This is a genomic window from Staphylococcus sp. GDY8P47P (genome assembly GCF_016892225.1).
Taxonomy (GTDB): Bacteria; Bacillota; Bacilli; order Staphylococcales; family Staphylococcaceae; genus Staphylococcus; species Staphylococcus borealis.
Map to the genome: position 1 here is coordinate 1 of NZ_JAFENV010000016.1, position 55,522 is coordinate 55,522.

General features: G+C 32.9%; 51 protein-coding genes and 1 pseudogene. 38 read left to right on the forward strand and 14 right to left on the reverse strand.

Annotation, left to right across the window (positions count from 1 at the left end; genetic code table 11):
- Positions 1-193: 193 nt before the first annotated feature.
- Positions 194-976, forward strand: coding sequence for a hypothetical protein (locus tag JVV30_RS06175; protein ID WP_204193672.1), 783 nt, complete (start codon positions 194-196; stop codon positions 974-976).
- A 536-nt stretch (positions 977-1,512) separates the two neighbouring features.
- Here the strand turns inward: JVV30_RS06175 and JVV30_RS06180 are convergent.
- Together JVV30_RS06180 and JVV30_RS06185 are read right to left on the reverse strand one after the other, a co-directional pair.
- Positions 1,513-3,081, reverse strand: a complete 1,569-nt coding sequence (locus JVV30_RS06180; protein WP_204193673.1) for a Vga family ABC-F type ribosomal protection protein — start codon at positions 3,079-3,081, stop codon at positions 1,513-1,515.
- Positions 3,082-3,652: 571 nt separating this feature from the next.
- Positions 3,653-6,838: a CDP-glycerol glycerophosphotransferase family protein gene (locus tag JVV30_RS06185; RefSeq protein WP_204193674.1), complete on the reverse strand. Its 3,186-nt coding sequence runs from the start codon at positions 6,836-6,838 to the stop codon at positions 3,653-3,655.
- Positions 6,839-6,964: 126 nt separating this feature from the next.
- Here JVV30_RS06185 and JVV30_RS06190 point away from each other — a divergent pair, with 126 nt between their 5' ends.
- Together JVV30_RS06190 and JVV30_RS06195 are read left to right on the forward strand one after the other, a co-directional pair.
- A complete protein-coding gene (locus JVV30_RS06190; protein ID WP_204193675.1) occupies positions 6,965-8,380 on the forward strand; it encodes a glycosyltransferase family 2 protein in 1,416 nt (471 codons plus the stop codon).
- A 20-nt stretch (positions 8,381-8,400) separates the two neighbouring features.
- Complete coding sequence (locus JVV30_RS06195; RefSeq protein WP_204193676.1) at positions 8,401-8,589, forward strand: hypothetical protein; 189 nt, start codon at positions 8,401-8,403, stop codon at positions 8,587-8,589.
- Between the two features lie 236 nt (positions 8,590-8,825).
- Here the strand turns inward: JVV30_RS06195 and JVV30_RS06200 are convergent, their stop codons facing one another.
- A complete protein-coding gene (locus tag JVV30_RS06200; protein ID WP_204193678.1) occupies positions 8,826-9,317 on the reverse strand; it encodes a peptide-methionine (S)-S-oxide reductase in 492 nt (163 codons plus the stop codon).
- Between the two features lie 142 nt (positions 9,318-9,459).
- On the opposite strand from JVV30_RS06200, the gene JVV30_RS06205 reads away from it, so the two are divergent.
- The gene (locus JVV30_RS06205; protein WP_204193680.1) at positions 9,460-10,263 is read left to right on the forward strand and encodes a Cof-type HAD-IIB family hydrolase; all 804 of its coding nucleotides are present in this window, start codon (positions 9,460-9,462) and stop codon (positions 10,261-10,263) included.
- A 20-nt stretch (positions 10,264-10,283) separates the two neighbouring features.
- Here JVV30_RS06205 and JVV30_RS06210 read toward each other — a convergent pair whose 3' ends face one another.
- On the reverse strand, positions 10,284-10,853 hold the full coding sequence (locus tag JVV30_RS06210) for a LysE family translocator (protein ID WP_053030208.1): 570 nt from the start codon (positions 10,851-10,853) through the stop codon (positions 10,284-10,286).
- Between the two features lie 109 nt (positions 10,854-10,962).
- On the opposite strand from JVV30_RS06210, the gene JVV30_RS06215 reads away from it, so the two are divergent.
- Positions 10,963-11,838 (forward strand): LysR family transcriptional regulator, encoded by an 876-nt coding sequence (locus tag JVV30_RS06215; RefSeq protein WP_204193682.1) that lies wholly within the window; start codon positions 10,963-10,965, stop codon positions 11,836-11,838.
- 125 nt (positions 11,839-11,963) lie between these two features.
- Here JVV30_RS06215 and JVV30_RS06220 read toward each other — a convergent pair whose 3' ends face one another.
- The 3 genes from JVV30_RS06220 to JVV30_RS06230 form a co-directional block, all read right to left on the reverse strand.
- Positions 11,964-12,611 (reverse strand): TetR/AcrR family transcriptional regulator, encoded by a 648-nt coding sequence (locus JVV30_RS06220; RefSeq protein WP_204193685.1) that lies wholly within the window; start codon positions 12,609-12,611, stop codon positions 11,964-11,966.
- A 16-nt stretch (positions 12,612-12,627) separates the two neighbouring features.
- Positions 12,628-13,281: an HXXEE domain-containing protein gene (locus JVV30_RS06225; RefSeq protein WP_204193687.1), complete on the reverse strand. Its 654-nt coding sequence runs from the start codon at positions 13,279-13,281 to the stop codon at positions 12,628-12,630.
- A 408-nt stretch (positions 13,282-13,689) separates the two neighbouring features.
- Positions 13,690-14,946, reverse strand: coding sequence for a YhgE/Pip domain-containing protein (locus JVV30_RS06230; protein ID WP_204193689.1), 1,257 nt, complete (start codon positions 14,944-14,946; stop codon positions 13,690-13,692).
- 164 nt (positions 14,947-15,110) lie between these two features.
- On the opposite strand from JVV30_RS06230, the gene JVV30_RS06235 reads away from it, so the two are divergent.
- The 3 genes and pseudogenes from JVV30_RS06235 to JVV30_RS06245 form a co-directional block, all read left to right on the forward strand.
- Positions 15,111-15,716, forward strand: coding sequence for a TetR/AcrR family transcriptional regulator (locus tag JVV30_RS06235; RefSeq protein ID WP_053030203.1), 606 nt, complete (start codon positions 15,111-15,113; stop codon positions 15,714-15,716).
- 123 nt (positions 15,717-15,839) lie between these two features.
- Positions 15,840-17,090, forward strand: coding sequence for an FAD-dependent monooxygenase (locus tag JVV30_RS06240; RefSeq protein ID WP_204193692.1), 1,251 nt, complete (start codon positions 15,840-15,842; stop codon positions 17,088-17,090).
- Between the two features lie 286 nt (positions 17,091-17,376).
- Positions 17,377-17,712: pseudogene (locus tag JVV30_RS06245) on the forward strand (aldo/keto reductase); the annotation flags it as partial.
- Positions 17,713-17,779: 67 nt separating this feature from the next.
- Here JVV30_RS06245 and JVV30_RS06250 read toward each other — a convergent pair.
- Positions 17,780-18,298: a hypothetical protein gene (locus JVV30_RS06250; protein WP_204193694.1), complete on the reverse strand. Its 519-nt coding sequence runs from the start codon at positions 18,296-18,298 to the stop codon at positions 17,780-17,782.
- Positions 18,299-18,507: 209 nt separating this feature from the next.
- Here JVV30_RS06250 and JVV30_RS06255 point away from each other — a divergent pair, with 209 nt between their 5' ends.
- The 3 genes from JVV30_RS06255 (at position 18,508) to JVV30_RS06265 (ending at position 21,823) form a co-directional block, all read left to right on the forward strand.
- Entirely contained in the window at positions 18,508-19,821 is a 1,314-nt protein-coding gene (locus JVV30_RS06255; protein WP_053030200.1) for a PrsW family glutamic-type intramembrane protease, read from the forward strand.
- 6 nt (positions 19,822-19,827) lie between these two features.
- A complete protein-coding gene (locus JVV30_RS06260; RefSeq protein WP_204193696.1) occupies positions 19,828-20,880 on the forward strand; it encodes a zinc ribbon domain-containing protein in 1,053 nt (350 codons plus the stop codon).
- Between the two features lie 415 nt (positions 20,881-21,295).
- A complete protein-coding gene (locus JVV30_RS06265) occupies positions 21,296-21,823 on the forward strand; it encodes a DUF3267 domain-containing protein (RefSeq protein ID WP_053030197.1) in 528 nt (175 codons plus the stop codon).
- A gap of 67 nt (positions 21,824-21,890) precedes the next feature.
- Here the strand turns inward: JVV30_RS06265 and JVV30_RS06270 are convergent, their stop codons facing one another.
- On the reverse strand, positions 21,891-22,769 hold the full coding sequence (locus JVV30_RS06270; protein ID WP_204193699.1) for a CobW family GTP-binding protein: 879 nt from the start codon (positions 22,767-22,769) through the stop codon (positions 21,891-21,893).
- Between the two features lie 277 nt (positions 22,770-23,046).
- Here JVV30_RS06270 and JVV30_RS06275 point away from each other — a divergent pair, with 277 nt between their 5' ends.
- The 4 genes from JVV30_RS06275 to JVV30_RS06290 all read left to right on the forward strand — a co-directional run bounded on the left by JVV30_RS06275 (position 23,047) and on the right by JVV30_RS06290 (position 27,867).
- Entirely contained in the window at positions 23,047-24,036 is a 990-nt protein-coding gene (locus JVV30_RS06275; RefSeq protein ID WP_070855402.1) for a metal ABC transporter solute-binding protein, Zn/Mn family, read from the forward strand.
- A gap of 158 nt (positions 24,037-24,194) precedes the next feature.
- Positions 24,195-24,749, forward strand: a complete 555-nt coding sequence (locus JVV30_RS06280; protein ID WP_193838676.1) for a TetR/AcrR family transcriptional regulator — start codon at positions 24,195-24,197, stop codon at positions 24,747-24,749.
- Positions 24,750-25,027: 278 nt separating this feature from the next.
- A complete protein-coding gene (locus JVV30_RS06285; protein ID WP_204193701.1) occupies positions 25,028-26,224 on the forward strand; it encodes an MFS transporter in 1,197 nt (398 codons plus the stop codon).
- A 344-nt stretch (positions 26,225-26,568) separates the two neighbouring features.
- On the forward strand, positions 26,569-27,867 hold the full coding sequence (locus JVV30_RS06290; protein WP_204193704.1) for a trypsin-like peptidase domain-containing protein: 1,299 nt from the start codon (positions 26,569-26,571) through the stop codon (positions 27,865-27,867).
- A 308-nt stretch (positions 27,868-28,175) separates the two neighbouring features.
- Here JVV30_RS06290 and JVV30_RS06295 read toward each other — a convergent pair whose 3' ends face one another.
- Positions 28,176-29,399: an ArgE/DapE family deacylase gene (locus JVV30_RS06295; protein ID WP_204193706.1), complete on the reverse strand. Its 1,224-nt coding sequence runs from the start codon at positions 29,397-29,399 to the stop codon at positions 28,176-28,178.
- A 301-nt stretch (positions 29,400-29,700) separates the two neighbouring features.
- On the opposite strand from JVV30_RS06295, the gene JVV30_RS06300 reads away from it, so the two are divergent.
- The 4 genes from JVV30_RS06300 (at position 29,701) to JVV30_RS06315 (ending at position 34,545) form a co-directional block, all read left to right on the forward strand.
- On the forward strand, positions 29,701-30,753 hold the full coding sequence (locus tag JVV30_RS06300; protein WP_053030192.1) for a PTS sugar transporter subunit IIC: 1,053 nt from the start codon (positions 29,701-29,703) through the stop codon (positions 30,751-30,753).
- A 371-nt stretch (positions 30,754-31,124) separates the two neighbouring features.
- Positions 31,125-33,041 carry a threonine--tRNA ligase gene (thrS, locus tag JVV30_RS06305; RefSeq protein WP_204193708.1) on the forward strand — a complete coding sequence of 639 codons (1,917 nt, stop codon included), beginning with the start codon at positions 31,125-31,127 and terminating at the stop codon, positions 33,039-33,041.
- Positions 33,042-33,194: 153 nt separating this feature from the next.
- Positions 33,195-34,049, forward strand: coding sequence for a GIY-YIG nuclease family protein (locus tag JVV30_RS06310; RefSeq protein WP_204193710.1), 855 nt, complete (start codon positions 33,195-33,197; stop codon positions 34,047-34,049).
- Between the two features lie 37 nt (positions 34,050-34,086).
- A complete protein-coding gene (locus tag JVV30_RS06315) occupies positions 34,087-34,545 on the forward strand; it encodes a MepB family protein (protein WP_204193713.1) in 459 nt (152 codons plus the stop codon).
- A 149-nt stretch (positions 34,546-34,694) separates the two neighbouring features.
- Here JVV30_RS06315 and mntC read toward each other — a convergent pair whose 3' ends face one another.
- Genes mntC through JVV30_RS06330 form a run of 3 tightly spaced genes read right to left on the reverse strand, consistent with a single transcriptional unit; the run spans position 34,695 to position 37,193 of the window.
- Entirely contained in the window at positions 34,695-35,624 is a 930-nt protein-coding gene (gene mntC / locus JVV30_RS06320) for a manganese ABC transporter substrate-binding lipoprotein MntC (protein WP_053030185.1), read from the reverse strand.
- The gene (locus JVV30_RS06325) at positions 35,621-36,457 is read right to left on the reverse strand and encodes a metal ABC transporter permease (RefSeq protein ID WP_053030184.1); all 837 of its coding nucleotides are present in this window, start codon (positions 36,455-36,457) and stop codon (positions 35,621-35,623) included. Before JVV30_RS06325 ends, mntC begins: the two co-directional genes overlap by 4 nt.
- On the reverse strand, positions 36,450-37,193 hold the full coding sequence (locus tag JVV30_RS06330; protein WP_053030183.1) for a metal ABC transporter ATP-binding protein: 744 nt from the start codon (positions 37,191-37,193) through the stop codon (positions 36,450-36,452). Before JVV30_RS06330 ends, JVV30_RS06325 begins: the two co-directional genes overlap by 8 nt.
- Positions 37,194-37,451: 258 nt before the next feature.
- Here JVV30_RS06330 and JVV30_RS06335 point away from each other — a divergent pair, with 258 nt between their 5' ends.
- From JVV30_RS06335 to JVV30_RS06405, 15 genes are all read left to right on the forward strand, one after another.
- On the forward strand, positions 37,452-38,651 hold the full coding sequence (locus JVV30_RS06335; protein ID WP_204193715.1) for a GTP-binding protein: 1,200 nt from the start codon (positions 37,452-37,454) through the stop codon (positions 38,649-38,651).
- A 228-nt stretch (positions 38,652-38,879) separates the two neighbouring features.
- Positions 38,880-40,241, forward strand: a complete 1,362-nt coding sequence (brnQ, locus tag JVV30_RS06340; protein ID WP_204193717.1) for a branched-chain amino acid transport system II carrier protein — start codon at positions 38,880-38,882, stop codon at positions 40,239-40,241.
- 170 nt (positions 40,242-40,411) lie between these two features.
- Complete coding sequence (locus JVV30_RS06345; RefSeq protein ID WP_053030180.1) at positions 40,412-41,104, forward strand: class I SAM-dependent methyltransferase; 693 nt, start codon at positions 40,412-40,414, stop codon at positions 41,102-41,104.
- Positions 41,101-42,654 carry an ABC transporter substrate-binding protein gene (locus tag JVV30_RS06350; RefSeq protein ID WP_204193719.1) on the forward strand — a complete coding sequence of 518 codons (1,554 nt, stop codon included), beginning with the start codon at positions 41,101-41,103 and terminating at the stop codon, positions 42,652-42,654. Before JVV30_RS06345 ends, JVV30_RS06350 begins: the two co-directional genes overlap by 4 nt.
- Before the next feature lie 2 nt (positions 42,655-42,656).
- Complete coding sequence (locus tag JVV30_RS06355) at positions 42,657-43,613, forward strand: ABC transporter permease (protein ID WP_204193722.1); 957 nt, start codon at positions 42,657-42,659, stop codon at positions 43,611-43,613.
- A complete protein-coding gene (locus JVV30_RS06360; RefSeq protein ID WP_204193724.1) occupies positions 43,613-44,377 on the forward strand; it encodes an ABC transporter permease in 765 nt (254 codons plus the stop codon). Before JVV30_RS06355 ends, JVV30_RS06360 begins: the two co-directional genes overlap by 1 nt.
- A complete protein-coding gene (locus JVV30_RS06365) occupies positions 44,347-45,114 on the forward strand; it encodes an ATP-binding cassette domain-containing protein (RefSeq protein ID WP_204193727.1) in 768 nt (255 codons plus the stop codon). The genes JVV30_RS06360 and JVV30_RS06365 overlap by 31 nt, the downstream gene beginning before the upstream one ends.
- On the forward strand, positions 45,107-45,742 hold the full coding sequence (locus JVV30_RS06370; protein ID WP_204193729.1) for an ABC transporter ATP-binding protein: 636 nt from the start codon (positions 45,107-45,109) through the stop codon (positions 45,740-45,742). The genes JVV30_RS06365 and JVV30_RS06370 overlap by 8 nt, the downstream gene beginning before the upstream one ends.
- 159 nt (positions 45,743-45,901) lie before the next feature.
- Entirely contained in the window at positions 45,902-46,126 is a 225-nt protein-coding gene (locus tag JVV30_RS06375) for a DNA-dependent RNA polymerase auxiliary subunit epsilon family protein (RefSeq protein ID WP_053030174.1), read from the forward strand.
- A 162-nt stretch (positions 46,127-46,288) separates the two neighbouring features.
- Positions 46,289-46,747 carry a MarR family winged helix-turn-helix transcriptional regulator gene (locus JVV30_RS06380; RefSeq protein WP_204193732.1) on the forward strand — a complete coding sequence of 153 codons (459 nt, stop codon included), beginning with the start codon at positions 46,289-46,291 and terminating at the stop codon, positions 46,745-46,747.
- 21 nt (positions 46,748-46,768) lie between these two features.
- The gene (locus JVV30_RS06385) at positions 46,769-47,629 is read left to right on the forward strand and encodes a patatin-like phospholipase family protein (protein WP_204193733.1); all 861 of its coding nucleotides are present in this window, start codon (positions 46,769-46,771) and stop codon (positions 47,627-47,629) included.
- Positions 47,630-47,685: 56 nt separating this feature from the next.
- Positions 47,686-48,117 (forward strand): 6-pyruvoyl trahydropterin synthase family protein, encoded by a 432-nt coding sequence (locus tag JVV30_RS06390; RefSeq protein WP_204193735.1) that lies wholly within the window; start codon positions 47,686-47,688, stop codon positions 48,115-48,117.
- A 161-nt stretch (positions 48,118-48,278) separates the two neighbouring features.
- Positions 48,279-49,295, forward strand: coding sequence for a hemolysin family protein (locus JVV30_RS06395; protein WP_204193738.1), 1,017 nt, complete (start codon positions 48,279-48,281; stop codon positions 49,293-49,295).
- 155 nt (positions 49,296-49,450) lie between these two features.
- Positions 49,451-49,879: an Rrf2 family transcriptional regulator gene (locus JVV30_RS06400; RefSeq protein WP_053030170.1), complete on the forward strand. Its 429-nt coding sequence runs from the start codon at positions 49,451-49,453 to the stop codon at positions 49,877-49,879.
- Positions 49,880-50,016: 137 nt separating this feature from the next.
- Positions 50,017-50,655, forward strand: a complete 639-nt coding sequence (locus JVV30_RS06405) for an NAD(P)-dependent oxidoreductase (RefSeq protein WP_204193740.1) — start codon at positions 50,017-50,019, stop codon at positions 50,653-50,655.
- Positions 50,656-50,793: 138 nt separating this feature from the next.
- Here the strand turns inward: JVV30_RS06405 and JVV30_RS06410 are convergent, their stop codons facing one another.
- A complete protein-coding gene (locus tag JVV30_RS06410; protein ID WP_053030168.1) occupies positions 50,794-51,708 on the reverse strand; it encodes a LysR family transcriptional regulator in 915 nt (304 codons plus the stop codon).
- Positions 51,709-51,879: 171 nt separating this feature from the next.
- Between JVV30_RS06410 and JVV30_RS06415 the strand changes: the two genes are divergently transcribed.
- The 4 genes from JVV30_RS06415 to JVV30_RS06430 all read left to right on the forward strand — a co-directional run bounded on the left by JVV30_RS06415 (position 51,880) and on the right by JVV30_RS06430 (position 55,364).
- The gene (locus tag JVV30_RS06415; protein WP_239469328.1) at positions 51,880-53,199 is read left to right on the forward strand and encodes a GntP family permease; all 1,320 of its coding nucleotides are present in this window, start codon (positions 51,880-51,882) and stop codon (positions 53,197-53,199) included.
- Between the two features lie 39 nt (positions 53,200-53,238).
- Positions 53,239-53,994: a 3-hydroxybutyrate dehydrogenase gene (locus JVV30_RS06420; RefSeq protein WP_053030166.1), complete on the forward strand. Its 756-nt coding sequence runs from the start codon at positions 53,239-53,241 to the stop codon at positions 53,992-53,994.
- A gap of 41 nt (positions 53,995-54,035) precedes the next feature.
- Positions 54,036-54,458 (forward strand): lipocalin-like domain-containing protein, encoded by a 423-nt coding sequence (locus JVV30_RS06425; protein ID WP_053030165.1) that lies wholly within the window; start codon positions 54,036-54,038, stop codon positions 54,456-54,458.
- Positions 54,459-54,605: 147 nt separating this feature from the next.
- A complete protein-coding gene (locus tag JVV30_RS06430) occupies positions 54,606-55,364 on the forward strand; it encodes an SDR family NAD(P)-dependent oxidoreductase (RefSeq protein ID WP_107629360.1) in 759 nt (252 codons plus the stop codon).
- Positions 55,365-55,522: the final 158 nt, after the last annotated feature.

Sequence of the window (55,522 nt, forward strand, 5' to 3'; positions counted from 1 at the left end):
GAATTATGTCCCAGCCTCTTTAATCTTAATTAAACTTCGCATCACTTATGATAACTCTCTGATTATCACACCCAAATTTAACTAAAAACCGCATCATCTACCGATAAGCAGAAGCGTACCACAAATAAAACTAAAAAATAGGTTGCGTAGTATATATTACGAAATAATTCTTTAGATAAAGGAGAAATTGTTAATGACTATGTTTCGTGAGGCATTAATATGGCTAGTACTTCTAGTATTTAATTTAATAAACACGTTCTTAGTGATTATAGGGAAAACACAATTATTTAAAGTTCCACTATGGAGTACGTGGCTATTATGGGGAATTATTACGATCATTATAATAGGTATTTTATTCTATAGAAAATATCTACAAAAAACGAATTCTCTAACTAATATAAATTACGATAATAATGAAAAGTTTAAAGACGGGGAGTTCTTTGTGCAAAACCCTTTATACATCATTGAGAATCAAAGTAATGTTATATACGGAAATGAAACAATGACTTATAAACCTGTTTTCAATAACACGCTACATAAACTAATGAGTATTTTTGGTGTTCAAACAAAATATAGTCTGCATATGACTTCTCATAATAATAATGTGAAAGTAATTCGGAAGAATGTTGTTGCTAATAGACACCAATATACGATCCATTTGAATAGTGAAGAAGTAGGCACACTCGAAATGAAAAAATTCTTCAAAAGCGGAGGAAAGCAACAGATTGCCTATATATTTAATTATAAATCTGAGGTATTTGATGTAAGTAACCCATTTTTTAGTAATGAAACTACAATCACATCGGAAAGTGAAACATTACTAACTGCAAAGCGCAGTTTTTTAGATATTTCAAAAAGTAAACGTACAAAAAAACGAGGAGAAAAGCACGATATAAAAATTCACAGTACTAGAGTTAAGAAAGAAATATTAATAGCAATATATTTACAATGCATTATAAATAAGCAAACACAGTAAATTGAATATAGTTGTGGTGTAAATTGAAAAGAATAATTATTTATTTATGCTTATCTAGTGATTAGCGAATAAAGATTTTAGTACAAATATATCCTATTAGCATAACTACTAAAAATGATAACAATGGTAAACAAACAAACCATATTGACATAAATATTACTCCCTATCCTAAATATATTTTTATATGAAAATTAGATATATGAATAAAAGTGATAAATAACCGTAACTACATTCTAACAAAAATAGTCAAGGATATAATAGTTTGTCGCTAATATATCAAAATTTATATGCAGATTTTAAAGGTAAGTTAAGCATCAAAAAGTGGTTACTCATATGAATTGTATAATCAGCTAGAATTCATGATGTATATATTTAAGTAAAGATAACAATTGGATGAATGGCAATTAGAATTTACAAATCAATTACAAGACTTTTGGCTTTTTATCCTTAGCGTCAATAAATGATTGTGTTTCTTTAAGATGATTTGGATTTTCACTATATAACCGGTTTTATGAAAGATAAAAAATTATAAGTGCTTAATCATCTATTTCTCTCTTTTTCCTTATTAAGTTTTGATATTCCTTTTCTAATTCTTCTGAGGGGTCGACACTTAACCGACTGAGTACTTCGGTAATTTTCATATCGATTAGAAGTTTGTCATTTTCTATTGTATCTTCAGCTGTTTTTCGTTTTTCTTTTAATTCATCATACGTTCCTTCAAATAGACTTATTTCTTTATTATGAATTGTAATGATTCGAGTAGCTATTTTATCTATAAATTTACGATCATGTGAAACAAAAATAACACTGCCTTCATACGCTTCTAATAAAGATTCAAATGCTTCAATAGCATTCGTATCTAGAAAGTTTGTTGGTTCATCTAGCACGAGTACATTAACATCACTTAAAAATACTTTAGTTAAAGCCAACTTTACACGTTCTCCACCACTTAAGACATTTGCAGATTTATGAACATCATCTTTGAAAAAATGCATTCTGGCTAAAACAGTTCGAATTAATGTTTCATTTTGACTAGAAGAAGATTGAACATTTTCTAAAATGGTTTTATCTAATTCTAATATGTCTAGATTTTGACTGAAGTAACCTATTTTTACAGATGAAGAAATAGTGACTCCTGATTGATTTTCAACAATTTTTTTAAGAAGCGTCGTTTTACCTACACCGTTAGAACCGGTAATTGCAAGCTTATCACCACCATAAATATTGAAACTAGTTGAATTCCACAGTAGACGATCTTTAATTGCACCCGAAAGATTTTCAATACGAAAAATAGTTCTATGTTTAAATGTATTCGAGTTTAATATATCCATTTTAATAGTGGGGAGTTCTATAGTCTTCTCTACCATATTTAGTTTATCGAGTCTAGTTTCTAAAGACTTTACTGTTTTTCTTAACTTCTTTTGTTTATTCGAGTAATACGTCTTTGCTCCTTTTATTCTTGCTTCAGATGAAGATAAGTGCTGAGGCTTTTTTGTAGCCTGTTGAGCTTTCATTTCTTTTAGTTTTATAGCTTCTTCTAATTGCTTTTTTTCGTTTTTATATTTTTCATATGCTAACTGTTCTTGACGATGTTCTACTTCTTTTTGTTGAAGATATTTACTATAGTTCCCTGAATATTGTATTATCTCGCCATTTCTAATTTCCCATATAGATGTACAAACATGATCAAGAAATTCACGATCATGTGATACGACAATAAAAGCCCCTTGCCAAGCATTCAATTGTTGCTCTAAATTTTCTATAGATTTTGTATCAAGATTAGTTGTAGGTTCATCAGCGAGTAACAATTCTGATTTCTTATCAAGAGACCTATAAATATACATCTGTGTTACTTCCCCACCACTATTTGTCGTATCGGTTTTTTTTAATTGAGGAATAAGTTCAGTTTTAGCAAATTGAGTTACAAAACCTTCTTCAGGTGTTAAATCTTGGTTCAATATATGAAGTAACGTTGTTTTTCCACTACCGTTCTCTCCAACTAATCCAATACGATCATTTTGATAAACATGTAGCTGCGCTATATTCAATAGCATACGGTCTCGAACATACTGTTTTATATTATGAGCATCTAGCAATATCTTCATAAAGCTTCATCTCCTTATTATTAATAAAAAATGTCTCCTATTCCATTCAGAATAGGAGACATACGTCTACGTAGGCATACTTTAAAAAGTCTTAAAGTTAAACTACATGTATATAATCCTATCCTGAAAATAACTTTAAAAGGCATTACAAATAAAGTACGCATGTGTAGTAAAAACCTTCATTGTCTTAGCTTCAAAATAGAATTATTTAATCATGTAATCTGTTCACCCTTTTCATTTAATTAAGTTAAGCGTATATGATAGCGTTGTGAAAGTCAAAAGTCACAATATAGTTATAGATACTATTTATATAATGTAGTATCTATATTAAAAACATTAGGTAAAAAACTCAAATCGCATCGTTAATCGATACGCAAAAGCGTTCAGAAACGATGCGGTTTATTATAAGTATTTCCCTACCAGTGAGTTTGATAAAAATCCCTCCAAAGTTTACATTTACTCAATGTTTATTTTGAAGGGAATAGATAGTCAAAGTTTATACTTGGAATTTAACTTTACAAAGTAATATTAAATTTTTAGCCTCTAATGTTACAATGATAAATCAGAAAATTTAATTAAAAAATTTATCAACTATTTTTTTGGCAGCTTCTCCTGTTTCATAAGTACAAAAACGTTTATAAAATTGATTGTATTTATCTTGGTATTCATGTTTTATATCATCTATATTTTTTATTGATTCGACTAAATTTTCATTATTTTTGATTAATGGTCCAGGTGCTTCTTTTTCGAAATTAAAATAGAAACCTCTTAATTGTTCTTTATAATATTCTAAGTCATATGTAAAAAACAATAAAGGTTTTCTGGTATTAGCGTAATCGAACATTACTGATGAATAGTCAGTAATACAAATATCAGAAATTAAATATAAATCACTAATCTCATTATAATTAGCCCCATTAACAACAAAATTTTCTAATGACTCGTCAATTTTTAGAGCATTACTGATGATAATATGAGGACGTATGATTAATATATATTCATTAGCAAAATTTTCCTTCATTTTTTGTAAATCTAGCTTTAAATCAATTGTATGTTTTTTAGCTCTATTAATCTCGTCGTCTCTGAAAGTAGGAGCGTATAATATAATTTTACGATTATCTTGTATTCCGAGTTTTTGTTTGATTATATTTCTTTTTTCCTCTAAATCAAATTCATTTGTACTATAAAATACATCATTTCTTGGATATCCAACTTCCAGTATCTCTTTTTTAAAAGAAAAAGCAGATTTAAAACAATTACTAGCATAAGGACTTGGAGAAATTAAATAATCCCAGTACTTGATAGCATGATTAACTCTATTTTTATATTTTTCATCTCTACCTTTAAAGACATCAACGTCATTTAACATCTTTTTAAGTGGTGTACCATGCCAAGTTTGAATATAAATTGTATTTTTGGATTTAGTGATATATGATGGGAAATTCTGATTATTTACCCAGTACTTTGCTCTAGATAAATAATAATAATATTCGGGAGATAATCTTTTAATTGTTATTACATTCTCATCATTAAATGGATATTGTTTATTTGAAACCCATACAATTTTATATTTATTATTATTGTGTTTTTTTAGTTCATCATAAATAAATTTTGGATTGTCACTTACAGATTTGCCAACGTTACTTTCAAATACAATCAAATCATCATTTACAGGCATAAACTTAGTTAGAGCACTGTTAAATTTAGACATTATTTTAAAGTAACGCTTATCTTTTCTAAACCTTTTAGCGATATGTTGAGACAAAATACTATTTTTTATTTTATTTCCAATTGTATTAGTACTTTTATAATTTAGTACCGCCTGGAAAATCCTATTTGAATTTTTTTCGTCTCTATATTCTATGAAGTGAGAGGCTTTACTTTTAATTTTATTACTTACGATATAGTTATTATTTGTTATTTGATCAAGTTCTTTTTCCAATTTTCTTTTCGAATTGACAATGGTACCTGGCAATTCTTTCTCTATATTTATATGAGATGGCTGCTTACCTAAAAATTTATCTTTATCAAATTGATAATAAATTACAGGTTTATCTAAAAAGCTGAAATCAAAAGCTACACTTGAATAGTCAGTAATCATTAATTTACTTTCCTTAATTAATTTCTGAACATCAACATCCCCCTGCTTAATGCTTGTGATATGTGGAGGAACATCGAAATAGTCAATAAATGGTTGCATATTAGGATGTAAACAAAAAATGATTTTAGTACCATTCTTACTAAGTTCTTTTAACTTTTGGCTACGAAGTAAGTCATTCATTCTTTCAAGATATTCTGATTCTTTCAATTGTTCTAGATTTGTTAACCAATCTCTCCAGGTTGGAATAATTAATATTTGATTTTTAATAATTGTATTTGGATTAAATAACTCATCGAAGCGTGACAACCCAGTCACTTTCACTTGATTGTCATCAAACTTCAAATCTTTAACTACAATCTCTTTTTCTCTATAAGAACTTGTTATAAATATATCTACATTAAAGTCCTTTAATTGATTACCATTAATGTTTGTTAGGTTTTTAGTACCTAAAACGCCATGTTGTAAAAATACTTTGGTTGCTCGTATTTTACGAGTATAAATTTCACTATTAGTCGGGTATATTAATTCGGGATGATGTGTCGTGCATATATAATTTGCTTTCATCATAATATCGAAGTGTTCAGGTGATTTATAAAATATAACATTACCAAAAGGTAGAACGTTTTTGGCTTCTTTGGAATCTTCTTCAATTATATAGTATGCTGGTATTTCTGGATGGTAGGTTCTCATGTATTTAAAAAAGTGATATCCATTATCCTGTGCTTTATAAGATTTTTCACCTATAACCCAGATTTTATTATTATTATTTTTAAATATATTTCCTAAATTTAGTTTTTGTATGCTTTTTAAATAAGACAAATAACTATCTACACTATATCTGTTAATTCTAAAGGATAGATTTCTTCCTTTCATAGTTAAATACGGGGTAATAGACACTATTTCATTTTGGAAATCCGTTATAATTTCTCCTTTAAGAAGCCACTCAGTCATTACTCTTGGATTACCAAGTTTGATTTGCATTGAATTTAGTGACTCTTGTACTTTAATGTCTAAGTAAATATCTATAACATCACCATTATCAAAAGGATGTTTAATAAAGCTTATTAATTCATTATAAATATCTAAAGAGAAATCATATTTTGATGTATTTTTACTGCTATTAACGTATTTTGGGTTTAACTTAACTCGCTTTTCTTTTTCTGTAAATCTAGTTTTAATTAAAATATTACAAGATTCTAATTGGGAATTTAAAAGCGAGAATTGCCCTTCTATTAGAGCTTTATGATTATTTATTTTAATATTATCAATATGTCTTCTAGAGAAATAAATTTTGATAGGATTATATTCATTTAGTGATAAATGAAGGTATCCATTTCTTGTTATATATGGATGTATAAGTACTTGTTGGCTATTAATTTCACTCAGATTATAAACTTCTGATTTGTTATCATTTACTTTTAAATTTTTTTGAGTAATTAAAATAGGTCCTTGTTCTTCTATAACGATATATATTTTACTAGTTTTATACTTTTTAAAACGAGATGCCACTTCTTTTAAGTCGATTTTAAATTCTTTATTTTCACTTTCATATGTAATAGAATCAAATTCATTTTTTACATAGATTTTGGATATATTATTTTCAATGTCTTCAAAAATTATATGTAGTATTGAGCCTTCTTGATTTATAGTTTGCAAAATTTTACCTCCACTTTATTTACAATTAACATCAATTTTAATAATATTTAAGTTATAATATTAATTAATATAAAATAGTATATTACATATTAAACAAAAAGTTAAAATATAGGGGACTAAAATTTAATGAAACCTTACTTTTCAATTATCGTGACTACATTTAATAATTCTAAAACAATTAGAAAAACATTAGATTCAGTGGTAAATCAAACATTGAATGATGACAATTATGAAATTATCGTTGTAGATGATAAATCTACAGATCACACAATGGATATAATAAATACTTATAATAACGAAAATATTAAAGTGTATCAGTTAAACCAAAATAGTGGTGGACCATCTAAACCTAGAAACGAAGGGATTGCTCAAAGTAATGGAAAATATATATATTTTTTAGATGGGGATGATTGGCTTGATGTAGATTTATTAGAAGCAATTTCATTAAACTACTTAAAATTGGATAGTGATATTATAATTAGTAAAGTTATAAAAGATAAAGATGGCTTTCAAACTATACATGCTAAATTCATGACTATAAATGAGCATCACAATGTTACTGGTAATGACATACCATACTTATATTATTATTTGGGTCCAGGTGGAAAGTTCATCAAAAGAGAATTAATTATTAAAAATGATATTTTATTTCCAAATAATTTACATTTTGGTGAGGACAAAATGTTTTTCATGGAAATTTTTTCTAAAGCTCGTTCAATTACTACAGTTCCCACGATTTCAACTTATGTAAATAGATCTGTAGACAATACTTCATTAGTGAGGAAATCTGATTTTGTTACTAAGCGACATAGCGATTTCGTACTATTTAAAAGTGTTTTAAATATTAACGATATTAAATTTAAGAAGAAGTTTTTAGTACGTATTTTAGAATATGATTTACTAAACAACTGTAATTCGAATGTCTTTTTAAAGTTAGGACAGGATGAAAAAGAAGAAGTTTTTAAAGTAATTCGAAAGATATTTACACATGAGATAATAACTGAAGAAATTATTGATTTACTAGATAAAAAATATAATGATGCTATATTAGCTATATATAATAATGATTTAGAAAAATTTATTCAATTCTTTAATTGGTATAGAAAAGGAATTAAAATTATATCTAGCAGAGACTCTAATTTATATTATTATGTAGATCCCAATAACAACTTTGAAACAATAGTCCCTTTTTGTAACATTAAAAATTTGCAAGTCAGTAAAGACATTGTATATCTGCAAATAGATATACATAATATAAAACAAAATCAAGTTGCTAGTATTCTATTTGAAAGTAGGACGCACTTTAAGAAATCAGAATATATCAAAAGATTTTTCTTTAATAAAAATATTTTAACAATTAGTATTAATAAGTCTTTTTTTAATAATTTAGATAATGGTATCTACAATGTATTAGTGGTTTATGACTCTTATAAACCCTTAAATATAAAATACGGCTATACAAAAAAAGTAGAATTAACTAATAAAAAAATTACTTTTTATCCAACAATCAATGGAAATCTATCGGTGAAAGTTGAAAACTAATTTTATAGGAGGATATTTACATGAAAAAAATACTATTAATTTTAAATTTTTTAATAGTCACTTTTGCTTATTTGAGAAATAAAAAAATAAAAGATAAGTATCAACTGAATTTAAATGATATTGAATCTGAAGAAGATTTGTTAGATATAAATGGAATGTATAAGGATAAAGATGGAAATATTCATTTTAAAGAAGAGGTATATGAATAACCATTATATATTCAGTAAAATTATTAACTATATTATTTTATTCATATAAGTTAAGTAGTCAATTTAAGTGCAACAACTCAGGTTTTCTCAATACTAATTGCTACATCTAGTATGATTAAGAGACATCTATTATCGAAAAATATCGATAAGTAAGTTTAGTTGGTATAAAGTACGCTTAGGTACAGATAATTGTATCTAAGCGTATTTGTATATGTGATAATTTGAGTTTATGATATCTACAATGATTTACTTTCAGTATTTTTATATTTATATACTAAACTTTTAGGTAGGTGACAGTAATCGTCAGGGTAGCGTTCTAATCGATTTTGATGCATTTCAGCACTTTTAACGTAATTAGTGAGCGGTAAGACTTCGGTCGCTATAAGATAATGATCTTCAATCGCATCAATAAAGGCTTGTGCTTCTTTAAGGTGTTTAGGATCTTCACTATATAAACCAGTTCTATATTTTAAACCAATATCTTGACCTTGTTGATGAACGCTATAAGGATCTATGATTTCGAATAAATAGCCCATTAAGTCAGTAACTGATACTTTGTCAGGATCAAATTCTGTTTTAACAGCTTCTACGTAACCATCGTATTCTCCATCTAAAGTATTCGTAATGCCGTTTGCTCTTCCACTAGTCGTATTGATAACGCCAGGCAGTGTGCGAATATATGCTTCTACGCCGTATAAACAACCTCCAGCTAAATAAACGGTTTCCATAAGTTTCACTCCTTTAATTGATAATCTTTCTCATTTAAAATAATAACGAATTAGATTTGTTTATTCAAATCAGAAGGGGTATGATTGCGTCAAAAGCATGTTGATATTTTAGGGAAATATAGTAAATAAATGGGGGATTACAATGTTTAAGCTAGTCGTTACTGATATGGATGGGACGTTTTTAAATTCAGAGAGTAGTTTCAATCGTGAGAAGTTTCAAAGTTTACTATTGGAATTAAAGGATAAGGGCATTCGCTTTGCTTTTTGCACGGGAAAGCAAAATGAACGCGTGGATGCGATTGTGGGAGATTTGACGCAAGATGTGTTTATCATTGGGGATAGCGCATCTCGAATTAAAATCAATGATATAAACATTTATGCGAAGACATTTAGTAATCAACTTGGCCTACAGTTAATCAAGCGCATTAAGCACATTGATGCGCATTTAGTAATGATTGTTTGTACTGAAGGTATGGCTTATGCGGAAAATCATATTTCCGAAAAAGAGAGACACATGGTTCTAGGTTCATATGAGAAAGTAACTTTTGTGGAAGACTTAAATACGATAGATCAAGATATGCTGAAAATTACGATTTTTGACATACAAGGTCAGTGCTTTGAACATGTTAAAGGTTTAAACAAATATGAGGATGATCTCTATATCGTTGCTGCAGAAGAGAATTGGATAGACATTACACACAAAGATGTCGATAAAGGAAAAACGATTCGCTTTCTACAACAATTATTAAATATCAGTAGCGAACAAACCATTGTATTTGGCGATGGCCTAAACGATATCACCTTATTTGAAAATGCACGATATAAAGTTGCAATGGACAATGCTTATCCAGAACTAAAACGTAATGCTAATTTGATTGCTATTAATAATGATAGAGACGGCGTCATCGAAACTTTGAATACATTACTTGGAAATGAAGATAAGTAATTACTTTATGGCGAATTATTTTAAAAGAATATTGAAATAGCTGAATATAAAAGTAATAATGCCATGATGATATTAAAAGAAGTTTGATGTTTGTTTAACCAGTCATTAAATACACTACCGGCAAATGCCCAAACTAAGAGACAAGCCCAACCTATGAATACACTGATCATTAAATAGATTAGAATTGATGTTGAACCAGTGACTGACGGTATGATAAACGCACCAATCAACGTAATAAAAAATAATAATGACTTCATGTTTAATACTTGAAGAATAAAACCACTTTTAAAGCTGTGATAGGCATTGGAAGTGGTTCCTTTATTAGTGGAAGTTAAAATTTTATAAGCTAGATAAATTAAATACACAAATCCTAAGAATTTAAGGGGTGTCTCGATATAAGTAATCCACTGGCTAAATAGAAGTATGGCAATGTAGGACACTAAGCCTAGAAAAGCAAATCCAGAAAGAATACCTGTTATAAAAGACTTACCGCCACGTAATCCATATATTCTTGTCGTGTTCATCATAAATAAATTGCTTGGACCAGGTGTGATTGAAGTTACAAAGACATAGATTAAGAAAGAAAACACATTATTCGCCTACCTTTTCTGTGCTATTATAGTAAGGATATGTATATAAGTAAAATTAATGTTAATAATAGATGAATTAATATAAGTAATACATAGGGGAGGTTACATCATGGAAATGAGACAAGTAAAAATTATTAAGACGTTATTAGAAACAGGGAGCTATACTAAGACGGCTGAATTACTGAATTACACGCAATCCAATGTGACTCAGCAAGTTCAACTATTAGAAAAAACGTTAAACCAAAAGTTGTTTGATTATAATCATAAACAATTACTTCCGACACCATTTCTAAAGGATATCCTACCGATGATTAATCAAATTTATGATGCATCGCAACGGATTAAACAAGTGTCTGAGCATAATAATTTGATGCGTACGATAAGAATAGCAGCACCTGAATCATTAATGCTGACGGGGTTGAGTGAAGTGATTAAAAATATCATTCATCATTATCCTCATATCGATATTAATCTTCAAAATAATAGTTGCAGTATGAATCATCAAAAATTACTTGAGGATGAAGTGGATATAGCTTTTGTCTTAAATGACGGCGTACATCATGACAAATTAAATGCCACATTGATTTGTGAAGAGGATATTGTCGTCGTTGCGCATGCAGAGGCGCCAGACCATTTTGATGAATTGTTAAAGCAGAAGCAATACAATCATTTTGTGATTAATGAAAAAGGATCAGTATATCGAAACATGTTTGAACAAATTGTGCGAGATTACCAATTAGATATCCATAAAACAACAGAGTTATGGAGTATTGGCGTCATTAAATCATTGTTATTAGATAATATTGGATTTTCATTTTTACCTTACCGTACAGTGAAACAGGAGGTAGAATCTCAACAATTAAAAGTCATCGAAACAGCATTTTCTATCAAAACGTTAGGGTCATATATACTGACAAACCCCTATCCTTGGAACAAAGATATAAATCAACATATTATTGATGAGGTAAATAAAACTCATGATTAAGAAGATGTTGTCTGCTTAATCATGAGGCTAGTTAAATAAGAAAAACTGTATCTTCATCAAACAAAAAAATTAGCTGTGACTGATACACCAAGTATATATTTCACAGATTAATTAAACACTATAGTTTAATTTTCTTCAGATTTTAATGCTCTGTATATTTGCGAAACTAACTGTTCTTGTTGATTATCTTTAACATTAAATAGAAATGTTTGTGTGAAATTAAACAGTAATTGTCCCATAAAAATTCTTAGTAAAGAATTGTAATTTATATCAAATGCCAGTTCTTGAGTATTATGGAAGATTTCAAAAATTTTAGATGCATTGTCGTCATGATTGTTTTCTAAATAATTTATTAAATTATTTCTAATTTCAGCGTCAATTAAAATTTGGCTTAAAATGATTGTTATGACATCTTTATTTTGTTCTAAAAACTGAGTACGATCATTTACAACGAGATGTACTAAAGTTTTTAAATCATAATTTTCTTTCTTCACTATTCGATTAGCGAATATATTTTCATAAGACGGAAGACAATGTTCAAAAATTGGAGTAATTATAGCCAGTAATAGACCGCGTTTATTTTTAAAATATTTAAATATCGTCGCTTCACTTACACCGGCATTTTTTGCTATTTCGGCAGTGCTTACAGCGTTAAATCCAAATTTAGAAAATAAGTTAATACTTGAAATTAATACCTTTTGTTTTCCTGGAGTAATTTTTTCATTCTTTAAAATGAGTTCTAGGTCAATTTTGATATCATTCGTATAATCCATAAATTTCTCCTATTGATTATGATTTTCTTTGAGCAAAAGTGGTCACTTTTTTAAATTGTTTAATTTGCCAATCTGAAATGACATATTTGGCATTTCTATTTTTTAATGTTTGGACAGGTAAAATAATAGTGACTACTAAAATTATGAAGAAAGTTATAATAGCAGCAATCCATGTATAAATATTTATTAAGTGTTCATTGTATATATAAATAATATAATAAATGCTTATAGGTGCAAACAGAGAAACACTTGTAAACAATCCCGGATTGTACCATGTATTTAAAGCTTTATTCATTGATATACCATGTCCTAATACCTGCATTATATTAAATATCATTGTGGCTAATCCAAGCCAAATAAATTGAGGGAAAATAATTGCTAATACATAAAATAAATAAGCGCTAATGTTCACTATGCAGATTGATAAAGTATTACCAGGATAATGGTCGAAGTCTTCATCTTCTTTATAAGTTGCTTTATTAATAACAGGTGAACCGCCACCTGGGAAAACATATTCTTCAAATTGATGAATAGATAATGCCATCAAACTATACATTAGAATAATTTGAATTGAACTTAGTTTTGCATGGCCATAAAATCCCATGAAAAATGATAACCCCACGAAAATAAAAATTGTAAAGTAATACCAGTAATTTCGAATAAAATTCATAATGTTTACACCTCTTTGGTAAGTGATTACTTACTCACTATAATGAGATAATATTTTTTTGTCAATAATAATGGATTGATTACGAAATATATTAAAAGTACTAATAGTAAAAAAAAGAAAACTACAATCATATGATACATACATATGATACATAAACAATAATATATAAAGGGTGGAACAGAATTCATTTAGAATTCGTCATCCCACCCTAACTTGTTTTACTTGTAAAATTTTTTGGAAATCTCTCATGTTATTATCTCGCTTACAAAAGTGATTACAACTAAGAAAAGCTTGATTTAAGAGAATGCCTAGTATAGTCAGTTGTTGCGAATTTCAACGTAGTCTTATAATATATTTTTTGCTTCATACAGACTCTATTAATAAAACTAAATTTACTCAATTACCATGTTAACTAGCTTTTTTTACATAAACGGCAGAAATTAGTGATACTAAACCAAATATTATAAATGCAATAAACATCCATATTGTGCCGTTCATAGTTAAGCCAGAGTTAGTATATAGTAACTCTTTTAAAGTATTTACATAGTGATAGAATGGGCTCCATGGTAAAATCCAATCTTGATAGAATTTTGGCAACATGACTTTAGGCAACATCACTGCTTGAATTGTGAAGAACAGATATAAAATAAATATTGGAATAGCACCAAAGCCTATCCATACCATTAATCCTAGTATGAGTAGTGCAAATCCTAATATTGCAATTGCTATGAATAATGCTGTATCTAATGGGTGATTAAAATCAAAGTTCAATACTCCACCTGTGTAGTAGACATAGACAAATGCACCAGCGAAAGCAGCTATTGTTACTGATAAGATAACTTTACTTGTAAACCATAATTTATCTTTATGTGATGTTAATTTTTCTCTGTTTTTAAAGGCAAAGAATGATAGCACTGCGGTAATCATTGCTGCAAACCATATTGGTGTAAACATTGCTGAAGCACCATTTCCATTACCTTGGTGATCTTTAACTTCATTTAAAGTTGTTGTTTTAACTTCGACAGGATTCACAAATTGATTAAATTGCTTACTTGGTAAATCTATTTGATTTTTTGCTAATAACTCAACATTTTGCTTACTTATCTGATGATTAAGATTCTCTGTAATTTTACTTAATGCTTGTTGAGCAATGTTTGATACTTGAGCATGACTACCTTGATTAATGATGGTTTCTATGTGAGCTTGTTTTGGTTTTGGTATTTCTTGATCACCATTACCCGTTTTTTCTTGCATTGCTTTAATTTGTTGTGGTGACAGTTCACCAGATTTGATTTTTTCTTTAACCTCATGTTGTTTTTCAGTCATAATTTTACTTTGAGCATTACTAATAGCATTTTTAGAAAAGTCTTTCTCGAAGACGATAGCGCCAATATATTTATTATCTTTTAGTCCTTGCTTAAGGTCTTTCTCATTTTTCACGGACTCCCAATTTAACGTTTTATTATCACTTTTCTTCAAATTATCTGCTAGATTCTTACCGATGTTGGTTGAATTACCTTGAACTTCAATACCTTTATCTTTATTTAATATTGCCATTGGTACATCCTTTGGCTTCGGGTTGTATGCAGGATAAAAAGCTGTCGCTAAAATCATTAATATTAATACGATTGCAATGGGGATGAACCACACTAATTTCTTTTTCATAAAAATTTCTCTCCTTATAAAACAACACCATGTTGTTTATCATTCTATTTGTTATTATAATAGGCAGATAAGGATATTCAATAATCAATAACTTTAAATGTGAATGTTAAACAACAATATAATCTGAAATGTTGTCATTATTTAATAAATAAGGAGTGATTTTTATGGATCGTAGAGTAAAACGAACGATTACAAGTATTGAGAAGGGCTTTATTCAACTTTTAAAAACATATAGTTTAGAAGAAATAACGATTCAACAGATTGCGGATGAAGCGGATATTAATAGGGCTACATTTTATAAATACTATCTAGATAAATACGATTTATTGAACCATTTAGAAGATAAAGAAATTGAACGTATGAAAGCAAATATTGATTATGATAGATTAGCTAATCAACAAATTAATGAGTTTAGTGATTTAAATAAGATTATCAATAATGTACCAAATAGCATCATTAAGATTGTTTTAAATAATATTGAATTATATGAAGTATTATTTAATCTAAAAAGGCAAAGTAAATTAGAAGAAAAATTAGCAGATACGATTTCACAAAACTTATTAATTGCTTTAAATAATAAAATGACCATCAATCATATACCTTTTAGATATTTTCACAGTTACATTTCTGGAGCTATCATCACTACAATTAAATATTGGGTATTAGATTCAGAAAGAATTCCAGAAGAAGAAATCATGCATCATCTATATACACTCATGAGCACAGGTCCATTAGAACAATTAGTCATAGAACTATCAAAAAAATCTTAGGATTGTTTGTGCTTTTGGCAACATTTTTTATTCTTTTGTTACTAAACATACAGATTGATGGTTTTTGATTATTGTATAACAGGTTACTCGTAAATATTATTAGACACACAGGGGGAATGTAACATGTCTAATAATGTTTCAAATAACAAAACAAATAACGCAAGTAAAAAAGTATTAATTGTAGGTTTAGGTATTAGTGGTATTTCTTCAGCAATAGCTTTAAAAAAAGCAGGATGGGATCCTGTCATCATTGAGAAAGCCTCAGAACGGCGTAAAGGTGGCTATTTCTTGGCGCTATTTGGACTTGGTAGATATGCTGCTCAAGATTTAGGAGCACTTCAATTCTTACATGATAGACGTAGTTCTACTTCTGTTAATTTTTCAATAGATAGAAATGGTATAACAGGTTATACGCTTGGATTTGCTGATATTCCGAGATCTTTTGCTCCGTGGATGATGTTGCGTGGCGATATTGAGAACGCTGTCTATAAAGCGTTGCCAAATGATATCGAAATAATTTATGATACAGTGCCAGATGCTATTTGGCAAAATTCATCTGAAGTAAGAGTGACTACTAAAAATCTTAAAACTAATATGAAATCTGAAAGTTCTTATGATCTTGTTATAGGTGCTGATGGGGTATTTTCTAAAGTAAGAGAATTAGCATTTGGTCCACATGAACAATATATTAAAGAATTAGATTATATGATTTGTGCGTATCAACTAACTGAAAACCCACCTGATTTAAAAATAGATCAAGGCGTTATTTTGCATGAAGTTAATAAATCATTTACTATATTTACGTTTAAAGATCATCCAGCAACCATATTATTTACGTATAAAGCGGATAATCCACAAGCGGAAAGAAAAAAAGATCCACGTGAAAGAATTAGAGAAGTATTTGGTAAACCTTATGGTAAATATATGGAATTTGCGTTGGAGCAATTAGATCAAGCTGATAACGTCATATTTAGCACAACTGACCAAGTAAAAATGCCATCATGGCATCGAGGTCGTGTCGTACTAGTCGGTGACTCAGCATGGTGTCCAACACTTTATTCAGGAATGGGCGCAACATTAGGACTGGGTGGTGCTAATCTATTAGGTAAAGCATTGCAAAAACACTCAGATAATATAGAGTATGCGTTAAATGAATGGGAAAATATATTAAGACCTAAAGTTAAACAATTTCAAAAGCAAGGTGCGACAACAGGCAGAAGAAATTTTGTATCTATAAATGATAAAGAAGTACAAAAAAGAGAGAACAGTATTAAATTAAGAAGAACATTAATGAAAAGTAATCTGTTGGGTAATTTATTAAAGTATACACCATCCATAAAAGCCCGAAATGCAGATCTTACAAAAGAACTTTAGTATATATAAGGACCAATACTTAAATAGCGAAGCAATTTACGATGGTAAATACGCTTTGCTATTTTTGTTTTTTATATCAGAAATTAATTCCGAAAGCTGTTTCATTTTAATAGGTCGAGTAATTATTGTAATAAAAACAGCATCATTAATCAGAAGGTTTATTAAGTAGTTGCAGCCTACATTTAACCAACAAACAAATTCATATCAATATTTTTAAATTTATTGCTTGCTATAGAGTTAACGCCATAGTTTATAGTGAGATTATCAAATTTAGGGAGTTAAAATAATGGAAACTTTAAAAATAGAAAATGACGTTGAAATTCCAGTGTTAGGCTTTGGTGTGTATCAAATTCCTCAAGAAGAAACTAAAGAAGCGGTTGAAAATGCAATTAAAGTTGACTATAGACATATCGATACTGCGTAAAGTTATCAAAATGAAACAGAAGTTGGAGAAGGTATCAAAGCTTCTGGTATTGATAGAACAGAACTATTTATTACGACAAAAGTTTGGATAAAAAATGTGAATTATGAAGATACACTAAAATCGGTAGAACGTTCACTTCAAAGACTTGATATGGATGATATAGATTTAGTACTTATTCATCAACCTTACAATAAAGTAAAAAGGGGCAGGGAACTAATGTGAGTATTGCATCACATTAGTTCCCTGCCTTTAATTTTAATGGTTATTATTCTACATCTTCATCATCATTACCAATACCATCATGAGCTGCTGACATACCTGGTCCACCGACGTCGCCTCTAGGGTTATTTGGATTATATCCAATTCCTTCTTGTTCCGCTTTAGATAAATGATCTAGTTCTTGTTGACTCATCTTATATCCTTGATGTTCTATAGATGTTGAAGTGCCTGAATTTGGTTGGGCTACACTTCCTTGTTGTGCTTGTGTTGCGTTAGTATTTGATACTACTCCAGTAGATGCGCTTTGAGCGTTGGTAGTTTGTTCAGTAGTATCGTTCACATTTGATTCATTGATGTTTGTTTGCATCGTTTCATCATCTTGTTTTTCTTCTTTTTTCTGTTCTTTTTTAGATTTATTATCATTGTTCTGATTTTTATTTGCACTATGTGCTTTTGTATTATCGTTAGTTAAGATATCTTTACCAAAGCTCACTCCGAATACAACTAGCCCAATTAGAATAACGGATAGAATTGAAATAATTAATATGTTAATAATTTTTTGCATATAATACTCCTTATTTTGAAAATAATAAGTTAATTTTACCTTTTAATTAAATATTTGACTACTGTAATTAAAAAATATTTCAATATAGTAACGCCTATTAATTATATATTATAAATATTTTGAAATTCTTTAAAAACAAATAGTATTTTGATGAAAAATAAATTAAAATATTTGTATTAATAATAATCAAAAATAAGGAGTGCAACTAAATGGAATGTTTAGCTTGTGGTGGTAATGTTAATCGTGATGATAAATTCTGCCAGCATTGTGGTCATGATTTAATGACTGATAATTTGAAAGCCATGGACCAAGAGGATATCTTAACGCCTTTAACGTGTCCTACTTGTCATCAAATGGTAGATGAGAGTGACAAGTTCTGTACTAATTGTGGCTATGATTTAACAAATACGGATAAACAGACAATGCAAGGGGCTTATATTCATAACAATCAACAAGTCGAAATGACAGAAAATATGAATTTAGCATATGAGGCAAAGAATTTATTTAATAATACAACGAAATCAATTGGTAGAATTGCCGGTAATGAAGAAGTGTTGAGTTTAAATTTAAAAGATATGTTTTCAGAAGTATTCAAATCTCATGCTAAGCATGAATCTGATGACATTTTTATTGCTGGTACGAGAAATACGACACCACACATTAAAGATGTATCACAAGAATGGGCTAAGCCATGGGTCTTTTCACGTGTGTTTTTAGCTTTAGGTATCACTTTTATGGTCTTATTAATTTTAGTTAATACATTTGCGAATACGAATGCGTTACCTGGATTGATCTTTATAGGTGCACTCATTGTTCCTATTTCAGGTCTGATATTTTTCTATGAATCTAATGCGTTTCAGAATATTAGTTTCTTTGAAGTGTTGAAAATGTTTTTCATAGGTGGGGTGTTCTCGCTACTAAGTACGATTATTTTGTATCATTTTGTCTCTTTTAGTGATGAATTAGAAACTTATGGAATCATGACGATTACTGACGCGTTCTTAATAGGATTAGTTGAAGAACTTGGTAAAGCCATTATAGTTATCTTATTTATTAACTATCTTAAAACAAACAAGATACTAAATGGTCTATTGATTGGTGCTTCTATAGGCGCAGGTTTTGCTGTATTTGAAACAGCAGGGTATATCTTGAATTATGGGATTTTGAGTACTGGTACGCCAGATTTGACTGAAATTATGGATATTACTATTTTAAGAGGTTGGTCAGCAATTGGTGGCCATTTAGTATGGGCGGCTATTATTGGTGCGGCAGCAGTTATTGTTAAAGATGCGCGTCATTTTACCTGGGCTAATATTTTAGATAAACGTTTTCTATTTTTCTTTTTTGTATCTGTAATTCTCCATTGTATTTGGGATACAGATATAACAGTTTTAGGTAGTAGTAATTTGAAAATGATTTTCCTAATCATTATTGCATGGATTTTTGTATTTATATTAATGAAATCTGGGCTTAATCAAGTAAACCAAATTCAAAATGATTATCTAGAAATGGAAGGAAGATAGTGCTAAATGAGATACTGTACAAATTGTGGACACAAAATCAATGACAATCAATCATTTTGTAATAACTGTGGGACTAAGCTACATGATGCTCAAAGCAATCAACAAAGCAATCAACAAAGTGATCAACCGAACAATCAACATGACAATCAATCAAGTAATCAACATAGCCATCAACCAAATAACCAATACAGTAATCACAATAGAATTGCCAGAAATAGAGAAGCAAATGATCGATACGCATATCATTATCAAGATAATAGCCAACATAAGCGTTCTGGGTTTGGAAGCGTGTTATTAGCCATACTTGCAGTCGTTATTTTAGGTTTACTCGTATATGGTCTTTATTTTGCTTATCATCAATTTACTGGTCATAACAGTTCTGACGATACGACACAAAGTCAAAGTTCAAATACTTCAGATAGTAGTTCTGAAGGCGCGCAAATTGATATTTTTAGTGATGCATTTGACCAAGCCTATACGAAAGCACCTTCTAAAGACGGCTATGCAGAAATATACAACGGTATGAGTCGCTCAGGTGTTGAAACGAAATACGGACAATCGAATGGCACAGTCTATTTACAAGGTAGTACATATGAAAAGTATGGAGATATAGCTGTTTTATATGATGAACACGATGATGTGAGCCAAGTCATTATCACACCAAGTAATATAACGGAAGACGACTACATTGAACATTACGGTGAAGCTGACGATAGAGAAGGCAATACGCTCATTTATGATACTTACAAAGATAATGATTTTAGTGTCTTAGTAACAATTAAAGATGGCATGGTATTAGCTATAGAGAATGTCGATCAATTACCAAGTAATAATTCAGATGATAGCGATAGTGATGAAGTATCAAGTACAAGTGAAGCAAGAGCCATTGCGAATGATGTGTTAGATAGTAGTGATTGGATACACTCAGTCGATGAAGGTGAATTCAGTTATAGAGTTAATTATGGTAAAGAAAATGAAGATAAAGCCCATCGTGCAATCATCGTAGAAAAAAGTGATGGTAGCACCTCTGAATGGCATGGCGGAGAATGGGATTATTAGGACAATATAAAAAATAAGGGGATAGGTAGCTGAAAGAAAATATTCAAAAACGATTTGTCAAAACGACAATTAAGACAGTCATTGCTTGCCAAGGCATGATTGCGGTAGGCATACTTACACATACTCTAGGTGATAATCAGCAGAAAGCTTTTGCGGCTGAGCGTAAAATAAACAATCAACAAGCGACGCCAACAGAAACCATTTAACAAAATCAATGGCATGGTAAAGCTCAAAATAACGTTAATAAGACTACTGGCAGTCTAAATAATGTTGAAAATAAGCAACAAACATATACCAATGTAAACACTGCACAACAAAAGTAAAATAAATCAAAAAATGAAACAACGATGCATTGTGAAATTCACGAAATCATATTACGATTGTAGTAACAAAACTTTCAAAAGGGGCGCTATCTTTGGAAGAAATTAATTTGTTAGAAGATAAACAATTGGCGAATAAGCTAGCTATATATTCTTATATTAGCTTTGTCGTTTTTGGTATCATTTTTTATATTATTATGAAGTTTTCGGATGCACCTAAATTTTTTGATTCTTTGTTAGTTAATGCATTATTCGTGATTATTCTTATTGTACTAATGTTTGTTATTCATGAGTGTATTCACGGCGTATGTTTCAAACTATTTTCTCCTAAGAATAAAGTCTACTTCGGTGCAGCTAACGGTATGATTTATTGTGCGATACCAGGCGGGACATTTACACCGCTCACATTTTTAATTAGTAGTATCGCACCGTTTGTCATTATCACAATGCTATTTATAGTGACGTTATTTTTAGGGTGGTTTCCACGGGGGCTCTTTTTCTTCTTTGCCACATTTCATGCAGGATGTTGCGCTGGTGATTTCTATTGGGTTTGGAAAATGATTAAAGCTCCGAAAGATGCAACCATTGAAACAACGGATAAAGGCATTATTATCCATTCATAATTAAGATATGTTTAATAAATTTTTTAAAAGCATCCAACATTAAATGACCTGTTGGGTGCTTTTAGTTTTATAATACCAACTCTATATCATCTAACTGCTTGCCAATGACTACCAAATATAAAGGGACGTCTGATTTAAATTGGACGGGTGTTAATTCCATCTCTCCTTCAGCATACTGAACTAGATGTATCAATTCATGATCTGTAAAACGAACAAATCCTTTCACACGGTAAACTTGTTGTGGGAGTTTGGTTAATCTTTCAATTAACGCTGCTTTCGTTTGTGAGAGAGGTGGTTCTATCAACTGATGATTGATTGCGTGATGTAGTGTACCACTTTGTTTAACATCTAAATGTTTCACGTTTAACAATGTATTTAAAGATAATTCGCCCCATTGTCCTACTTGTATATTTGCCTCTCCATTAATAACCTCCAGGTGTCTTAATAGATGAGCAATCTGTTCGACATCAGCGATATCAATCTTATTCACAAATAATGTAGAACAATGACTTAACTGTTCATAGAATAACGCTTGTATATCTCTAGGGTATGTTTCCAATTGCGCATATAGATTCGCATCAATAATACCAAGCATGCTTCTTATTGTAGTGATTGGTGCTAAGACAGGTGTCAAACAGGCATCGACAACAGCCAATGGTTCTGCCACACCACTGCATTCAATGAATACTAGATCTGGTTGATGTGCTAAATATAATTCGTGTAGTTGTTGAGATACGTCGGACTTCATAGCGCAGCATATGCAGCCTTCCACAATTTCGCTTATAGGGATAGCGGGATGGATGAGTTGACTATCGACGCTCATTTTTCCGAATTCATTTATAATTAATGCGGTTTTTAAGTTATGATTCAAGGCGTCTGTAATCAGATGATTTAATGTCGTTGTCTTGCCACTGCCTAAGAAGCCCCCAACAATAATAATCTCCATAATAAACTCCTAACTATGAATGAGACGAGTGATGTCATTCATGATTTTAAATAACGATTATGATACAGGAAATAGGTTCAATTTTTTAAATCGTAATAATTACTATTTAAAAAGTATATCGAAACATATAATCATTTTCAAAATAAAATGTATAGATAAAGATAGATTAAACCTATTTCTATTGTCAGAGTTTTAAGATTTTAAAAATTAGCATTGACAATTACACCATTTAATGTGAATAATAAAACGTAACGATTTTGATTTAGGAGATGTGTACATGTTTAAGAAGAGTATTATTTTATTATTCGTGGCTGTTTTAACGTTATCACTTGCAGCATGTGGCAAAGGCGATAGTGAAAAGTCATCTGATCATAAAGGTAAATTAGAAGTTAAGACGACAGTTTATCCATTAAAATCATTTGCACAACAAATCGGTGGTAAATATGTTGATGTTGAATCAGTTTATCCAAACGGAGTAGACCCACATACATATGACCCAAGTCAAAAACAAATGGTTGATATCGGCAAATCAGATTTATTCGTATACACAGGTGACAATTTAGACCCTGTAGCTAAGAAGATTGCCAAAGCAATTAATGACAAAGATAAAACATTATCTTTAGAAGCGGCATTAGACAAAAATAGTGACTTATTAAAAGGTGAAGAACACGAACATGAGCATGAACATGGTGAAGAACATGACCATGACCATGGCGAAGAGCACGAACATCATCACCATGGTAAATATGACCCACATATTTGGTTAGATCCTGTCATTAGCCAAAAATTTGCTAAAGAAATTAAAGATGAATTAGTTAAGAAAGATAGTGAACATAAAGATTACTATGAAGATAACTATAAAAAATTAGTTAAAGACTTAAAAGGCATCGATAAAGATATGAAACAAGCAGTTAAAGGTAATGAAGGTAAAACAGTTTATATCTCACATGATTCTATCGGTTACTTAGCAGATAGATACAATTTCAAACAAGAAGGTATTCAAAATATGAATGCTGAAGAACCTAGCCAAAAAGATTTAACAAACATTGTTAAACAAATTAAAGAAGATAAAGTCAAATATATCTTAGCTGAAGAAAATGTATCGAACAAAGTTGCAGAGACAGTGAGAAAAGAAACAGATGCAGAAACAATCAAATTCTACAATATGGGCTCACATACGAAACAACAAGATGACGACAAAAATACGTATCAATCATTTATGAAAGAGAACGTTAAAGCGATTGAAAAAGCCCTTAAAAATGAATAATACCATTTAAAATACAAGGTGACAGACCTTCGTGTATAGATCTCATGACAAGCGTCATGAGGTCTTTTTTATAAATTAGAAAACTTCTTTTGACAGAAGAAAATATCTCTGATACTTTAAGGTAGAACGACTATTCTATTTTTAAATGAGTGATAATGATGTCGAAGAAGAAAAAAGATTTATTAGAAGTTGCCGAGCGACTGTTTTATGAATATGGATTCAATGGTGTAGGTTTAAAGCAAATTATACAGGAAGCCAACGTAGCAACGATGACTTTATATAATCATTTTGAATCAAAAGAGCATCTTGTTGAAGAAGTATTAAAACAGCGTGAAGAACGCTATTGGCAGTATTTAGATAGTTATGTAAGTAATCATCCAGAACAACCCTTTATTAGTGCGGTCAAAGCACATTGTAAATGGTTGAAAGATTACTCGTATATGGGTGATTTATTTCTACGTGCGATAGAAGATTATGCAGATACAGATAATAACATTGAAGAAATCGCAAGAGGACATAAAAAGCGATTATTAGAATATTTAGAACAACTAGCTATAAGTAGTGGATTGAAGAATGCGCATGATCTTGCGAGTCGATATACGTTGCTTATGGAAGGAGCGACGTCAATGACGACACTTATCGGTGTTGAAGAAGCATCTAGTCATGCCTTATATATCGCACAGTTATTTATAGAGGAAGCTGTCGCAGAGTAAATCTGCAACAATACATCGAGTGTGGGATAAAAGTATTATTTTTTCTTAAATTAATTTCGTTATCGCCTAGCTTGTAGAATTTCTTGATGAAATTCTCTTTGCTGAGGCCCCGCCGGCAAGGTTGACCAAATTAAAGGAGCTTGTTACAAGTGCATGTTTAATTACGTCAACTACTGCCAACATATATTTGGAGCCTGAGATATCGATTTTTGTCCCAGACTCGTCTTTTAAACGATAAAAGTATAATGAACGTTCTATATAAAAAAGGAGGTTAAACAATGAAGTTTTCTAAAATTGTCTTACCAGGTATCGCGATGATTGCAACAAGCTATGGACTTGGGCGCTTTAGTTTTGGTTTATTTTTACCGAGTATTTCAAACGATTTAAACTTAAACGCGACACAAGCCGGGCTCATCTCATCGCTGTTTTATTTAGCATATTGCTTCACAATTATTTATGCTACTTTAAAAACGGACAGCGTTGGACCGAAACTTATGATTTTATTTGCAGGGTTATCAGTCTTAATAGGTCTCATGTTAATTAGTGTGTCTCATGCGGCATTGTTACTTGCAATCGCAGTTATATTCGCCGGGGGAAGTACAGGTTTAGTTTCACCACCATATGGCTACGCGATTTCACTATGGGTCAAATGGCATGAGCAAGGTAAAGCAAATACGTGGATTAATTCAGGGACAAGTTTAGGTCTCATGTTTACTGGTGTAACTGCGATGCTACCGTTTTTAAATTGGAGAATGACCTATTTAATATATAGTGTTATTGCAATCATTGTCATTATTTGGAACTATTATGCAATCCCATCATTAAACAAAGAATTGAAGATCGAAACAGGGTCTTTCAACATTAGAGACGTCAGTACCAGTAAAAAGATTATTGTTGCCTCAACAATATTGGGATTTTCAACAGCGCCATTTTGGACATTTTCTAAGTCCTTCGTAGAGAGTATTGGTACATATTCCAATGTTAGTCTCTCTGTGTTTTGGATTTTAATTGGTGTCTTCGGTATGGTAGGTGGCATGTCTGGTGCTATGATTGATCGTTATAGTTTACGTTTCTCATACATGATTGGTGTCATCTTTCTATCTCTTGCCTCCATTGTATTAGCATTCGCATATCATTTATGGATGATTCCATTTATTGCTTCATCTTTATTTGGAGCAAGTTATATATTTATAACAGGTGTGCTATTAGTTTGGGGCGTTAAAGTCTTCTTGAAAAATGCCTCGCTAGGCATCGGCATTCCGTTCTTAATGTTAGCAGTAGGACAAGTATTAGGTTCTGTAGTGGCTGGTTCTTTAGTAGATCAATTTAACTATACTATGACATTTCTTATTTATGGTTTGATTGCGTTATTTATTTATCCAAAAGTCAATGTAAAACCTATGAAAGTAGATGAATCTGAGGACTATACGAAAGTACAACTTAAAAATAAAGATGTGCTGAATATTGAAGACTAAGCGGTAAGTCTTACCTCCCTTTAGTAAGAAGAACATAGAAATGGCTATACATCCATGTTATGGTGTTTATGTATTCAAAGCGTGTCGTGTCCCGCTCCTTATATTGTTTATAAATAGGAATAAATTGTTGTTCATTCAAAAGAAAACAATTCCATTTATATAAATTTAATATTTATTAAAAATTAAAAAACTTTAATTATTAATATTGTGGTGCGAGTCAAATAAGTTATATAATAAGTTAAAATAAAAGTTAATTAATTTGATACTTGAAGAAAGCAGGGACGAGTATAGTGAACAAAGGGGTAGCATTAAAGAAATATTCACACATATTAATTGTCATCCTAATGACAGTAGTATTATCTTTTCTGTTTCAATTAAATGATGCACATGCATCTACTAAAAGTAAGGATTTAAGTGTTCAACCAACATCTCAACAGCACAACCCAGTTAAAGGGGCTAAAGGTAACGTTGCAACGACTCAAGCTAAAGTGCAAACACAGCCTAAGGTAATTAATCGCAATCAAGTGACTAAAGTACCTTCTAAACAATCACATGTGGTAATGCATCGTACGACAGCACAACCTTCATCGCAAAACGTTTCAAAACAAAAGCAACCAACTAAGGTTAACAAAAAAGTTGTCTCAACAAATAAAAAACCACAAAATGCATCAAAAGTAACACGTACACAATCTGTGAAGCCACAGTTATTAGCACAAACTACCAAAACGAAAAGTAAACCAATTACGAAAGTGGCAGTTGCAAGTAAGACTAAAACTGCGAAACCAAGTGCGCAAACAACAGTAAAAGCGTCTAAAAAAGCATCATCAACGACGAAAAAGAATTACTATAATCAAGCGCCTAAGCGTTGGCCATCAAATGTGCCAGGCGGTGATAATGTACGTGATTTCGGTCAAACGACGAAAGAATCCGGCATTGATGACGCACTAAAAATTATGAAGAGATCAGGCAATAAAGGTGTAACCATTGAGCACGCTAAAGCGAAAGATGCAAATATCGCAACAGTTTATAATTGGAATCCAAAAGCAAAACAATTAACATATGGCACTGGTACAGCAATTGGAAAGCATACGATTCTAACTGCGAATCATGTTGTTAATGATCAAAGTGCGCATAAACCTTTAACACCGTCACAACCACAAAATATGCGTATTAACATATTACAAGAGGGATCTAAAATTGTGCGTACACTTGAAGTATTTGGTGTTCAAATGCTGCAATATGGTGATGTTTCTCTAGTGTATACGTATGAAGATATTTCAAAGTATATGAAGATAAGAAAGATTGCATCAGAAAGTTCGATTAAAGCTATGAAAGCAAACACACCTATTCATATGTACCACTATGGTAAGCCGACTGGTAAATATAAAAATGATCCTGCCGGCACAATGTATCATTCAAAAGGGAAATACACGATGACTGCACGTAATGTGAACCCGATTGGCTATTATCAAATGATGGCAGAACCAGGTTCTTCTGGTGGGGCAGTATTGAATAGTAAGAATGAAGTGATTGGTATTCATGCTTTCCGATTAAACTCAGGTGATTATAAAAAATACAATTTAAATACGATGGCAGAAATCAGAGACAAATTACGCAAAGAAATTATTGATAATATTGTGTAACAATCTGATTGCGACAGTGAGCGGGATGACAGAAGTTAAAGCTGGTCAATATCCTGCTCTTTTTATAGTTACTTGAGGTTATGCGTCATAGCCTGAAGGAGAGTTGTGATTCAAACGAATATGGACTGTTTTAGGGATATTTTAATGAAAGAGTGTCATTCATTACAAGGAAGTTAGACTGCGGTCACTAACAGGTAAGCCTAACCTCAACATTGGATTTTACTTAAATACATCACTAAAATGACGTAGTATAGACACTGATCATATGACAATCAATGTCTATACTACGTCGCATGTTAAATATTAATTTACTTTTCAGCCAAGTACTTCACAGCTACCTCTTTGTAGATATCGATGTATTTAAGGTACATCTCTTTTTCAATATATTCATCGACTTGATGGGCCATAATCGTAATTCCTGGACCAACAATAGCAAGATCCACATTGTTTGGATTATCACCTAGAAGACTAGATGCATCTGTAGTACCTATAAATGCTGCGACAAAGACGTCGTCCTTATTCACATAATGTGGTGCAACGTCTGTAATCACTTTGATTAAGGTGCTGTCTTTATCACTTGTTACAGGACGATGGTCACTTACAACTTCAAATGACAATGCATCGCGATTTACTTCGTCAATCGTTTGCTGGAATAATGTTTTAACAAAGTCATTATTATACTCAGGTACAGGCCGTACATTGTATTCAATTGAGGCCTCTTCAGGTACAGAGTTGAATTGTTTACCACCTTTGATAACTGAACCGAGCATGGTAAAGCCAGATGCAAAATTTTCCGCTTCCTCACTTAATGTGCCTTTCATAAATTTATTTACCATAGGTGCGACATCCAACGCATGATGCAGGTCATGCTTTTTAATATCCGCATACTTTGAATTTAACTGATTGATAAATTGTACAAGTGTGTTAATTGCGTTGTCTCCTAGAAATGGCATTGAACTGTGGGCAGCGACACCTGTGGCCGTCACTTTACATGCCATAGACCCTTTATGTGCATAGAAGACACCATTATCTGTTGGTTCCCCGATGATTAAGCCATCAAGATCATCTAAATAACCTGCTTTCGCAAATAATTTGGCACCTGCCTGTTCTTTTTCCTCTCCAGTCGTCGCCAGTAAACGGATGGTTCCCTTTGGTAGCGCGTCAGACATTTTTAATTCAATCAGTGCAATCACTATTCCCATCAAGGCGCCTTTCATATCCGTTGTACCACGTCCATATAATTTGCCGTCTTGTTCAGTGAGTTTAAATGGTGGGTAAGTCCATTTCTCATGATTTCCGGCATCAACAACATCCATATGCCCACTCATTGCTAATATCGGAGAACCACTACCGATTTCAGCGACTAAATTTGCTCTAGTCTCGCTCACTTTTAATATTTTAGATGGTATTTCGTAGCGTGCTAATACGTTTTGTAAATAACGACAAACGTCTATTTCGTGATCATTTTCTGACTGAATTTCAATAATATCTGCTAGTAACTCAATTTTATCTTCTTCTTTAAAAGTCCACATATGTATCCCAACCTTAAATTTATTATTAGTATTATGTATACATAAAGTGTAATTTATAAACATAATAATGGATATTCATCCTAATATATTTTATAAAATTGCATGTTAAATGATATAGTTATCAAAAAAGGGTTACATTCGTAATAGTTAATGTAATATACTATCGAAGTTGTGAACAAATGATGAATGTTACATATTTATTTTTATATGATTTAAAATAATGTGATGATTTATTTGTTCGATACTTTAAAATCAAGATTAAAATTTAGAAAAAGAGAAAGTTTTATGAGGGATAAGAATTATGGGTGAGAGAGAAATGATAACACCTAGAACATTTATATTTAATGTATTAAATGGTGTTGCTTTAGCAATTGTAGTAGGTATGATTCCAAACGCAATTTTAGGGGAGTTAAGCAAATACTTAGGTCAGTATAATGATATATTTACGAAAATCGCCTTTGTAACGCAAGGTATTCAATATTCAATTCCAATTTTGACAGGTATATTGATTGCGGCACAATTTGGCTTAACACAATTACAAACCGCCGTAACAGGGGCAGCTGCTTTTGTGGGGTCTGGTGCATCGACATTTGTAGATAACAAGTGGGTCATTGTTGGCATAGGTGATTTAATTAATACGATGATTACTGCTTCCATTGCGGTAGGCATTATTTTATTAATTGGCAATAAACTGGGTAGTTTAAATATGATTGTGTTGCCTATCGTTGGTGGTGCGGTGGCTGGATTACTTGGATTATTAATCTTGCCATATACTAAATTGATTACATTAGGATTAGGAGATGTTATCAATGGTTTAACGAATACACAACCTATTATCATGACGGTATTGATTGCAATGATATTCTCTATCTTAATCGTGTCTCCGATATCATCTATCGGTATAGGTTTGGCAATTGGAATCTCAGGATTAGCCGCTGGTTCGGCTGCAGTGGGTGTTTCAGCAAGTGCAATAATGCTTGCGGTTGGTAGCTGGCGTGTGAATAAACCAGGTGTTCCGATTACAGTATTACTTGGCGCAGTGAAATTAATGATGCCGACGCTAATTCGCCATCCAATGATGATGGTACCAATTATTTGTACAGCAGGTGTTTCAGGTTTTGTTGGTGGCTTGTTAAATATTAAAGGTACGCCAGATTCAGCAGGTTTCGGATTGATTGGTCTTGTAGGACCTATTAAATCATTAAATTTACTAGATATGGGTACAACGAGTGGCTTATTGATTATCGCCATTACGTACATCATTGTGCCGTTAATTTCTGCACTGTTTTTCCATTATTTATTTACAAAAGTATTAAAACTCTATGATCCTAATATCTTTAAATATAAAGTTTAAGCCAAATATTAAACATAAATTGTCAAAAAGATAACTCATGTAGGTAATTTAATATTTTGATACGCATTTGACTAACATTTAAGATAGGTATATGATTATTAAAAATTAATATTGAATTTAAGGACAAGAACTTTATGGTCAATTCACAGAGAGGGAATAAGTGCTGAGATATTCCTAAATTTAAAATAAAGTTTACTACCTTTATATACATTACATGGAAACATGTAACGTTTCATACGCGTTAAAGTATGACTAAAGTGCCATCTCTTGAATGAGATGGAATGTTGGGTGGAACCACGGGTATTCAAGACTCGTCCCTTTTGTAGGGACGGGTTTTTTATTTTATATAAATGTTTAAGGAGAGATGTATCATGTCTAATCAACAAATTCATATTCAATTTCCAGATGGAAGTAAAAAAGCGTATCAAGCAGGTGTTCTAGCTAAAGAGGTAGCGCAATCTATTAGCCAATCTTTATATAAAGAAGCGGTCGTTTGCCGAGTAAATGACCGCTTAGTTGATTTGACCCATCCTCTCCAAGCGGATTGTGAACTCACATTTTACACTCTTAAAGATCAAGAAGGTTTAAATGTGATGCGACATTCTGCGGCACATGTCTTAGCACAAGCACTTACTCGTTTATATCCTGACGTAAAATTAACAATTGGTCCTGTCATTGAAAATGGCTTTTACTATGATATTGATTTAGATGAATCGATTAGTGAAGCAGACTTAAATAAAATTGAAAAAGAAATGAAGAAAATTCATAGTGAGAATTTAAAATTTGTACGACAAGATTTAAGCTATGCAGAAGCTAAAAACATTTTTAAAGATAATCCTTACAAATTGGAATTGATTGAAGAACATAAAGATGATCAGCTTTCACTGTATCAACAAGGAGAATTTATAGATTTATGTGTTGGTCCACATGTGCCAAGTACAAAATTTGTAAATCACTTCAAATTAACTAAAGTATCAGGTGCATATTGGCGAGGTAATAGTGACAACAAAATGTTGCAACGTATTTATGGTGTAGCATTTAGTTCTAAAGATCAACTTGATGACTATTTTGAGTTTTTAAGAGAAGCAGATGAACGCAATCATAGACGTTTAGGAAAACAATTAAAATTATTTATGTTCTCTGAAGAAGCACCAGGTATGCCATTCTATCTTTCAAATGGTCAATTTATTCGAAATCAAATGGAAAGTTTCTTACGAGAAGTGCAATTGAAACATGATTACGATGAAGTAAGAACACCATTAATGATGAATAAACGACTTTGGGAAGAGTCAGGACACTGGGATCATTATCATGAAAACATGTACTTCACTAAAGTAGATGAAAATGATTATGCATTGAAACCAATGAATTGCCCGGGACATATGTTAATTTTCAAAAATGAATTAAGATCTTATAAAGACTTACCGCTTCGAATTGCTGAATTCGGGCAAGTACATCGTTATGAATTTAGTGGTGCGTTGAATGGTTTACTACGCGTGAGAACGTTCTGCCAAGATGATGCGCATATCTTTATTATGAAATCTCAAATCAAATCAGAAGTACAAGAAATTCTGAAGTTAATTGACTATATCTATTCAGTCTTTGGCTTTGACTATAGTATTGAACTATCAACACGACCAGATGATTATCTAGGTGAAATTGATTTGTGGAATGAAGCGGAACAGTCATTGGCACACGTGTTGGATGACCTTGGTTTGGCATATTCAATTAATGAAGGCGATGGTGCCTTCTATGGTCCTAAAATTGACGTACACATTAAAGATGCATTAAATCGTAGTCACCAATGTGCAACAGTACAATTAGACTTCCAAATGCCAGAAAAATTTGATTTAACTTATATCAATGAACAGAATGAGAAAGAACGTCCAGTTGTATTACACAGAGCAGTCTTCGGCTCTTTAGACCGCTTCTTCGGTATCTTGATGGAACACTTCAAAGGTGCATTCCCATTATGGATGGCACCTGTACAAGTGAATTTAATCGGCGTATCAGATAATAATGATGACTACGTCCGTAAAGTGGCAGACACATTAAGAAACGAGAATATTCGCGTCGCTATAGACGACCGAGATGAAAAGTTAGGCAAGAAAATTAGAGAAAGCCAAATGAATAAAATTCCATACACATTAGTATTAGGTGACGATGAACAACAACATCACACTGTTTCAGCTAGAAAATATGCACATGATGATAACGAAACAATGAATATACAAGAGCTTGTTGAAAAATTAAAACATGAAATTGAAATCAAAGCCTTATTAGTTTAATGATATAATCTGAACTCAACCAAGCCTATCAGAGTATGAACACTTTGATAGGCTTTTTTAGGTTCTAAATATTAAATATAAATATGAAAATTGTATAATAATTATATAATGTATTAAAATAATAAAAATACTAAATTATTAAGGGTTATAAAGATGATTAAGCTAACAGATTTTATACAGACACCAAATGTAAGTAAAACTAAAATTAAATTCAATATGAATGCTGGAGATATTAATAAGCGTGCATGGGACTTTTTGTTAGAAGATAGTGAAGATTGGATAGTTATGAACGCATGGAAGACTAGACAAAATAATAATAATCTCAATAAGGCCGATTATTTAATAGACTTAGCTCAATATTATCCATATGGGCCAGAATATTTTGTCTTTGGCGGTATTTATAAGGTTGAAAAGATCAATCCAGAAGTATTTAACCAAGTTGGGTACAAACTAACATTACTTGATGATTATAAAGCATATCGAAAAAGGCTCATTATTAAAATACAAAAACCGATTGGCAGAGATGTATATAATCGTCGCTATTCAACTGTACAGGAACAATTAAATCCAGAAGTTTATGAAATAGCGCCAAATGTTAAGTTGGGACATTTTAAAGGTTATCAACATGTGTGTTTAAAGCATAAAGAATTACAACAGATTATAGATAGAAATGAACCAAGTTGGAAAGATGCATTAAGTCATGTTAAAGGCGTTTATGTTATTACTGATTTAGAAACGGGACAACTCTATATAGGATCAGCGTCAGGCAATACTGATGGGATTTGGCAACGATGGTCGAACTATGCAAATTTAAATAATTTAACCGGTGGCAATAAAGAATTTCTAACTATTTTAAATGAAAAGGGTAGAGAATATATTATTCAGCACTTTCAATACGCTATCCTAGAAATATTTGATACAAAGACAAAGACCAATACAATAATTGAAAGAGAGAATTATTGGAAAACAGTATTGGATACGAAAAAGCATGGTATGAATCATAATTAAATTTTAAGACATAACACATTAAAAAAGGAGTTTGTATATGAAGCCCATTGAAACAATGCAATCATATCATTTGCTAGAAAGGTTATTTTCAAATTCTGATGTTTCATATGTGGTAGAAGAATGGAATCAACAATATGAAGCGGTAGAAATTAAAACACCAAACGGTCATTTTAAAAGTAGGTTAGCTCAAAAGACGCCTAATAAAAAAGGTTACTTTTTCGCTATGTGGAAAAAGGATGAGAATCATACGAATGCACCTTTTACTAAAGAGGATATAGAGGATAAATTAATAGTAAATATTGTTGATAATAATCATCGAGGTCAGTTTATATTTCCTCAAGATATATTGATCAAGAAAGGTATTTTAAAAAGTGATGCGTTTAAAGGGAAAATGGCATTAAGAGTGTATCCACCGTGGGAGACAGAATTAAATAAAACAGCAACTAAGACACAAGCATGGCAGTGTGCATATTTTAATGAGATAACGTATGAATAAGTACCCAAGCTACATTTTGCAGTAACAAAAATATTATAAATAATAAGCCAGTAAATGAATTCCTAAAAATTCATTTACTGGCTATTTTAATAGGAGGATGATAATAATATATTAATTTAATTTCTTAAATGCGTTGTTTTTAATTAAGTCTATTCCATGCTTCCATGGATTGTTTCGATATTGTGTTTCATCATTTTATAATATGAATCACCTTTAGAACCTTTTTCTCCGATTGAATCGGTAAAGACTTCTCCGTAAATCTGCTTACCAGTTTCCTCAGATAAGCTATTCATAGATTTTTTATCTACACTTGTTTCAACCAATAAATGTTTGATGTGATTGTCTTTAACAAACTTAATAGCTTGTTTCATTTGTGACGGTGTACCTTGTTTCTCAGTATTGATTTCCCAAATATAGCCTGGCTTGATATCAAAGGCTTTTGAGAAGTATTTGAAGGCACCTTCACTTGTAATCATAGCACGTTCTTGTTTTGGAATATCATTGAATTTATCTTTACTGTCTTTGTTTAACTTTTCAAGTTCAGCAAGATAAGCATCACCTTGTTTGTGATAGTCTGCTTTATGTGAGGCATCTGCTTTCACAAGTTGTTCTTGAATATTCTTAACGTATTGAATACCATTATCCAAACTTAACCATGCATGTGGATCAATCTTGTCCTTATTACCTGTTTCACCATTTAAATAGATAGGCTTAACGCCTTTAGACACCGCGAAGACTGACTTATCATCTGTAGATTTGCCTGCTTGTTCTAAAGCTTTTTCAAACCAACCGTTACCAGATTCTAAATTGAAACCATTGTAGAAGATAACATCTGCATCAGTAAGTTGTTTAATATCTTTCGGTTTCACTTCGTATTCATGCGGGTCTTGTCCTACAGGTACGATACTATGGACGTCTACTTTGTCACCACCGACTTGTTTGACCATGTCATAAATAATGGAATTGGTTGTGACAACCTTCAATTTGTCATGATTTTTAGAATGTTGGTCACTAGAATTTGAACTACACGCTGCTAGAACTAGAATCAATGCAATAAGTAATGGAATAAATTTTTTCATGTTGTGTGTACACCTCTATACTTTGTTTTTAATTTTGAAAAGAGAAGGGTCAAGATATATATACTAAATGTTGCAATGACAATCGTTGCCCCGCTTGGAAGATTGTAAATAAAGCTAAAGTACAATCCGACAATCGAACTTACTACGCCAATCAAACTTGCTACAATCATCATTGAATAAAGATTCTTTGTGATTAAAAAGGCAGTCGATGCCGGTGTAACAAGTAATGCGACGACTAGGATAATGCCAACAGTTTGAATACTAGCAACGGTGACTAAGGCGAGTAAGAGCATTACAAAATAATGAATGACTGTTGTATTCAATCCACTTACGCGACTGAATGTTGGATCAAACGTTGAAATCATTAATGGTCGATACAATATGACAATCAGTAACATCACGATGGCACCAATAATAAGGGTTGTCCAAAATGTTTGTCGGGTAATCGCGAGCAAGTTACCAAATAAAATATGATGTAAATCTGTCGTGCTGTTTATCAGACTAATAATGATGACACCCGTTGCGAGAAATGCAGTGAAACTGATGCCAATCGCTGCATCTGGCTTTGTTTTACTATTATTAGAAATGTAACCAATTAATAAACTTGCAATCATGCCAGTGACTAATGCGCCGATGAACATCGGAATATTGAATAAGAATGACAACGCCACACCAGGTAAAACGGCATGACTCATCGCATCTCCCATTAACGATAATCCACGAAGGATGATTAAACTTCCGACAGTCCCACAAACCACGCCCACTATAATAGAAGTAATTAAAGCGCGATTTAAGAACTGATAATCAAATAAATGTTGAATGAAATCAGTCATTTGCTGTGTCACTCCCTTCATTAAACGTAGAAGTCACATTAAATAAAAATGTGCGATTGAGATATTGGGGTTGCATTGCTTGATGACTAGGACCGAAGAATCTAACTGTACGATTCAGTAAAAGAATACGGTCGAAATAGTCTTCTGCTTTAGATAAATCATGGTGCACGATAAGAATAAGCTTACCTTGCGCCTTTAATTGACGAAGTTTCTCCATAATAAGTTGCTCACTATTAAAGTCGATGCCTACAAACGGTTCGTCTAATAAATAAACTGTACTATCAGACATTAATGCTCTTGCTACAAGAACACGTTGCAATTGACCGCCACTGAGCTCGGAAATTTGTTTGTATTGCAACGCTTCTAAATCTAAGTCTCTTAATAGTTTTTGAAATTTTGTTTTAGACGCATGATCAACACGTTTGAACCAGCCAATGGTTTGATAGCAGCCAGATAGAATGACTTTCTCAACATTGATTGGGAAGTCTAAGTCTAATTGCGCTTTTTGAGGAATGTATGTAATGTATTGCAATTGTTTATGTATGGATTTGCCATATAAATACATCTCGCCACTAGCGTTAAACGTTCCGATCAAGCTTTTTAGCAATGAAGACTTACCCGCACCGTTGGGCCCCATGATGCCAATGATTTCCCCTGATATTGGAATCTTTAAAGAAATATCTTTCAGCACATGTTTATGATTTAAATGCAAATTCATGTTGTTAATTTCTATCAACAAACTACCTCCTAAATAAAAGTTTAGGTTAACCTAATTTATTTTATAATAACTTCCGAAAACAGAGCGTGTCAAGTCGAGATAGTCAATAAAAGTGTGGAAATAGTATCAATTCATTTCGGTAAATAAGTTTTAGAGTGAGCGTTAATCATTGATATGGCTACATTTCATCATCATTAGTTTGATTGACAATTAAAAATTTAAATGTAAAATATAAAACGTAATAATTACGATTTATAAAAAGAAAGGTATGATTTTATGGGCAAGATACCTGTAACGGTATTGAGTGGTTATCTTGGATCAGGTAAGACAACATTACTTAACCACATTTTAAATAATCGTGAAGGCCGTCGAATTGCGGTTATTGTGAATGATATGAGTGAGGTAAATATTGATAAAGACTTAGTTGCTGATGGGGGCGGGTTATCTCGAACAGATGAAAAATTAGTCGAATTATCTAATGGTTGTATTTGCTGTACGTTAAGAGATGATTTATTGCAAGAAGTTGAGCGTCTAGTAGAAAAAGGAAATATTGATTATATTGTGATTGAATCTACAGGGATATCTGAACCGGTACCTGTTGCACAAACCTTCTCTTATATTGACGACGCATTAGGTATTGATTTAACTTCTATTTGTCGATTAGATACGATGGTAACTGTTGTAGATGCGAACCGATTTATTAATGACATTAATTCTGAAGATTTACTTGTAGATCGTGATCAAGGTGCAGATCAAACAGATGAACGTTCAATTGCTGATTTACTTATTGATCAAGTCGAATTCTGTGATGTGTTAGTGATCAATAAGACGGATTTAGTTACCGAAGCGGAATTAACAAAATTAGAAAGCATCTTAAGAAAATTACAACCGGATGCTAAATTAATCAAAACGACAAATGCCGAAGTGGATATCAATGACGTGTTAAATACAGGTCGCTTTGATTTTGAACAAGCAAGTAATTCTGCAGGTTGGATAAAAGAATTAACTGAAGGTGGTCACGCTGAACATACACCTGAGACAGAAGAGTATGGGATTGGATCATTTGTCTATTCAAGACGTTTACCGTTTCACGCGAAACGTTTCAATGATTGGTTAGAACAAATGCCTAATAACATTGTTCGTGCAAAAGGGATTGTTTGGTTAGCACAATATAATCAAGTTGCATGCTTATTATCTCAAGCAGGTTCATCTTGTAATATTAGTCCGGTAACGTATTGGGTAGCTGCAATGTCGCCAGAACAACGAGAACAAATTCTTAATCAACGACCAGATGTTACCGAAAGTTGGGATATCGAATATGGTGACAGAAATACACAATTTGTAATTATCGGTACAGAATTAGATCAAGAACAAATTGTAAAGGAATTAGATCAATGCTTAGTAAATAGCGATGAAATTGGTAGTGATTGGAATCAATTAGAAGATCCATATCAATGGCAAATTCGAAAAGCTTAATATCATACCATCGTTCCAGTAGTTAATGTTTGAAAGACAACGTGGCTTAGGATGGACGATAACACCTCGTAGATTGCGTGAAATAATCAAAACGCCCGTTACGAGGTGTTTTTTATGGCATCATTCAGTGAATATAGTGATGATTTAAATTTATTGAATATTTTGAACAAACAGATGTTAAATTTATGTATAATAGCTAGTAAACACATAATAGGAGAGATGTAACACATGATGAAACAGAAACTTTCAATCAAAGAAAATATATTTATTGGTTCGATGTTGTTTGGTTTATTCTTTGGTGCAGGAAATTTAATCTTTCCTATTCATCTTGGACAAACAGCAGGTGCCAATGTTTGGCTTGCTAATTTAGGATTCTTAATTACAGCGATTGGGTTACCTTTCCTAGGTATCGTAGCCATCGGTATCTCTAAAACGAATGGCGTTTTCGATATTTCATCTAGAGTGAGTAAAGGCTATGCATATGCATTTACAATTGCCCTATATTTAGTAATTGGACCGTTTTTTGCGTTACCAAGACTTGCAACAACATCGTATGAAATTGCATTTTCACCATTTATTTCGGCTAGCACTGGAAAGTTAGTGTTACCGATATTCAGTATTTTATTCTTTCTAATAGCATGGTTTTTCTCTAGAAAGCCATCTAAAATTTTAGATTACATAGGCAAATTCTTAAATCCAGTATTTCTAGTATTGCTAGGTATCGTAGTTGTCTTAGCGTTTATTAAACCTATGGGTGGTATTAGTCATGCGCCAATAAGTGCAAACTATAGTAATAGTGTCTTATTGAAAGGCTTTATTGACGGCTATAATACACTAGACGCACTCGCATCACTCGCATTCGGGATTATCATTGTGACAACGATTAAGAAATTAGGTATTACCAATCCGAATGGGATTGCTAAAGAAACGTTTAAGTCAGGATTTATAAGTATCGTAGGAATGGGCGTGATTTACACGTTACTTGCTTTAATGGGTACGATGAGTTTAGGCCATTTTAAAGTGAGTGAAAATGGTGGTATCGCACTTGCTCAAATCGCGCAACACTATCTTGGAGATTATGGCATTATCATCTTATCGCTAATTATTATTGTGGCATGTTTGAAGACGGCGATTGGTTTAATAACTGCCTTTTCAGAAACATTCACAGAACTATTCCCGAAAATGAATTACCTTTGGTTGGCAACAGGTGTCGCACTACTTGCCTGTATCTTCGCGAATGTCGGATTAACTAAGATCATTATGTATTCAACACCTGTACTTATGTTTATCTATCCATTAGCGATTACACTTATTTTATTAACACTTGTCAGCCCATTATTTAATCATTCGACAATAGTTTATAAATTTACAACGTTCTTTACTATGTTTGCAGCATTCTTTGACGGCATCAATGCAAGTCCAGAATTCTTTGCGAAGACATCATTCGCGCAAACATTGATTGGCTTTGCCGAACACTATTTACCATTCTTTACAATTGGCATGGGCTGGATCGTTCCAGCAATTTTAGGATTTATTATAGGACTAATCGTTTATTCAATTCGTTCTCGTAGACATACACAAACACAATAAATATGCAGTTATAAGCTGTGAGCCTGGGACATCGATCAATGTCCCGCGCCCATAGCTTATTTTTTTTGCGTTCATTCATGACTTTGAAAAATTCTTATTGTGTAAATGTACATAGTGTAGTACTATTTAAAACGTAATTATTACGATTTGAAGTAAGCGAGGAGAATGAAATGACTAAGACTTATGACGTTTGGTGGCAAAAAGGTCAAGAATCAGATGATGATATGGCACGAGACCATCAAGAAGCTTGGGAGAGAACGATAGAAATGCTTGATACATCTGACATCGAAGGGAAAACGATTTTAGATGTGGGATGTAATCAAGGCGGATTTTTACGACAATTATACGATACAACACCGTTTAAAGAAGGTGTTGGCATCGATTTAGCACGTTTATCTTTGGAAAAGGCAGAGACATTAAAAGGACAACGTCCACTTACATACTATTTAACAGATAAACCACAAGAAACGAAGCACATATTTGATACGGCTGTAAGTACGTCTGTCTTGTACTTAATAGAGGATATTCCGCAACATGCGAAAGATTTAAAAGAGGTATTGAAACCAGGCGGCGTTTATTACGCTTCATTCGCGGATTTAACTCATAACCCGAGTCGTCAGTTTATGGATGACACGATTAATCAATATGGTGCCACACCGTCTCAGAATCACTCTCTAAAACATATCGTTGATAGCTTTGTGAATGCAGGATTTGAAGTTGCAGTAATGAAAGAACCTGTACCTGACGTGATTGATTTAACACATTATAGCGATTTTTATTTATCACCAAATGATTATTTACAAACATTATATGAAGAATCATTTTTAATCAAAGCAAGAGTGAAAGAAGGTACTGAGAAATGAAGAAACGTATATTAATGACGGTAGCAGCAAGTGCTACGCTCTTATTAGCGGGTTGTGGCAATGGTCAAAAAGAAGATAAAGATGTTACGGTATCGCTACCTACTGAAGCAAAGGCGGATAAACTTGACGCGCAAGGCTATGATGCAGCGATGCCCGTTTATAGTGCAGTGTATGATGCATTAGTTAAATACGACAAAGATAAGGGCGTTAAAGCAGGTTTAGCAGATAAATGGCGCGTTGATGAATCAGGGAAAGTTTATGAATTCCATTTGAAAAAGAACGTTAAATTCTCAGATGGTTTAGCATTAGATGCTAAGGCCGTGAAATTCTCGATTGATCGTGCGAAAGCGATGAATAAAGATACGACTGTAGAAACGTTAAAAAAATTAGATAAGGTCGTTGTTAAAAATGATCACGTGGTCCAAATTAGATTGAAATCTCCATCAAATCAAGTGTTAAATGAATTAACACAAGTGAGACCGTTGCGTATTATGAGTCCACATTCAGTAGAAGGTGGTAAAGTAAACGGTAAATTTGAAAAAGCGATTGGAACAGGTGCATTTGTTGTTGATAAAACTGGTAAAGAAAAAACGACAATGAAGCCAAATAAATATTTCGACAACGGTCACCCAGTCAATTATCATCTTGCATTCCAAACGATTGAAGATGGGGACTCAAGAAATTCTGCAGTACAAAGTGGTTCTGTAGATATTTCTGGTGGTGCTTTAGGTATGCTCTCAGATGAACAAATCAAACAAGATAAGAAAAATAAGAACTTAACGATTGAAGATAGACCTAGCACAGTAAGTCACTTTATGGCATTTAACCCTAAAAATGATGTATTAAATCATCGCGCAATTCGTGAAGCGATAAGTAAGAGCATCGATGCGAAAGACATTGCGGGCAAATCTGTAAATGGTCTGTTCCAGAAGAACGTACAATTTGTGACTAAAGACAATCAACAGCCACACGATTATGATATGAAAGCGGCTGAAAAGTTACTTAAATCAGAAGGCTATCATAAAAACGATGACGGCATCTTTGAAAAGAATGGCAAACCTTTATCATTTAACTTAGTCATTCAAACTGCAGAGTTCCCAAGTTGGAAAGATAAAGCAGAAAAAGTGCAACGTCAGCTTAAACAAGCCGGTATTAAGTTAAATGTGAAAACGTTAGATTCACAATCATACTATGATACATTATGGACGAAAAAAGACTATGATTTGATTTTCTATAGAACATATTCAGATGCATTAATGCCTTATAACTTTATGAGTTCAGTGTTTAAAAATAATGATGGTCAAACAGGCGTGTTAGCTAATGATGAAACATTAACGAAACAGCTAGACGATTTCCCATCAACCGTATCAAAAGAAGACCAACAGCGTTCGTTTGATGATATATTTAAACACTTTAATCAACAATACTATGGTGTGCCAATTGCTTATCCAAATGAGACGTTTGTAGTGAGTGATAAAGTAAAACAATTCAAATTCTCTGGACTTACGGATGCACCAATTGATTATAAAGCGTTGAAAGTTAATGAATAACAATGCTCAAACGTACAATTAAATTCATACTTTATTTAATCGTAAGTTCGTTTATTATCTTCATTTTAGTTGAGAAGACATCTGGTAATCCAGCGATTCTGTATCTACAACGTCATGGTTATACGTCGATTACGCAAGACAATATTGAAGCGGCACAACATCAACTTGGCTTAGGACAGCATGTGTTACTAAGATATATCGATTGGGTTGGACATGCACTTACGGGCAACTTAGGATACAGCTTTAGTACCAACGAAGCGGTTACTGCTATGATAATGGAAGCCATCATGCCGACGCTTGTGCTAATCATTGTCTCTAGTTGTATCATGTTGCCATTTGGCTATATTGTTGGTTACTTCGTTGGGACGCGTCCGCATACACGTTACGCTAATGGAATTCGTGGATTCGCCCAAGTGATGACCTCAATGCCAGAATACTGGTTAGCTATTTTATTCATTTATTATTTAGGCGTACGTTGGCAATTGTTACCATTTGTAGGTAGTGATTCATGGCAACACTTTGTGCTGCCCATCTTCACAATTGTTGTTATAGAAGGGTGTCATATCTTATTGATGACAGCGCATCTGATTGCGCAAACGTTAGATCAAGATGCGTATCAACTTGCGCAGTTAAGACATTTCTCGTTAAAAGCGCGTATCATCGTACAAATTAAAGAGATATTTGCACCACTAATGACTATTTCAATTAACAGTGTCATTCATTTAATTGGAAAAGCCGTAATACTTGAAGTTATCTTCAGCATGTCTGGTATAGGTAAATTGTTGATTAATGCTATTAACCAACGAGATTATCCACTAATTCAGGGCATTGTCATCTTTATCATCGTCTTTATTATGCTAATGAATTATTTAGGCGATGTGATTATCTTGAAGAATGAACCTAGACTTCGACGACGTCATACCCAGCAGTCAGGCAATGAGAAAAGAGGTGCGATGTGATGAAAAAATATCAAACGTACATCGCAATAGGTTCACTATTGAGTTTGATAGTTGTATTAATGACGTATGGTTTAATGCAAGACACGCAACATTTGGAACCACTTGAGTCACCTAATGGACAACATTGGTTGGGTACCGATCAATTAGGCAGAGACTTCTTAGTAAGACTGATTGTCGGTAGTCTTGTCACATTGAGTTTAACAGGTATAGTGATTCTATTAAGTGTTTGTATGGGACTTATCTTTGGCTTAATTGCAGGCATAGAAAGACGATGGTTAGATCAAATCATTATGTTTGTTGCCGATATGTTGTTGGCTATTCCGTCATTTATTATCGCATTAGTCATTTTAAGTTTAGTAAGTAACTCCATGATAGGTTTAATACTTGCTTTAACGATTGGATGGATAGGACGTTATTTACGTTACTTCAGAAATTTAACGCGAGATATTCAAAAACGTCCATTTGTTCAATATGCACGATTGAGTGGGAACTCAACATTCAAAACGACAGTAACACATGTGATTCCACATTTATTAAGTAATATATTCGCTTTGGTAACGGCTGACTTTGGCAAAATGATGCTCAGCATATCTGGCCTTGCCTTTCTAGGACTAGGTATTAAACCGCCGACGCCTGAGTTAGGAACCATTCTTTTTGATGGGAAAAGTTATTTCAACGGCGCACCGTGGCTCTTCTTCTTCCCGGGTGTATTGTTAGGAGGTTTCGCCTTATTATGTCAAATCATCAACAAAAAAATAACGTAGTAAATACGGTAGTCAACGTCAATCAATTATCGATTTTAGATCAAGAGAACGTATTGTTAAAAGATGTTGATTTGACAGTAACTAAAGGTGCATTTCATTGCATTATAGGTGAAAGTGGCAGTGGGAAATCACTGTTAACAAGAACAATACTTGGAATGAAGCGACTACAATTAAGTTATCAAGGAGATATTGACATCGATTTAACTAAAACAGATGCAGTGTTTCAAGATGTTCAAAGTAATATGTTTCAAAATATAACATTAGCTAAGCATTTCCAATACATTTATGAAGCCAATCGCACACATCTAACGAAACAGCGTATTAAGGATGATGTCTTACAGATGATGCAATTACTTGGCTTAAGACAAGGGGAACAATTACTTGAGCGTTATCCTTTTGAACTTAGTGGAGGTATGGCACAACGTGTCGCCTTTATAATGTCATTAATTAGACGTCCGGACTACTTATTTTTAGATGAACCGACGAGTGCACTTGATCAAGACAATGTTAAAAAGTTTATGCATTACCTTCTTAAGGCACAAGAACGCTACCAAATGACCATCGTTTTTATTACACACGATATTAACTTAGTGAAAGATTTTGCCACGCATATTAGTATTATGCAGCAAGGTCAATTGATAGAAAGTGGTGAGGCGGCGTCAATCTTAACTAAGCCGACACATAGTTACACGAAAAAATTAATTACGATTGCACATCGGAGACAACCTTATGCTTAAAATAGAGAGATTAACCAAATATATAGATACGCAACTGATATTTAAAGAGATATCATGTACAATGAATGACCAGCACTTGCTCATAAGTGGTGAGAGTGGTTGTGGTAAATCTACGTTAGCCAAGATTATCGCTGGCTTAGATACGGACTATCAGGGCGAATTATATCTTAATGGGCGTTTGCGTGAATCTTATACGTCTAAAGAGTGGATGAAGCACATCCAATATGTACCTCAATATCAACGTGATACCTTAAATCAGCGTAAAACGGTATTAGCTACACTATTAGAACCACTTAAGAATTACAAGGTAGATAAACAGCGTTATACATCAAGCATTGAAGCAGTGCTTGAACAGTGTAACTTACCACACGATATACTTAAGCAGAAAGTGTCGACGTTAAGTGGTGGTCAATTTCAACGCGTTTGGATAGCTAAAGCCTTAATATTAGAACCAGAGATTCTCATATTGGATGAAGCTACAACCAACTTAGATGTCATTAATGAAGAAGCTATACTTCAAATGCTAATGTCTTTAAAGACGACGCAATTAATCATTATTTCACATGATACTTATGTCTTAAGCCGATTTAACGGTATTCAATTACCGCTCAAACAATGGAATCAGTAGCGTTGAAATATAGTCACACGTCACCTCCCTCAGCCTGTTTTAAATCTTAAACAATAAAGAAGTTTGAAAATATTTAAAACAGGGCATATTTTACTAATTAAACCTTTCATGAAAAATGAAACGGCATAAGGTTTTTAACTTTTATAGGGGGATTGTCACATGAATATATACAAATTACGTTACCAACATTACAAAGATATCGTAGATGATAATATCTTAACGGTCTTTGTATTAGCTAAAAATGAAGAAGAAGTTGAACAATTCGCGAAAAAAGTAAGTTATGCAGTTGAGAGTATTACTAAAATCTCTCAAGAAGCGTATGAAAAAGAAAAAGAAAAAAATGAACACTTCGGACTTGAACATGCTGAAAATTATTTAGATTAATCGTCCGTTATTGTGAATCATTAGAAGAGATTAAGGCAATGAACAGTTGCGTTAATCTCTTCTTTTAAAATATAACAAGCGTGCATTATCTATTTAGTTGACAAGTCAACCAATACGTTATATAGTTAAATAGTTGATAAGTCAACTATATGAGGTGAGGCAATGCGAAACGATAAAGAATTTGAGTATCGCGATATTAAATTTATTGGAAAATTATCATCGAAAATATATAGACGAGGCAATATTTATATTACAGAGCAGTTAAAGCCATACGGAATTAACTATATCCAGGTGATGTGTTTAGTTGCACTCTATATTGAGAATGGTATAAGACAAGAAACCATTGTTGAAGACATCGGTGTAGATAAAGCAAGTGTGAATCGAGCAATTAAGTATTTGGAAGAAAAGGGTTATATTACAAGAGCGCGTAATCAAGACGATAAAAGAGCGTATAATTTATTTCTTACGCCTAAAGCAATGGCATTTAAAGAAATAAGTTGGGACATTTTAAGTAAATGGGAATTAATGATTTCCGAGGGTATTGATGCTCAAGAGAAAGCGATTGCTTTCGATGTCTTAAAGAAAATGTCGCTAAATGCAGACAAATACTATAAAAATTAAATGAATCAAGGAGTATATATCATGATTAATAAAGACAATATGGAACATGCAATTGTATTAGGTGGCGGTGGATCACTTGCGATAGGTTGGGAATTAGGATATCTTTCAGTCCTTTCGAAAGCAAATATCGATATGAGACACGCAGATTTAGTTATTGGTACCTCTGGAGGTGCTCAAGCTGGGACGAGTTTAACATCTCAACAGAGTTGGGACGAGATTTATGAACAACAAATTGCACCAAAAGCCAATGAAGCACCACCAGTAGACGACATGTCTGATATTTTTGCCAGATATGCTCAAATAAAAAATAGTGCACACACACCAAAAGAATGGATTGAAAATTATAGTGTCTATGCATTAGAGGATCACAAATTTAATGAAAGCGTCCATATTAATCGATTACAAAATAGAATTAAAGTATCCAATTGGCCTGAAAATCTGATGATTACGGCAGTAAATGCGAATAAAGCAGCGCGTGTTGCTTTAACTTCAGATAGTCAAGTCGACTTGCATAGAGCAATGGCCTCAAGTGGTTCATTACCTGGTGTGTGGCCGGCAACAACAATTAAAGGTGAGAAACATTTTGATGGTGGTTGTCATTCTATGGAGAATGCCGATTTAGCTAAAGGTGCTAAAAAAGTACTTATCTTTGCGACAAACCTTCCTGTATCAACACCATACAAACTTGAAGATGCGATAAAAGAACTCGAAGAAAGTGGTTCAGAAGTTAAATTAATTACACCAAGTAAAGCAGTGTTCGATAAATTAAATGAACTCGGTGGCAATACGGTTAATCCAGCTATTAGACCTGACATTTTTAAAGCGGGGGAAGCACAGGCCCTTGAAGATGTAGAGATGATACGAAGCTTCTGGAATGAATAAGCCTGATTGGCTTCCAAAGTAATGAAGAAAATAGATATAAAAGGGGGAACGCAAACATGTCTAACCGTTTCGATCATGTTCAACCACCCAATCAGTTTAAATATAAAGAAGGACAAACCATATTAAAGCAACAATATGATTTCGTCTGTGATAATCGAATTTATTTTAGTGAAACGATCTATCGAGATTTGCATAATCATTCATATCGCTTGTATGTAGACGTACTTTCGCCGATTGGAGATTATGGTTTGGGATTAGATTTTAATGATATAGATGCGATTTATAGCAAAGTGATTGAACCAAAATTAAACCATCAACTCATCAATGAGACGTTACCGGATATGAACACGACTGCTGAAAATATTGCGATGTGGATTTGGGATGAATTTGAACAACATCTTCCAGAACAAAATGATATGTATGAATTACAATTATTTGAGACTGACCGCCATGGGGTAAGTCTAAATCGTACAATAATGAAGTCGTAATGTACAATTGAACACTATAAAAGTATGGTTCTTAAGGATGTATTTTCAATTAAGTGCTATTTATATTAGTATTTAAAATTTAAATATTTTGATTATATATAAAACATTGATATAATTAGTATAGTAGAAAGTCTACAATTTTTTATTTTGGAGGAACATATTTGGGGACCACATTTAGTCTTATTACTTTTATATTATTATTAGTCCTAACGGCTTTTTTCGTTGCAACAGAGTTTGCTATCGTGAAAGTCAGAGAAACAAGAATTGCGCAATTGTCTAATGCAGGAGAGAAGAAAGCAATCGCTGCTAAAAAAGTTGTCGATCATCTTGATGAATATTTAGCTGCCTGTCAATTAGGTATTACCATTACTGCACTAGGTATAGGTATGGTTGGGGAATCAACATTTGAATTTATTCTACATCCGTTATTCAGTAGTATCGGTATTCCTGAAGCGTGGATACATCCATTTACAATTGGTGGTGCATTTGTTATTGCGACATTTTTACACGTAGTTGTAGGTGAGATGGCGCCTAAGACCATTGCGATTCAAAAAGCAGAGTATATTACATTACTCTTTGCAAAGCCGATTATCTTTTTCTATAAAATAATGTATCCATTTATTTGGATATTAAATGGTGCAGCACGATTAATCTTGAAAATGTTCAACATGAAACCAGCTAAAGAAAGTGAAGTATTCCACTCTGAAGAAGAATTAAAACAATTAATTCAAGATAGCCATGAAGGTGGCGAAATTAATGACAGTGAATTACACCATATCAATCAAGCATTTAAATTCGATAATTTAGTCGCAAAAGATATTATGATCGATCAAGCACATGTTAAAACACTCAATTTAAATACGCACTTTGATGATGCGATTCAACAAATTAAAGTAGATGCGTTTACGAGATATCCAGCTGTTAAAGATGATCAAATCGTTGGTTTTATCCATTCCAAATCACTATTTAACGTGGATCAGCCATCTAAGTTAGAGACATTTGTTAATCCAATTATCAACATTAAACCGGATACGCCATTGAAGCATATCTTGGAAATGATGAAGAAGAAAAAAGTTCATATTGCCGCAGTTTATGATGATGCAGATTTCAAAGGAATCATTACTTTAGAGAATATTCTGGAAGAAATCGTAGGCGATATTGAAGATGAATATAATTAATGTGAATATAGTCTTATATAATTAATACAATTGCTTATATTGACCCTATCATTGAGATTTGAAAGTCTGAATGGTAGGGCTTTTTTTATGGATCGATTTAAAAAATTGACATCCAACTCAACTTGTAACTATAATGGTTACATGAGGTGAGAAGATTGAAAATTAGCAGTCGTTTTACTGTGGCTGTGCACATTTTAGCGTTAGTCAAACTAGAACAGTCGCAACCATTAACGTCTTCTTGGATTGCCAGCAGTGTGAATACAAATGCTGTCGTCATTAGAAGGTTAGTTAGTAAATTAAAACAAGCGAACTTAATTGAAACACAGCAAGGTAGTGGCGGTATTCAATTGTTGAAACCATTAACGGACATTACATTACTTGATGTATATCAAGCGGTGGAAGTAGTAGAAGAAGGCGAATTATTCCAAATGCATGAAGACACGAATATGAATTGTGTTGTAGGTGCTAATATTCAAAGCGTACTTGAAATCGTTCTCTTACGCGCACAAGATGCGATGGAAGGTGTCTTGGCGAATGTTACGATGGAGGATATCGTTTCAGGTATCTTGCAACAAAACGGATAAGTCGTCATCCGTTATATCCAACTTGTAACTAAAATGGTTACAAGACAAAAGCAACCATACCAATTCACTATAACGACCTAATTGACGCATATCACCATTGAAATCACTATAAATACAAATAAGTGGAGGAATAAATAATGAAAATTGGCATTATCGGAGCAACAGGTAAAGTAGGAACTAAAGTATTACAAGAAGCAACACGTCGTGGTCATGAAGTGACGGCCATCGTCAGAAATGCGGCTAAATTAAATCACTCAGATGTCAAAGTGATTGAAAAAGATATTTTTAATTTAACAACAGAGGATATTAAAGATCTTGATGTCGTTGTTAATGCGTTTGGCGCACCACTCGGCGAGGAAGAAGCCCATGTTGAAGCAGGACGTGCGTTAATTGCATTATTAAAAGATGTAGATACAAGAGCGATTATTGTTGGAGGTGCGGGAAGTCTATTTGTGGATGAGGCACAAACAACTCGTGTCGTTGATACACCAGATTTTCCAGATGTTGTTAAACCAACAGCTAAAGGTCAAGGACGCAACCTTCAAGACCTTAAAGATACAGAAGGTATCACTTGGACATTTGTAAGTCCATCTGCAGAATTTGATGCGGAAGGTAAACGCACAGGATCATATACATCAGGTAAAGATCAATTATTAGTTAATAGTCAAGGTAATAGTTACATTAGCTATGCAGATTATGCGATTGCGATTGTAGATGAAGCTGAAAATGCAGACCACATTAATGAACGTTTTACTGTTGTTGGCGAACAAGCATAATTGATTAAACGAGCCATTTAAGACGAGTGGATATATTGTTTGAGTATAAATATACAAAGGGCGTGGAACAGAATGCTTTATGATTCATTGTTCTACGCCCGTTTTCTATGGCTAATACGATGGTTTTTAATGTATATCTTATTTCATTCCGGATTTCGCCATTTGGATAAAGGTCTTAGCTGCTCTGGATAACCGTTTTTTATCATTTTCTTTATATGCTAACACGACTTGATTGTAATAATGATGCGGGTTCAACTGGACAAATGCACCATTAAAACGATCAGATGTCATATCTTTAACACTTTTAGGGACAAATGTGATAGCAATACCTTCATTTACGAGACGAAGCGCGTTCTCTACACTCACCGTTTCCATCATTACGTCAGGTACGACATGATAATCGTTTAAGATTTGATTGGTTAATTGACGTAACGTCATTTCAGGCTTCAGCAAGATAAATTTTTCATTATGCAATAAATGAAATGGGAATTTACCATCATCTGCATGGGCTTTCGCTTGGTCGATAAGGTCATGCCCAGGCGGTAATGCTAGATAGACATTTTCTGTATACAAAATATCATAAGATAAATCCTCAGTGTACAACGGTAAAATTGTTACACCGATATCCACTTTCTGATCGGAAACAATTTGTTCGATTCGATGTGCCACTTCTTCTACCAATTCAATCTCGACGCCAGGGTAATGCTCGATAAACTTTGGCAAGATACTATAAAGCGTATGTGTAGCTAAAATTGGATTTACACCTATACGGATGCGTCCCTTTTTCAAATTAGAAATCGTCTGTAACTCATCGCGCATTTGCGTGTCGATATCCTCAATATCGTGTAAATAATCTAGAAATCGTTCAGCTGAATAAGTGAGTTCTAAAGGATTACTGTCGCGATTAATCAAAGTAACGCCTAAGTCATGCTCGACTTCTTTAATATAACGACTTAAATAGGGTTGAGATATATAAAGATGTTTCGCTGCGTGTGAAATACTGCCATAACGTTGAATAGCTTCTAAATATTGAATTTTATTTTTATAAGTCATGTAGATGACCGCCTTTCATCGTGCTATATATGGCTATAACTATTTAGTTATACATTTGATAGTTAAATACGTCTTTTACATTTAGACTATAAGGTCAGATAATAGATTTAGACATAAAACAGACACATTTTCCAGAATGCGTATTGTTAATTTCATACCTTTGGGGGTGACATGATGGACATGATTGGAACGATAGGGATTGTATTAGCAATTCTTTTCATTATATATATGTCAGACAAGAACTATTCTATTTTAGTTATAGGTCCTTTGGCATCTATTATAGTCATTTTGACGAACAATTTACCATTTTTCGACTCATTAATTGGTACGAAAGCGTCATATATGACTGGGTTAGCAGATTTTATCGTTAGCTTCTTTGGCGTTTTTATACTTGGTTCATTATTAGCGAAATTTATGGACGACAGTGGCGCAGCACAATCTATCGCTGAAAAGATTGTGTCAAAAACAGGAACGAATAGTCCATATGCTATTTTAGTTGCCATATTCATTATTACAGCAATCTTAACATATGGTGGTATTAGTCTTTACGTCGTTGTATTTGTATTAATTCCATTAGCGAAACCACTTTTCAAAGAGATGGACTTAGCTTGGAACTTAATCGGTATTCCAGTTATGCTTGGTTTGGGTACATTTACCATGACTATGCTACCCGGTACACCTTCAGTACAGAATGTTGTACCAACTAAGTATTTAGGCACAACATTAACAGCAGCACCGATATTAGGTATCGTAGGAACGATTGTCGCAATTGCATTTGGTCTTTGGTATATGAAACATGCATTAAATAAAAGTATCGCAAAAGGTGAATCTTTTGCAGACTATAATATCAAGGATATGCAATTTGACAAGAAGGAACAGACACCGCATTTTCTATTAAGTATATTACCAATTGTCTTGCTTATTGTGATGAATATCGTTGGTAGTGCAATGGGTATTTCCAATATTATACTGATTAGTTTAACGACAGCGATTATACTTTCAGCACTTCTATTCTTTAAATACATTCCAGTTAAAAGACAAGTGCTCAATGAAGGTGCATCTAATTCATTAATGCCAATGTTCCTTACCGGCTCAGCAATTGCATTCGGTACGGTTATTACATTAGCGCCAGGATTCGAAACGATTCGCTCATTAATATTAAATATTCCGGGTAACCCATTAATTAGCTTAGCTGTTGCATCAGCACTATTTGGTGTGATTACAGGTTCAGCATCAGGTTCACTCGGCATTGTGTTACAAGCATTTGGCCAACACTATGTTGAGATGGGCATTGATCCTGAAGTGATTCACAGAGTTGCAGCGATGTCATCATCAATATTTACAGTAATGCCGCACACAGGCGTTGTATTAACATTCTTTGCAATTACTGGTTTAACACATAAAAACGGCTTTAAATATTTATTCATTACAAATACCGGTGCCAACCTTTTAGCGCTGATCGTCATATTATTAGGCGTAATTATTTTTTAGGAAAAGGCAGCACCAAACACTTATAGGAGGTAATTTATTATGACAAGAAATGTAATCGTAACAGGTTCAGCACAAGGAATAGGATTTGCAATTGCGCAAGCATTTGATAAAGAACAGGATCGTGTGTTCATCTTTGATATGAATCAAGAAGCGGCAGACAAAGCAGCGAATGAATTAAATAATGGCGTTGCATATAAAGTAGATATTACAAATGAAGATGAAGTGTCACAAGCAATTAAAGACGTGAATAATCAATATGGTGCGGTTGATGTATTAGTTAATAATGCAGGTATTCAGCACATCGATAAAGTTGAAGATTTCCCATTAGATCAATGGAACAAAGTGATTGGTGTTATCCAAACAGGTACATTCTTAATGACTAAACACGTGTTACCTTCAATGAAACAACAACAAAGTGGACGTATTGTGACAATTTCATCAGCACACGGTGAAATGGCGGACCCATTTAAATCAGCTTATGTTGCTTCTAAATTTGCACAAATTGGTTTCACTAAAACAGTTGCGCTTGAAACGGTTAAAGATGGTATTACAGCAAATGCTGTGTTGCCTGGACCTGTGCGTACGTCATTAATTGAGAACCAATTAGCACACCTTGCAAAACAAGATGGCTCAACAGAACAAGAAGCAATGGAAAAATATATTACAGGTAAAATGCCTATGAACCGTTTATTAGAACCTTCAGAGATTGCAGCAACAGTTGTATTCTTAGCTTCTGAAGGTGCTACAGCGATTACTGGTGAAACAATCAGTGTTTCTGGCGGTTCAAACGCATAATCATCAATTATTTTAAAAAATTAAGAAAGGATGTATTTAAAATGGCAGAACTTAAAGAACAATTAATCGGAACTTGGAAATTAGTTAGATATCAAGATGAAGATAAAGATGGCAACATCTTCTTTCCACTAGGTAAAGATGCAACAGGATTCATCATGTATAATCCAGATGGTTATATGTCAGCACAATTAATGCAACAAGGACGTCAAGCTTATGAATCAGGTGACTTACACACAGGCACACAAGATGAAATGGCTGAAGCAGCACATGGTTACGTTGCATATTCAGGTCGTTTTGAATTAGATGAAGAAAATTCAACAGTGTACCACACAATGGAAGTGAGTATGAATCCAACTTGGTTAGGCGATACACAACCACGTTTATTTGAATTAGAAGGCGATACACTTAGCATTGTAAACGGCAATGTGCCTAACCAAAAATTAGTTTGGCAACGTGTGAAATAAAAATACTGTTCACGAAATGATTAAAGCGTACATTTTAAAGGTAGGCATGTTGTGAAAGCGATATGCGTGAGTCAATGTGATGTATAGCTTTCAATAATGGTACTTTGCACATCGTATACAGAGATAAATCAAAGGGAGATGTTAAATATGAGATACAATGAGTTCGAAGGGAAAACAGTTGTTATCACAGGCGCAGCATCAGGAATTGGGAAAGCTACAGCATTAAAATTTGCTCAAGAGAAAGCAAATGTCGTTATCGGAGATGTCGATGAACGTGCGCAACAAACAGCACAAGACATCAATGATAATGGTGGTCATGCAGTATTCGTGAAAACAGACGTTTCTGATCCAGAACAGGTACGCGCATTGATGCAAAAAGCACTTGATGAATTTGGTAGTTTGGATCACGCATTTAATAATGCAGGTATTTTAAATCAACCGAAAAAATTCGCTGATCTTGACCCTGAAACATTCGATAAAGTGATGAATGTTGACGTCAAAGGCGTATTCTTATCAATGAAATATGAATTAGAAAGCATGCTTAAAAATGGTGGCGGCACAATTGTTAATACTGCATCAGTTGCCGGATTAATTGCTGACCCTCAAATGGGACCTTACATTGCTGCAAAACATGCAGTTGTTGGAATGACAAAATCAGCAGGTTTCGACCATGCAACAGATGGCGTGCGTATCAATGCTGTTGCACCTGGCTTAACTGAAACAGAAATGACGAAAGCTTGGAAAGATGATGATGAAAAATGGCAACAAATGATTTCAGGTGTACCAATGGCAAAAGCAGCACAACCTGATGACATTGCTGACATCGTATTATTCTTATCATCTGATTCAGCAAAATTCATGACAGCACAAGTTTACCTTGTTGACGGTGGTCAAACAGCACATTAGTCTTCATATTTATAAGATTTAGTTGTAATGAGTCTAGGAAATAAAAATATAATAATGCTACTTTGTAAATTTGCAGTAGCTGACTGAACTGAGAAGGTGCTTAAACTAAGTGCCTTCTTTGTTTTAGTCATGCTTGTGGTCGGGGCCCCAGCAAAGAG

Coding starts and splice junctions, on each gene's coding strand:
- brnQ (WP_204193717.1), top strand. CDS start 38,880: ATGATGAAACAGAAACTTTCAATCAAAGAAAATATATTTATTGGTTCG.
- JVV30_RS06175 (WP_204193672.1), top strand. CDS start 194: ATGACTATGTTTCGTGAGGCATTAATATGGCTAGTACTTCTAGTATTT.
- JVV30_RS06415 (WP_239469328.1), top strand. CDS start 51,880: ATGATGGACATGATTGGAACGATAGGGATTGTATTAGCAATTCTTTTC.
- JVV30_RS06190 (WP_204193675.1), top strand. CDS start 6,965: ATGAAACCTTACTTTTCAATTATCGTGACTACATTTAATAATTCTAAA.
- JVV30_RS06280 (WP_193838676.1), top strand. CDS start 24,195: ATGTCGAAGAAGAAAAAAGATTTATTAGAAGTTGCCGAGCGACTGTTT.
- JVV30_RS06205 (WP_204193680.1), top strand. CDS start 9,460: ATGTTTAAGCTAGTCGTTACTGATATGGATGGGACGTTTTTAAATTCA.
- JVV30_RS06200 (WP_204193678.1), bottom strand. CDS start 9,317: ATGGAAACCGTTTATTTAGCTGGAGGTTGTTTATACGGCGTAGAAGCA.
- JVV30_RS06230 (WP_204193689.1), bottom strand. CDS start 14,946: ATGAAAAAGAAATTAGTGTGGTTCATCCCCATTGCAATCGTATTAATA.
- JVV30_RS06375 (WP_053030174.1), top strand. CDS start 45,902: ATGAATATATACAAATTACGTTACCAACATTACAAAGATATCGTAGAT.
- JVV30_RS06325 (WP_053030184.1), bottom strand. CDS start 36,457: ATGACTGATTTCATTCAACATTTATTTGATTATCAGTTCTTAAATCGC.
- thrS (WP_204193708.1), top strand. CDS start 31,125: ATGTCTAATCAACAAATTCATATTCAATTTCCAGATGGAAGTAAAAAA.
- JVV30_RS06260 (WP_204193696.1), top strand. CDS start 19,828: ATGAGATACTGTACAAATTGTGGACACAAAATCAATGACAATCAATCA.
- JVV30_RS06425 (WP_053030165.1), top strand. CDS start 54,036: ATGGCAGAACTTAAAGAACAATTAATCGGAACTTGGAAATTAGTTAGA.
- JVV30_RS06370 (WP_204193729.1), top strand. CDS start 45,107: ATGCTTAAAATAGAGAGATTAACCAAATATATAGATACGCAACTGATA.
- mntC (WP_053030185.1), bottom strand. CDS start 35,624: ATGAAAAAATTTATTCCATTACTTATTGCATTGATTCTAGTTCTAGCA.
- JVV30_RS06255 (WP_053030200.1), top strand. CDS start 18,508: ATGGAATGTTTAGCTTGTGGTGGTAATGTTAATCGTGATGATAAATTC.
- JVV30_RS06405 (WP_204193740.1), top strand. CDS start 50,017: ATGAAAATTGGCATTATCGGAGCAACAGGTAAAGTAGGAACTAAAGTA.
- JVV30_RS06385 (WP_204193733.1), top strand. CDS start 46,769: ATGATTAATAAAGACAATATGGAACATGCAATTGTATTAGGTGGCGGT.
- JVV30_RS06365 (WP_204193727.1), top strand. CDS start 44,347: ATGTCAAATCATCAACAAAAAAATAACGTAGTAAATACGGTAGTCAAC.
- JVV30_RS06350 (WP_204193719.1), top strand. CDS start 41,101: ATGAAGAAACGTATATTAATGACGGTAGCAGCAAGTGCTACGCTCTTA.
- JVV30_RS06295 (WP_204193706.1), bottom strand. CDS start 29,399: ATGTGGACTTTTAAAGAAGAAGATAAAATTGAGTTACTAGCAGATATT.
- JVV30_RS06430 (WP_107629360.1), top strand. CDS start 54,606: ATGAGATACAATGAGTTCGAAGGGAAAACAGTTGTTATCACAGGCGCA.
- JVV30_RS06390 (WP_204193735.1), top strand. CDS start 47,686: ATGTCTAACCGTTTCGATCATGTTCAACCACCCAATCAGTTTAAATAT.
- JVV30_RS06220 (WP_204193685.1), bottom strand. CDS start 12,611: ATGGATTATACGAATGATATCAAAATTGACCTAGAACTCATTTTAAAG.
- JVV30_RS06195 (WP_204193676.1), top strand. CDS start 8,401: ATGAAAAAAATACTATTAATTTTAAATTTTTTAATAGTCACTTTTGCT.
- JVV30_RS06410 (WP_053030168.1), bottom strand. CDS start 51,708: ATGACTTATAAAAATAAAATTCAATATTTAGAAGCTATTCAACGTTAT.
- JVV30_RS06360 (WP_204193724.1), top strand. CDS start 43,613: ATGAAAAAATATCAAACGTACATCGCAATAGGTTCACTATTGAGTTTG.
- JVV30_RS06215 (WP_204193682.1), top strand. CDS start 10,963: ATGGAAATGAGACAAGTAAAAATTATTAAGACGTTATTAGAAACAGGG.
- JVV30_RS06235 (WP_053030203.1), top strand. CDS start 15,111: ATGGATCGTAGAGTAAAACGAACGATTACAAGTATTGAGAAGGGCTTT.
- JVV30_RS06270 (WP_204193699.1), bottom strand. CDS start 22,769: ATGGAGATTATTATTGTTGGGGGCTTCTTAGGCAGTGGCAAGACAACG.
- JVV30_RS06300 (WP_053030192.1), top strand. CDS start 29,701: ATGGGTGAGAGAGAAATGATAACACCTAGAACATTTATATTTAATGTA.
- JVV30_RS06285 (WP_204193701.1), top strand. CDS start 25,028: ATGAAGTTTTCTAAAATTGTCTTACCAGGTATCGCGATGATTGCAACA.
- JVV30_RS06420 (WP_053030166.1), top strand. CDS start 53,239: ATGACAAGAAATGTAATCGTAACAGGTTCAGCACAAGGAATAGGATTT.
- JVV30_RS06315 (WP_204193713.1), top strand. CDS start 34,087: ATGAAGCCCATTGAAACAATGCAATCATATCATTTGCTAGAAAGGTTA.
- JVV30_RS06380 (WP_204193732.1), top strand. CDS start 46,289: ATGCGAAACGATAAAGAATTTGAGTATCGCGATATTAAATTTATTGGA.
- JVV30_RS06345 (WP_053030180.1), top strand. CDS start 40,412: ATGACTAAGACTTATGACGTTTGGTGGCAAAAAGGTCAAGAATCAGAT.
- JVV30_RS06240 (WP_204193692.1), top strand. CDS start 15,840: ATGTCTAATAATGTTTCAAATAACAAAACAAATAACGCAAGTAAAAAA.
- JVV30_RS06290 (WP_204193704.1), top strand. CDS start 26,569: ATGACAGTAGTATTATCTTTTCTGTTTCAATTAAATGATGCACATGCA.
- JVV30_RS06275 (WP_070855402.1), top strand. CDS start 23,047: ATGTTTAAGAAGAGTATTATTTTATTATTCGTGGCTGTTTTAACGTTA.
- JVV30_RS06335 (WP_204193715.1), top strand. CDS start 37,452: ATGGGCAAGATACCTGTAACGGTATTGAGTGGTTATCTTGGATCAGGT.
- JVV30_RS06310 (WP_204193710.1), top strand. CDS start 33,195: ATGATTAAGCTAACAGATTTTATACAGACACCAAATGTAAGTAAAACT.
- JVV30_RS06225 (WP_204193687.1), bottom strand. CDS start 13,281: ATGAATTTTATTCGAAATTACTGGTATTACTTTACAATTTTTATTTTC.
- JVV30_RS06180 (WP_204193673.1), bottom strand. CDS start 3,081: ATGAAGATATTGCTAGATGCTCATAATATAAAACAGTATGTTCGAGAC.
- JVV30_RS06250 (WP_204193694.1), bottom strand. CDS start 18,298: ATGCAAAAAATTATTAACATATTAATTATTTCAATTCTATCCGTTATT.
- JVV30_RS06355 (WP_204193722.1), top strand. CDS start 42,657: ATGCTCAAACGTACAATTAAATTCATACTTTATTTAATCGTAAGTTCG.